Here is a 55,982-nt window from a genome sequence, read left to right as displayed (position 1 = left end):
GCTGACCCGCGGCATTCCGTCCTCCCGTGAAGCGCTGCCCGTCATCGGACTGGGCACCGCAGACACCTTCAACGTGTCCACCGGGGACGCCGCTGCCATGGCGCCCCTGGCGCAGGTGCTCGACACGCTGATGCAGGCAGGAGGCAGCCTTATCGATACCGCGCCCAGTTACGGGCAGGCCGAGGCCGTCACCGGTGCGCTGCTGGCCCGCCAGGGCGGCCTGCGCGCCCGCGTGTTCCTGGCCACCAAGATCAGCACGCAAGGCCACGAATCGGCGCTGCGCCAGGTGCGGCAGTCGCAGCAAGCCCTGGGCAGCGACAAGCTGGACCTGATCCAGGTCCACAACCTGATCGACACCCGCAACCAGCTCGCGCTGCTGCGCGAACTGAAACAGCAGGGCCTGACCCGCTATATCGGGATCACCCACTACACCGACCATGCCCACGACGAGCTCACGAGCCTGGTCGAACGGGAAAAGCCCGACTTCCTGCAGATCAACCTGTCCGTCGGTGCGCGCAGCGCCGAAAAACGCCTGCTGCCCGCCTGCCAGGCCAACGGGGTCGCGGTGCTGATCAACCGGCCCTTCGAGGACGGCGCGCTGTTCCGCCAGGTGAAGGGCAAGGCATTGCCCAAGCTGGCGGCGGACATCGACTGCACGTCCTGGGCGCAGATCTTCCTGAAGTTCATCATCGGCCACCCCGCCGTCACCGCCGTCATTCCCGCCACGTCCAAACCCGCCAACATGGCGGACAACGCGCGGGCCGGCTTCGGCCGGCAACCCGGCGCCGCCATGCGCGAGCGCATCGCCGCCCTGCTGGCCTGACGCGATGGCAGCCGTTCCCCTATCCTGGCGCGCCGGGGCGGCGCGGGTCTTTGGGATACGGGATGAGGAACTGGCGCCCGCCGCCTGCGGCTTCGCGTTTTTCTTCTTCCTGTTCTGCGGCTACTTCATGCTGCGCCCGATCCGCGAAACCATGGGCATCCAGGCTGGCGTGAACCAGTTGCAATGGCTGTTCACCGCCACCTTTGTCGCCACGCTGGCCGTGGTGCCGCTGTTTGGCTGGTTATCGGCCCGCGTGCCCCGCGCCACCCTGGTGACCTGGGTCTACGGCGTCTTCGCGCTGACCATGCTGGGCTTCGCCGCCTTGCTTCATCTGCAACCCGGCAGCGTCTGGGCCGCGCGGGCCTTCTATGTGTGGCTGTCGGTTTTCAACCTGTTTGTCGTCTCCATCGCCTGGAGCCTGATGGCCGACGTGTTCCGCATGGAATCGGCCAAGCGGCTGTTTGCCCTGATCGCCGCCGGCGCCAGCGCCGGGGGATTGTGCGGACCGTTGCTCGGTGCGTTGCTGGCGGGCGCGCTGGGTCCGGCCGGGCTGCTCGTGCTGTCCGCGCTGCTGCTGACGGCCACGCTGCCGCTCAAGCAATGGCTGCTGCGCTGGCGGGCCGCCACGCGCACCGATATCGGCCTGGAAGCAATACAGCGCCCTATCGAAGGCACGGTCCTCGGCGGGATCTCGCGCATTTTCCGCTCGCGCTACCTCATGGGCATCTCGCTACTGGTGGTGCTGCTGGCCACGCTCAATACCTTTCTCTACATGGAGCAGGCCCGCCTGGTCGCCGACGCCTTCCCGGATACGGCCCAGCGCATCCGCGTCTTCAGCGCGCTGGACTTCACCGTGCAGACGCTGGCGCTGCTGTCGCAGATCTTCATCACCGGCCGGGTGGCCGCCCGCCTGGGCCTGCGCTTCCTGCTGACCGCGGTGCCGCTTGCCGTCGCGCTGGCATTCCTGGCGCTGGCGGCGTTTCCCGTCTTTGGCGTGCTGGCGGCCGCCATGATCCTGCGCCGTGCCGGCGAGTACGCCCTGATCCGGCCCGGCCGCGAAATGCTGTTCACGGCGGTCTCGCCCGAAGACAAGTACAAAACCAAGAACGTCATCGACACCGTGGTCTACCGGGGCGGCGACGCCGCCAGCGGCTGGGTCAAGGCGGGCCTGGACATGCTGGGGTACGGCGCGGCGTTGATCGCGCTGCTGGGCGCCGCGGTCGCGCTGGGCGCGGCTGCGCTGGGCCATGGCCTGGGCAAGCGGGCCGATCGGCGCAATGCAGACATCCATTAGTTTTTTTCGAACATCCATCTCATAAAAGCAAACGGATTCCGCGCGATGCGCCCGCACAATGGCGCAGCTCTCAACGCCTCGGGAATCGTCATGAAACGCACCGCCTGCCTTGCCGCCCTGTTGCTTTGCCTTGCCGCGCCCGGCGCGCAAGCCGACTACCCGGAACGCGCGATCACGCTGATCGTGCCCGCCGCCGCCGGCGGCAACGCGGACATCACCGCGCGCCTCATCGGCCAGGAAATGAGCCGGCTGCTGGGCCAGCCCGTGGTCGTCGAGAACCGGGTCGGCGCGGGCGGCCGCATCGGGACCCAGGCCGTGGTGCGCGCCCCGGCCGACGGCTACACGATCGGCTATGCCCATGTAGGCACGTTGGTGCTGCACCGTTTCCTGTTCAAGCAGCAGCTCTATGACATGGATCGCGATATCGCGCCGATAGGCCTGGTCGCGGAAACCCCGAACGTCATCGTGGTGAATGCCGCCTCGCCCTATCGGGACCTGAAGAGTTTCATCGACGCCAGCCGTGTCCAGCCCGACCGCCTGACCATGACCTCGGCGGATCCCGGCACGACCAGCGAGGTGGGCGTCAAACTGTTCATTGCCCAAACCGGCGCCGCCGTCCGCCAGATTCCCTACAAGGCCACGGCCGCGCAACTGTCCGACCTGCTGGGCGGCCACGTCGACTCCATGATGGAAAACCTGCCGCCTCTGATCGGCAACCTGAAAGACGGGCGGCTGCGGGCGCTCGCCGTCACCACCCGCAAGCGCGCCGCCTCCAATCCCGATGTGCCGACCGTGGCCGAACAGGGCTATCCGGATTACGAGCAGTCGGCCTGGAGCGCGCTGGTCGCACCCGCTGGAACCCCGCGCGCCGTCATCTCCCGGCTGAACGCAGCGATGAACCAGGCCTTGCGTTCAGATGGCGTCAGCAGGGAACTGCGCAGCCGGTCCCAGGAACCCCTGGGCGGCACGCCCCAGGACGTCCAGACACAGATTCTCAAGGAGCTGCCCAAATGGGAAAGCATCATCAAGGCCGCCACGCTGGATTGAGCCGGGTCCGCGCCCGCCTGGGAGCATCCGCATGGCACGGGTAAGCCGGGAGGATTTCTCGGTGGCCGCCGCTACCAACGAATCGGCTTACCGGCGCATCACGATCCCCATGCTGCGGGTGGAGGCCGGGCCAGGCCCCGCTGTCGCCCTGATCGCCGGCGTGCATGGCGACGAATGGGAAGGCCAGGCGGCAGTGCTGGACCTATGGCACCAATTGCCGGAAATTCTGCAGCGCGGCACGGTCTTCCTGCTGCCGGCCGTCAACGCGGAGGCCTCGCTGGCCGGCACGCGCCTGTCGCCCTCCGACGGCGGCAATCTGAATCGGGCCTTCCTGGGCGAGCCGGCGCGCGGCTATACGGAAAGCATCGCGGCCGCGCTGGAAGCCCGGCTGCTGCCCCGCGTGCAGGCAATGGTGGACGTGCACAGCGGCGGCGCATCCCTGCGCTACCTGCCCTCGTCGGTGATCACCCGCTACGGCGACGATGCCTACGACGCCCGCCTGCCCGCCTTGGCCCGTGCCTTCGGGTTGCCCCATTGCGTGTTCTTTCGCGGCGGCGAAAGCGGCTCCATGCCGGCCGCGGCCAGCCGCCACGGCGTCCTGCGCCTGAGCGCGGAAATCGGCGGCGGCAGGGAAACCAGCCGCGGCCTTGCCGAGCGCTGCCGCGAGGGGCTGCTGGGCTGTCTGGCCGAACTGGGCCTGATGCCGGACCATCCCCTGCCGCGCAATCCTGAGATCCGGCTCTATGACCTGGATGCGCCCGCCGCCACGCTGCGCACGCGCGAACCCGGCGTATTCGTGCCCGGCGTCGAACTGGGGCAATCCGTCGCCGCGCGCCAGGACATCGGCCGCCTGATCGAGCCCGCACGCCCCGACACCCCCATGCGCGCCCTGCTCAGCCCGCAGGCGGGCACCGTGGTCTGCCTGCGCGCCATCGCCCGCAGCGGCGACGGCGACTGCCTGCTGCAGGTCGCGCCCGCCCTTCCCCTGGACTCCCTTGCATCCAAGTACTGACCCATGCAGATGAACCCTAGCTTGACCGGCCTGCGCTGTATCCGCTGCGCAAGCCTTTGGCCACCGGGCGACTATCCCGAAGGCTGCCCCAACTGCCTCGCGGCCCGCCATCCCGCCACGCTGGAATGCCGCTACGGCCCTTCCCCGCGTGACGGCGCCATCCCCTTGCCCGTGCTGGCGCCCGTCACGCTGGGTGAAGGCGCCACGCCCATGCTGGCCGCCGAGGAGCTCGCGCGGTCCGAAGGCGTCGGCCAGCTCTGGCTCAAGTGCGAAAGCGCAAATCCCACGGGCAGCCACAAGGACCGGATGGCGGCACAACTGGTTTCGCGCGCCCGCCTGGCTGGCGCGTCCCGCGTGGCGGCCGCTTCCAGCGGTAATGCCGGCGTCTCGCTGGCGGCCTATTGCGCCGCGGCCGGCCTGCAGGCCGATATCGCCATCACCCGCAATTGCCCGCCCCTGCAGCGCGAAGCCATGGAGCGCTTCGGCGCGCGGCTCAGCATCTTCGAGGACAGCCTGGGACGCTGGCCATACGTGGCCGACCTGTGCCGCAACCACGGCGCGTTCGCCGGCACCAATTACCTGAATCCGCCGGTGGGCACGCATCCCTATGGCGTGGAAGGCTACAAGCCCATCGCCCAGGAGATTCTGGACGTTTGCGGCGTCCCCACCGACATCGTCGTGCCCACCGCGCGGGGTGACCTGCTCTGGGGAATTTTCCTGGGCTGGCAGCACCTGCTGCAAAGCGGACGCGTCGCGCGCCTGCCCCGCCTGCACGCGGTGGAGCCCTATGCCCGCCTGTCGCGGGCCCTGGCCACGGGCGATGCCCGGGGCCAGTGGGAAGGCGCGACCGACCAGTACTCGATTGCCGGCGGCACATGCACGCTGCAAGCGCTGGAAGCCCTGTTCCGCTCGGGCGGCGCGCCCGTCGAGGTCTCCGACCCCGACGCCGTCCGGGCGCGGCAAAGACTGGAACACATGGGGCTGGGCACGGAACTGTCCTCCGCCGCCGCGCTGGCGGCCGTGCCCCGGCTCAGGCGCGCGGGCGTGCTGGATGCGGAGTCGACCGTGGTCCTGATGCTGACGTCCGACGGGCGCCGGGGCTGACGAAGGCGCCCATCGGCGTCCGTGCAAGCTAGACGCCGAAACGCTCGACCAGCGGAGCCAGCGCCGCGCGCAGGCAGGTGGCCCAGAACTTGCCCGCTTCGGACAAGGGCCGGCTCCCATGCAGGATCATGTGGCACTCGAAATGCACGGGAGCCGCCAGCGGGCGGTAACACAGGCCCGCCGTCTCCATGCCCAGCGCCGTCGCGGGATTGGCGATGCCGACTCCGTGGCCGGCCAGCGACAGCTGGCAAACGGTGCTGGAATAGGGAGTTTCGATGGCCACCCGCAGGCTCTGGCCGGCCTGGTGCAACAGCGAGTCCAGGCGTTTGCGCGAGCCATCCTCCGCGTTCAGAAGAATCACGTCCGCATCGGCCAGGTGCGAGAACTCCACCGCGTCGAGCCGCGCCAGCGCATGCCCGGCCGGAAAGACAGCCACCGCGCGCAGGCTGGCCAGGCGGTGCCCGCGCAGGCCTTCCAGCTCCGATTCGTCGGCGACCGCCGCCAGATCGAGTTCGCCCGACACCACCATGTCGCGCAAGGTGTTGGAATCGCGGATCTGCAGATAGAGCGGTGTGTCGGGGTAGCGCGTGCGAAAGCGCGAGATGGCGTCGCTGACAATGACCCCGCTGTACGCATGGATGCAGCCGATGCGCAGCCTCGGCTGGGCCGCGCCGCGGATCGCGCGGATCTTGCGCCCCAGGCTTTCCAGGCCGACATTCAGGCGGCGGATTTCTTCGTACAGGAGGGTGGCTTCGGGCGTGCGCTGCATGCGCTGGCGGACGCGTTCGAACAGGCGCAGTTCGATACTGGCTTCCAGCGCGGCCAGCGTGGCGCTGACCGTCGCGGGTGATACATCCAGCCGCCGGGCGGCGGCGGTCACGCTCTCCGTCTCATAGACGGTACGGAAGGTCTCGACCTGTTTGAGCGTGAAGGTCATGGCTCGGGCGCGCGACGCTCAGATGCGTTGCAGGTCCAGCAGCACGCGCCGTGTCGACAGCGGGCGGCCGGCCAGGTTCTCGGCCAGGCGCGCGCGCAGATCGCTGCGCAGCGCGGGCTCGATCACCGGATCGTCGAAATCGGGGGGAGGTTCGTCCACGCCATATCCGGTCTCGCGCAGCAAGGTCCATTCGAAGCGCCGCAGCGCGCCCGCCGCGCGGGTGCCGCCCGACAATTGCTGCAAGGCCATGTCGTAGGCGTCGAACAGCAGCGGATGCGCGTCCTCTCGGGGCAACAGGCGCAGCAGCAGCTCGTTCATGTACCAGGCCGACATCAGCGCGGAGCCGGCCAGCGGACGTATGCCCGCGATCTCGGCGCGCGTCAGCGTCTTGACTTCGCCGTTGCCGGTCCATGACAGCAGCAAGGGCTGAAATGCGGACAGCACGGGGCGCAAAACGGAATAAGGGCGCTTGGCGCCCTTCGCGACCATGGCGACGCAGCCATGATCGCGCGAAAAAGTCTGAATGATCAGGGAGGTTTCACGCCACGCGGTGGCGTGCAACATGAATCCGGGACGATCCTGGACGCGAGGCGCCCTTCTACTCATATCCCAGATCGCGCAGCGCACCCTCGCGGTCGGACCAGCCCTTGCGCACCTTGATGTAGACCTCAAGGTGTACGGGCTTGTCCAGCAGCTTGGCAATGTCCTGCCGCGCCTCCGAGGCGATACGCTTCATGTGCATGCCGCCCGTGCCCAACAGGATGGGCTTGTGGCTGTCGCGCTCGACCACCACGCAAGCGTTGATGCTCGCGCCCTTGGCCGTTTCTTCCCATTGCTCGATGACGACGGTGCAGCCGTAAGGCAGTTCGTCGCCGACCAGGCGGAAGATCTTCTCGCGCACCAGTTCGGCGGCGATAAAGCGCATGGGGCGGTCGGTCAGCGTGTCTTCTTCGAACATCGCCTCGCCTTCCGGCAGGCGGGACGCGATCTCTTCCAGCAACTGGTCAAGCTGCTGGTTCTTGCTGGCGCTGACCGGCACCACGGCGCCAAACGGATGCAGCGCCATGATCTTGGAAACGAAGGCAAACAAGTCGTCGCGGTTCTTCAGGGCGTCGATTTTGGAGACGACCAGAATCGTGCGCTCCGGGTTGGGCAGCAGCGGCAGCAGCTTGGCGTCGCCCTCGGACCATTTGCCGGCTTCGACCACATGCACCACGACGTCCACATCGGCCAGGGCCTGGGTCACGACGCGGTTCATCATGCGGTTCATCGCGCCGCCATGCCGCGTCTGGAAGCCCGGCGTATCGACGAACACGAATTGCTCGTGTTCGCGGGTCAGCACCCCGTGGATGCGGTGGCGCGTGGTCTGCGCCTTGCGCGACACGATGGAAATCTTGGAGCCGATCAGGGCGTTAGTCAGCGTGGACTTGCCCACATTGGGACGGCCAACAATGGCAATAAAGCCGGTACGAAAAGGGGTATCGCTCATTTAGTCTCTTGAGCCACTGCCACGGGCAGCGACAATTGCGCGGTTTTGCGCGCCTTGCCCGACTTGCGGGCAGCCTTGGTTGCCGGGCTGATGGCCAACGCGGCCTCCAGCGCGAGCTTGGCCGCCGATTGCTCGGCGGCGCGGCGGCTGGCGCCGGGCGCCGTAACCTTGATCTCCAGCGCCGGGATGGCGCATTCGACCTCGAACTGCTGGCTGTGGGCCGCGCCATGCGTGGCCACCACCGTGTACAACGGCAGCGCCAGCTTGCGGCCCTGCAGGAACTCCTGCAGCAAGGTCTTGGCGTCCTTGCCCAGGGTCTTGGGGTCTACGGTGGCCAGTACCGGCTGGTACTGGCGCACGATCACGCGACGGGCGGCGTCAAACCCCGCATCCAGGAAGACGGCGCCGAAAATCGCTTCGACGGTGTCGGCCAGGATGGAAGGACGGCGGAAGCCGCCGCTCTTCAATTCGCCTTCGCCCAGGCGCAGGTACTGGGACAGTTCCAGCCGCTGGGCGATATCCGCCAGCGACGCCTGTTTGACCAGATTGGCCCGCAGGCGCGACAGATCGCCTTCGTCGATTTTGGTATAGCGCTCGAACAGCATCGCCGCCACGACGAAGTTCAGCACGGAATCCCCAAGGAATTCCAACCGCTCGTTATGGCGCGCGCCATGACTGCGATGCGTCAGTGCCTGTTCAAGCAAGGCTGCATCACCGAAGTGGTAATCCAGGCGGGTTTCTAGCGTGGCTAGCGACATAATCAGTTGAACCGGCCGATGCGGCTGAGATCGCTGAAGTTCATCCAGATGAAAAAGGCGCGGCCGACGATATTGGATTCAGGAACGAACCCCCAGTACCGGCTGTCAGCGCTGTTATCCCGATTATCGCCCATGGCGAAAAAATTCCCTTCCGGTACTTTGCAGCGTACCCCATTGCGGCTGTATTGGCAGTTTCCGCGGTTGGGAAATTGCCACATCGGCGAATAATCCTGCGGCTTGCCCTCATCCAGCAGGATCTTGTGCTCAACGTCGCCCAACTTCTCTTTATATTGGGCTATATACGAAACACGGTCCGGCTCGAAATAGTCGCCGTCGCGCACATGCGGCACCAATTCGCCATTCACGTACAGCTTTTTGTCCAGATAGGCGATTTCGTCGCCAGGCAGACCGACCACGCGCTTGATGTAATCGACGTCCGGATCGACGGGGTAGCGGAATACAAACACGTCGCCGCGCTGCGGCGTGCCGATGTCGACGATCTTCTTGTCGATCACCGGCAGGCGCAGGCCATAGCTGAACTTGTTCACCAGGATCAGGTCGCCCGATTGCAGCGTGGGCAACATGGAGCCCGACGGAATGCGGAACGGCTCCACCACGAACGAACGCAGCATGAACACGAACAGGATGACCGGAAAGAAGCTGACCGCATACTCGATCCACCACGGCACGCGCCGCGCGGCATCGCCGGCCTCGCGGCGCAGGCGCTCGGCTTCCTGGGCGTCGCCGACCAGGGCGGCGTCGTACTGCGCCATCGCCGCTTGAGCGCGGCGCTCACGCCCCTTGCGCAGCACCGCCAGATCAAGCACCCAGATAATGCCGGTCAGGACCAGCAGAACAAACAAGATCAGGGCAAAGTTCCAACTCATCAGCTAACCGCCTTCTTTTTGGTTCTATTTGTCTTCCACTTGCAGGATGGCCAGGAACGCCTCCTGCGGGATTTCCACGCTGCCCACCTGCTTCATGCGCTTCTTGCCGGCCTTCTGCTTTTCCAGCAGCTTCTTCTTGCGCGAGATGTCGCCGCCATAGCACTTGGCCAGCACGTTCTTGCGCAGCGCCTTCACGTTTTCGCGCGCGATGATTTCAGCGCCGATAGCCGCCTGGATGACGACGTCGAACATCTGGCGCGGTATCAAGCCGCGCATGCGCGTGACAACATCGCGGGCGCGGTGGCGCGCATTGCTGCGGTGGACGATCACCGCCAGCGCGTCGACCCGGTCGTTGTTGATCAGCAGGTCCACGCGCACGACATCGGCCGAACGGTACTCCAGAAACTCATAGTCCATCGACGCATAGCCGCGCGAGACCGACTTCAGCTTGTCGAAGAAGTCCAGCACGATCTCGGCCAGCGGGATCTCGTACACCAAGTGGACCTGGCGGCCGTGATAGCTCATGTTGACCTGGGAGCCGCGCTTGTTGTTGCACAGCGTCATGACCGGGCCGACGTAGTCTTGCGGCATGAACAGCGTGACCTTCACGATGGGTTCGCGAATGTCCTGGATCTTGCCCACTTCCGGCATGCGCGACGGGCTTTCCACGGTGATCACGGAGCCATCGCGCTGCTCGACCTCGTACACCACCGACGGCGCGGTAGTGATGATGTCCATGTCGAATTCCCGTTCCAGGCGTTCCTGCACGATTTCCATGTGCAAGAGGCCCAGGAAGCCGCAGCGAAAGCCGAAGCCCAGCGCCTGCGACACTTCCGGTTCGAACATCAGCGCCGCGTCGTTCAGCTTGAGCTTGTCGAGCGAGTCGCGAAGCTGATCGTATTCGGAGCTTTCCACCGGATACAGGCCGGCGAACACCTGCGGCTTGACTTCCTTGAAGCCCGGCAGCGCCGACGCGGCCGGCTTGTTGGCCAGCGTGACAGTATCGCCGACCTTGGCGTCTTCCAGTTGCTTGATGCCGGCGATGATGAAGCCGACCTCGCCCGCCGACAGGTGCGGGCGCTGCTGCGACTTCGGGGTGAACACACCGGTCTGCTCGCAAAGGTGGGTGGCGCCGGAGGCCATCAGCAGGATCTTGTCCTTGGGCTTGAGCACGCCATTGATGATGCGCACCAGCATGACCACGCCCACGTAGTTGTCGAACCACGAGTCGATGACCAGCGCCTGCAACGGCGCGTCGGGGTCGCCCTTGGGCGCCGGCACGCGGGCAACGATGGTCTCGAGGATCTCGTCGATGCCCATGCCGGTCTTGGCGCTGGCCAGCACCGCCTCCGACGCGTCGATGCCGATCACGTCTTCGACTTCCTGGCGCGCGCCCTCGGGGTCGGCCTGCGGCAGGTCCATCTTGTTCAGCACCGGCACGACTTCCACGCCCAGCTCGATGGCCGTGTAGCAGTTGGCGACAGTCTGGGCCTCGACGCCCTGCGAAGCGTCCACCACCAGCAGCGCGCCTTCGCACGCCGACAGGGAACGGCTGACTTCGTACGAGAAGTCCACGTGCCCCGGGGTGTCGATCAGGTTCAGGTTATAGGTCTTGCCGTCCTTCGCCTTGTAGTGCAGGGCGGCGGTCTGGGCCTTGATGGTGATGCCGCGCTCGCGCTCGATTTCCATGGAATCGAGAACCTGCGCCGACATTTCGCGATCCGCCAATCCGCCGCAGCGCTGGATCAGGCGATCGGCCAGGGTCGATTTACCATGATCGATGTGGGCAATGATGGAGAAGTTGCGAATATGCTGCATGCTTGAAATTATAAGGGACGGAACACTCGGCACACTGCCGGAAACACCGCCGCCGGAATACGCACGGCAGACGTGAGGGGCGCTGGGGCTGGAAAGCCCGGGCAAAAACGAGGGGGCGCCTGGCGCCCCCTCTTGCGGCAACCAGCCATTTTAGCTGGTCTTGGGCATTTTTTTTGCTGAAGGGCCGCCCCAAGGCAAAAAGCGCCCCTTCGGGGCGCCGTGACGCATCACTTCGATGCGGGCACCGCCACCCATTGCGTCTGGTCGCCACGGCGCACCAGCAAGCCCGCCGCGCGGCCCTTGTCGAGCTTGGCGACGAGTTCAGCGAACTGCTTGGCGCTGGTGACGTCGGTGTCGTTCAGGGCCAACACAATATCGCCTTCCTGCAGGCCCGCCTTCCCGGCGACGCCCTCGGCGACCTTCACCTGCACGCCACCCTTGATGCGCAACTTCTTCTGGACATCGGCAGGCACATCCACCACGCCCAGTCCCAGCGCGTTGGTAGGCTCGGGGGCCGGGGCCGCCTTCTTGCCGGCCGCAGCCGTCTTCTCGGCCGGGATCTCGCCCACCTTCACCGACAGCGTCATGCTCTTGCCCTTGCGCCAGACTTCCATGTCGGCGCGCGTGCCCGGCTTGGTTTCGCCCACGATACGCGGCAGATCGGACCAGCGCTTGATCGGTTCGTTGTTGAACTTCAGGATCACGTCGCCGGGCTGCACGCCCGCCTGTTCGGCCGGACCCTCGGCTTCCACGCTGCTGACCAGCGCGCCCTCGGCCCTGGGCAGGCCAATGGCCTCGGCCACATCCTTGCCCACTTCGCCGATCTGCACTCCGACGCGGCCCCGCGTGACCTTGCCCGTGGTGCGCAGTTGATCCACCACGCGCATGGCTTCGTCGATCGGGATGGCCAGCGAAATGCCCATGAAGCCGCCGCTGCGCGAAATGATCTGGGAATTGATGCCCACCACCTCGCCTTCCAGGTTGATCAGGGGACCGCCCGAGTTGCCCGGGTTGACCGCGACATCCGTCTGGATGAACGGCAGGTACTCGCCGGTGTCGCGGCCGATGGCGCTGACGATGCCGGAGGTCACGGTGGAGTCCAGGCCGAACGGCGAACCGATGGCCAGCACCCACTGCCCCTTCTTCAGTTTCTTGGGATCCCCGATCACCAGCGGGGTCATATCCTTGGCTTCGATCTTGATAAGCGCCACATCGGTGCGCTCGTCCGTGCCAATGACCTTGGCCTTGAATTCACGGCCGTCCGTCAAGGTGACGTAGATATCCGTGGCATCCACCACCACGTGGTTATTGGTCAGGATGTAGCCATCGGCCGAGATGAAAAACCCCGAACCGACGCCACGAGGCACCGTGCGCTCTTCCGGCTGGGAAGGCTGCGGGCGCTGACGCGGATTGGGGGACGGCTGGCCGCCGCCCGGAGGCTGAAATTCAGGGCCGAAGAACCAGCGGAACAGTTCGTACGGATCATTGCCGCCAGGGCCCACGCCGCCCCGCACCGGCACGGTGGCCGTGGTGCGGATATTGACGACCGCGGGGTCGGCCTTTTCAACGATGGTTGTGAAATCGGGCAGCCCGGCCGGAGGCGGTGTCTGCGCGACCGACGCGGGAACGTAGGCGGTGGACAACATCACGCCCGCCGCGACAACCGCCAGAAAGCGCCGGAAAAAAGCGTTCGACACCGTCATTGCTTTCATAAGTCACTCCGAGATTACTGCTTGCGGCGCGAAGCGGATCACTTGGATCCAGCCCCCGCCGGTGCTGCCGCCGCGGGTGCGGCGGGCACGTATTCTGTGGCTTCCGCAAGCTGTTCCAGCGTCGCCACGGGCACTTCGCCCACGGCCGTCAGCCAGAAGTCCGCGATGCGCGTGCTGTAGACATTGATCGAACCGCGCTGTGCCGCGCCGTGGGGCGGATGATGGTCGCGCTGGCTGTCGTAGGGCTCGATGAACACCGAGATGGCCGCCAGGCCATCGGTCAGCACCATCTGACTCACCGGAGAGCCGCGCGCCATGGAGCGCCCCACCTGCATGATGGGCGTGAATCCCTTGGGCGCCGGGATGCGCCATCCCTGAGCCGCCAGGTCCACCGGCTTCATGCTGGGCTCAAGCACCTTCCAGTCGCGCGTATTCCAACGCGACGACAGCGTTTGAGGGTCCACTTCCGAACCCAGGCGCAACGACGTAAAGGACACCTGTTCGACCACGCCGCGCGCGGCGTTCAAGGTCTGGGCCTTCAGCAGCAGGTTGGTTTCCACGTCCGCGCACAGCCGATAGCCGTAGCGCAGCTTGTCCAGCGGCTCGATCGTGATCAGCCGGCATTCCCGGCCGGCCACGCGGTGCAGCGCGGGCTCGGTGCGGATCTTGTAGTGTTCGGACAGGTTCGCCGGATCGCCCAGCAGCAAGCCGGGGAAGCGATCGCCGCGGCGGCGCTCCACCAGCACGGTCTTGCGTTCGGGAATCAGGCACTGCACATCGTCGTTGTGGCGCAGGTACTCGCGCGGCTGGCCGTCGAGGATCTCGAGGCGTTCGCGCTCACCCGTGCCGTCCATGACGTGCACCAGGCGCGAAGACTGGATCATCTCGCCTTGCTGATACATGAAGACGCCGGCGTAGTCCTGCTTGCGCGCCGCCTGCTGGATGCGCGTCAGCAGCTGGACGACATCATCGGTCTGGCTGGCCGGCGCATTACCGGCGGCTGCCGCGGGGTCGTGCGCGGCAAGAAACGCGGCCAGGAGCGTGGCGGCGAGCCAGCCGGCGCGGTGAGCCTGCCAAGTGACGCCACGTGCCAGCACCGGCCAACGTGACGGAAGCACAAGCGCCATCAACGTCCCGCTCCGCCATCAAACGACACCTGCCGCACCGCGCTGGGACCCGCCATCTGGCGATGGGCCTCGAGGTAGTCGCGCAAGCCCGAATCGTCGGCGCCCGAACCCGGGTTGCTGGCATCGGCCAGTACCCGCACTTCCGTGGCCGGTCCGCCCGTCAGGTACGGCTGCGCCACCCAGGCGACCGTCGCGACCGCCGCCGCCACGGCCAGGCCGGACAGGCCGACGCGCAAAGGCGAGCGGCGCCGGGGCGCCGCTACGATGGGCAATTCCGCGTCCAGCGCCCGTGCGAGGCGGGCCTGGAACGCCGCGCTGGGCGTCAGCGCCAAGTCGGAATTGCGCAGGGAATCACCGATCAGATGATAGGTGTCCCAGGTCTGACGTCCCTCTTTGGACAACAGACTGGAAAGAACATCGTCGGAATCCTCTCCGTCCATCCAGGCGGAAACCGATTCCTCCCAGGAGGACTCGGTGATCACAACGGACTTGGCTGCTGTTTGCATGACTGCCACTCCTTACCAGCGACGCTCGACATCGGTGTCAAGCAATGGACGCAACTTGGTGGCGATGGCTTCGCGCGCACGAAAAATGCGGGAGCGCACCGTACCGATCGGGCAATCCATGCTTTGGGCGATGTCTTCGTAGCTCATACCTTCGATTTCACGCAGGACAATTGCGGTGCGCAACTCTTCGGGCAACTCCTCGATCGCGGCGTTCACCGTTTCGGCGATTTCGCGGCTGGCAACCATGGATTCCGGCGTGCTTATATCGGTTAGGTTGTCGGTTTCGTTAAAAGTTTCACCGTCTTCCGTTTCTATCGCATTCGGCGCGCTGGGACGCCGGCCCTGCGATGCAAGCCAGTTTCGGGCCGTATTGATGGCGATACGATACAACCAGGTGTAGAAAGCGCTGTCGCCGCGGAACTGCGGCAAGGCCCGGTAGGCCTTGATGAACGCCTCCTGGGCCACGTCCTCGATTTCCGAGGGGTCGCGGATCATCCGGGCCAGCAGGCGGAGAATCTTGCGCTGGTACTTGAGCACCAGCAGATCAAATGCTTTTTTGTCGCCCCGCTGCACGCGCGCGACAAGCTCCGCGTCGACTTCGCGCTCGCTCATGACGTCTCCCGCGGGCGGACCGCCGGACGGGGACGCCGCGCGGTACCCGCCAGCAGGCGCAGGCGCCGCCAGGACTCGGGTCGCAACGTCTGCCGCCAGACGGTAAGAGTGATTTTGCTAGAGGTGAAGGCCGTACTCCCGGTGGGCAAAGGCTGCAAAGTGAGCGTCAGCCAGGCAAAGCCGCGCTGCTGATCCAGCAGCACCGCATCTTGCCAGCCCTGGGGCCGGCGCATCTGCCAGCGGCCAGCCCCGGCCGCCGTACGCAATGCCGTTACCGGGGACAGGGTGCTCCGTGCCGAGTGTAACAGCCCAGCCAGCACAAGCAGGCATGCAAGCGTCGCGATGCCCGCCCAGGCGTGACCGTACCAGGACGCCGCGGTCAAGGCGCTGGCCCCTGCCGCGGCATACGCCAGCCCGAAGAGCGCGATTGCGCCCCTGGGCTGCGCGACAGGCACGCGAAACGACCAACGCCCCGGGACCGGACCTTCCAAATCAGACCCGGCGAACGGCCATGGAGCCGTTGGTGCCGCCGAAGCCGAACGAGTTGGAAAGGCCGACGTCGATCTTCATCTGCCGCGCCTCGTTGGCGCAGTAATCCAGATCGCATTCAGGATCCTGATTGAAGATGTTGATCGTGGGAGGCGAAACCTGGTTGTACACGGCCATGGTCGTGAACACGGCTTCGATGCCGCCGGCGGCGCCCAGCAAGTGGCCGGTCATCGACTTGGTCGAATTGACCACCAGCTTCTTGGCGTGCTCGCCGAACGCCAGCTTCAGGGCGTCGGTTTCGTTCTTGTCGCCCAAGGGCGTCGACGTGCCGTGCGCGTTGACATACTGGATGTCGTCCGCATTCAGGCCGCCGTTGCGCAGGGCGTTCAAGACGCCGCGGCGCGGGCCGTCCTTGTCGGGGGCCGTGATGTGGTGCGCGTCGGAACTCATGCCGTAGCCTGCGAGTTCGCCGTAGATGCGCGCGCCGCGCTTCTTGGCGTGCTCGTACTCTTCCAGCACCAGAACACCGGCGCCCTCGCCCAGCACGAAGCCGTCGCGGTCGCGGTCCCAGGGACGCGAAGCCGTTTCAGGATCATCGTTGCGGGTGGACAATGCGCGCATTGCGGCAAACCCGCCAATGCCCAGCGGCGACACGGTGGATTCGGCACCGCCAGCCACCATGACGTCGGCATCGCCGTATTCGATCAGGCGCGCGGCATCGCCGATGCAATGCAGGCCGGTGGTGCAGGCCGACACGACGGCGTAGCTCGGGCCTTTCATGCCATAGGTGATCGACAGATGGCCGGAGATCAGGTTGATCAGCGAACCCGGGACGAAGAACGGAGAAATCCGGCGCGGCCCCTTGGCCAGATATTCGACCTGGGTTTCTTCAATGCGCGGCAGACCGCCGATGCCGGAGCCCACGATCACGCCGATGCGTTCTGCATTGGCTTCGGTGACTTCCAGACCGCAATCGCGCCAAGCCTGCATTCCGGCAGCCAGGCCGTAATGGATGAACGTATCCATCTGGCGGGCTTCCTTGGCCGAAACATAGGTACTGATGTCGAAGTCTTTGACTTCGCCAGCAATGTGGGTGGTGATAGCCGAGGGATCGAAACGGGTGATGCGGCTGATGCCAGAACGTCCGTTGACGATATTGTCCCAAGCGGTGGTCAGATCGTTCCCTACGGGGGAAATGATACCCAGGCCGGTGATGACGACACGTCGCTTCACGGATGACTCCTCAAACAGACAAAAGAAAGGCGGTTTTCGGGATGCGCTGCACGTGTGGACCACGCGAAAGCGGGTCGGGTTCAACCACACCCTTCCCGCACGTGGACCACACGGCAAATTCCTGAAACCGCCCCGATTCCCGGTTGGCCGAGGTCATCTCGGGCAACCAGAACGATATAGGCTGAGCTTACTGCTTACCGTGCGAATTGATGTAGTCAATCGCTTGTTGCACGGTCGTGATCTTTTCGGCCTCTTCGTCGGGGATCTCGGTCTCGAATTCGTCTTCGAGGGCCATGACCAGTTCGACCATGTCGAGCGAATCGGCACCGAGGTCGTCAAGGAAGGAGGATTCGTTCTTGATCTCGGCTTCGTTCACGCCAAGTTGTTCAGCGACGATCTTCTTGACGCGCTGTTCGATGCTTTCCATGCAGATCTCCAAATGGGAAAAATCCCGCGAATTATAGCCAAGCGCGGAGTGATGCAACGCCTGACCGTGACAAAAATAACACCGAGCACCAGTTCTGTCGCCAAGAGTGACGCAGGAATACCCGTGACCGGCGTTTCCGGTGAATCGCGCGCTGCTCCGCCGGTTTCCCGGAGGTGGCGCGGCGGTCCAGGCCGCCACGCGCGATTCGTGATTTATTGCATGTACATCCCGCCGTTGACGTGCAGGGTGGTGCCGGTAATGTAACCCGCCTGCGGCCCGGACAAAAAGGCCACCGCATGGGCGATGTCCGTGGGCGAACCCAAACGGCCCAGCGGTATCTGCTGCAACAGCGCCGCGGTCTGGTTTTCACCCAGCGCGCGCGTCATATCCGTATCGATGAAGCCTGGAGCCACGCAGTTCACGGTGATGTTGCGGCTGCCCAGTTCACGCGCCAGTGCGCGCGACATGCCCGCCACGCCCGCCTTGGCGGCCGCGTAGTTGGCCTGCCCGGCGTTACCGCTGGAACCCACCACCGAGGTCACGTTGATGATCCGTCCCCAGCGGGCTTTCATCATGCTGCGCAAAACCGCGCGCGACAAGCGGAAAACCGAGGCCAGGTTCGTGTCGATGACCGCCGACCAATCGTCGTCTTTCATGCGCATCGCCAGCGTATCACGGGTGATGCCAGCGTTATTGACGAGGATATGCGGACCGCCGCCTTCCTTGCCCAGCGCATCGATCAGCGCGTCGCAGGCTTGGGCGTCGGTCACGTCAAGCACCACGCCTCGGCCGCCCAACGGAGCCAGCGCTTCGGTGATGGCGGCCGCGCCCGACTCGGAAGTGGCGGTGCCGACGACCGTCGCGCCGCGAGCGGCCAGTTCCTGGGCGATGGCGCGGCCGATGCCGCGCGTGGCGCCGGTGACCAGCGCGATCTTGCCCTGCAACTCGATCGAGGTGTTATCCATAGCTTTAATTTCCGTTGACGACGGCCAGCGCGGCCTCTAGCGAAGCGGGGTCGGTGATGGCCAGGCCGGTAAGTTCGGGGTCGATACGCTTGGTCAGGCCCGCCAGCACCTTGCCGGGACCGCACTCGATGATGTGGGTGACGCCTTGCGCCTTCATCGCGCGCAGGGTTTCGACCCAGCGCACAGGATGCCATGCCTGGCGCACCAGCGCATCCCGGATGGCACCGGGCTCGACAGGCGTGGCCACGTCGACGTTGTTGATGACTTGAATCTGCGGCGCCGACACGCTCACCCCGGCCAGCGCCGCGGCCAGCACATCGGCGGCGGGTTTGAGCAGGCTGGAATGGAACGGCGCGGACACCGGCAGCAGCAATGCGCGCTTGGCGCCCGCCGCCTTGGCCAGTTCGCACGCGCGCTCGACGGCGGCCTTGTGCCCCGCGATCACGACTTGCGCGGGCGCATTGAAATTCACGGCTTCGACGACTTCGCCGTGGGCGGCGGCGGCGCACGCGGCACGCACGGCGTCATCGTCCAGCCCAAGAATGGCGGCCATGGCGCCGGTGCCGACCGGCACGGCGGCCTGCATGGCGTCGGCGCGCACGCGCACCAGGCGCACGGCGTCGTCAAGCGTCAGCGATCCGGCGGCCGTCAGCGCGGCGTATTCGCCCAGGCTGTGGCCGGCCACGACGTCGGGCTTGCGGCCCCCGGCGGCGCACCAGGCCGCGTAGCACGCAACGCCGGCCGTCAGCATGGCGGGCTGGGTATTGGTGGTCAGGTTGAGCTGCTCAACGGGCCCCTGCGCGATCAGCGCGCCCAGGTCCTGCCCAAGGGCCTGCGAAGCCTGCGCCACGGTGTCGGCGACGGCCGCGACGCCCGACCAGGCATCCAGCATGCCGATAGCTTGCGAACCTTGGCCGGGAAAGACAAAAGCGATTTTCATGATTGAGCGTTTGGATTGATTCAGTGTCTGTGGGAGATGCCGGGCGCGCTCTCTTGGCGGGTGCGGCATGCAAGCCGCACCGCCCGGGCGCACCCTTACATGCGGGCCAGTACCGAGCCCCAGGTGAATCCGCCGCCCACGCCTTGCATCAGGATGAGCTGGCCCGGCTTGACGCGGCCATCGCGGCGCGCGGCATCCAGTGCCAGCGGTACGCTGGCCGCCGACGTATTGGCGTGGCTGTCGACGGTGATGACGACCTTCTCGACCGGCACGCTGAGCTTGCGGGCCAGGAAATTCAGGATGCGCACGTTGGCCTGATGCGGAATCAGCCAATCGACGTCGCCGATCTCGATACCGGCTTCGGCGCAGGTGTCGCGCGCGGAGCGGTCCAGCACGGTGACGGCCTGCTTGAAGACGGCTTGGCCATCCATGCGCAGGAAAGGGTCGCCCGTCACGTCGCCATAGGCCACGTTGCCCGCGGCGCTCAGGATCTTCATCTGGCTGCCGTCGGCATGCAGCTGCGCGGCCAGGATGCCGGGCTGGTCGGAGGCCTTCAGCACCACGGCGCCGGCGCCGTCGCCGAACAGCACGCAGGTACTGCGGTCATTCCAGTCCAGGATGCGCGAAAACACCTCGGCGCCGATAACCAGCGCGCAACGTGCGCGGCCCGCGCGGATGAAGCTGTCGGCGGTGGTCAGCGCGTACACGAAGCCGCTGCACACGGCCTGCACATCGAAAGCCGCCGAACCCTTGGCGCCCAGATTGGCCTGCACCAGGCAAGCCGTGCTGGGAAACACAAAGTCAGGGGTGGACGTGGCCACCACGATGAGGTCGACTTCGGAAGCGTCTACGCCGGCATCGGCCAGCGCGCGGCGCGAGGCCTCGGTGGCCAGCTGGCTGGTGGTGACGCCACGCTCGGCCAGACGGCGCTGCCGGATGCCCGTGCGTTCGACAATCCACTCATCCGAGGTGGCGATGTCGCGCGTCGCCAACTCCGCTGCCAGCTCGTCATTCGAAACCACGCGTTCCGGCAGGAAGCTGCCGGTGCCCGCGATCACGGAATATTTCATTGCGGTATCCATCAAGCGGTGTCCCCAGCCACGTTTGGCGACGGCGCCGAAGGGCCCTCGCCTGATTGAACGCGCTTGGTAATTTGAGCGACCGTCTGAGCGGTGCGCTCCAGCAGTTTACTCACTACGGCTTCGCGGGCTCGTTGCAACGCAAAACCGAAGGCGTAAACGTCCGCGGAACCATGGCTCTTGATGACCACGCCGCGCAGGCCCAGCAACGCGGCGCCGTTATAGCGCCGGTTGTCGACACGATGGCGCAGGCGGTTCAGCACCGGCTTGGCCACCGCGCCGGCGAGCAGCGTGATCAGATTGCGTTTGAACTCTTCGCGAATGACGCTGGACAGCATCTTCGCCAATCCCTCGACGGACTTGAGCACGACGTTTCCGACGAAACCGTCGCAGACGACGACATCGACCGTGCCCTTGAAAATGTCATTGCCTTCCACGTTGCCGTAGAAATTCAACGGGCTGCCGCGCAGAAGCTCGGCGGCTTCCTTGACGACTTCATTGCCCTTGATGACTTCTTCGCCGATGTTCAGCAAACCCACGGTGGGGTTTTCGCGATGGTCCACCGCCTGCGACAGCGCGGCGCCCATGATGGCGAACTGCAGCAGATGCTCGGCCGAGCAGTCCACATTCGCGCCAAGGTCCAGCACCGTGGTGGCGCGGCCCGTCTGGTTCGGAATGGACGTGGCGATCGCGGGCCGGTCAATGCCGTCCAGCGTCTTGAGCACATAGCGTGAAATGGCCATCCACGCGCCTGTATTGCCCGCGGAAACGCAGGCGTCGGCGCGCCCATCCTTGACGGACTGGGCGGCCAGGCGCATGGAGGAGTCTTTTTTGCGGCGCAGGGCGACCTCGACAGGGTCGTCCATGGTGACGACCTCGGAAGCCGCCACGATTTCCAGACGATCGCGCGCTACGTTACGGTGCTCGGAAAGCGCCGCTTCGATAGCGTCGGGAAGCCCGACCAGCAATAGCCGGGTGTCCGGAAATTGCCGGGCGAACTCGATCGCAGCCGGAATCGTGACGGGCAGACCAAAGTCTCCGCCCATACAGTCTATGGCGATGCGTATCACGGGTGCCAGGTATCAGCGCTCAGCCGAATTGGTCCGAGTACGAGTTCGGCCCGGGGGCCTTATTCGTCGGCCTTGGTCTTCAGGACCTTACGGCCGCGATAGAAGCCGTTGGGGCTGATGTGGTGGCGCAGGTGCGTTTCACCGGTATTGGGCTCGATGGCGGTCGACGGAGCAACCAGAAAATCGTGCGAGCGGTGCATACCGCGCTTGGAGGGGGACTTCTTGTTTTGTTGAACGGCCATGATGACTCCTAGAAACGGGGCGCATTGTACGCGATGCGGCCCGATGTTGATCTCAATCTTTGTGCTTCAGTTGTTCCAGCACCGCAAACGGCGACGGACGCTTGACAGCAGGTTCCTCTTGAGGAACGTCGCTGACTTTGGCCTGCGCGCCCAGGCATACATCATGCTTGGGCACATACGGAATGCTCAGAATGAGCTCATCTTCGATCTGGGCCAGCAGATCAAAATGATGCGATCCCACCACCTTTTCAGGCAGATGAGGCGCAGAATCCCTTCCTTCGCCTTCGTCGTCCTCGTCGTCCTGGTCATCACCGTCGCCTTGTTCGGCAGCGGAATAACCATCGTCGAGGTCGTCTTCAGATTTGACCAGTTGCAGCAGGACTTCACTATCCACCGGATATACAAACGGCGCATTGCACCGCTGGCATATGACCACTGGATTTGCCTGCACATGCAGATGCAAGAGCGGCTGACCCAGCAAGAAGCCGGTCTTGCCCTCTTCGCCCCGTACGGACCACGCCACAAGCCCAGCCTCGCCCTGCGGTTGATCGGGCAAGCCCTCAACCACCCGGACAAGCCGAGCCAAAGCGACGCTACCTTGCGCCTGCCTGCCCAAACGGGCAAAAGCGAAGGCGTCGATGCGTTTTACATCCGCAACCGCATTTTCGCTTGCAGCTCCGCTTGCAGCTCCGCTTGCAGCCCCGCTTGCAGCCCCATCCACGCCCTTCGCTGCACCTGCCGATCCGCCCGCGTCGCGGCTAGCGCCGCCAGGCAATCCCTTAGGTGTCATGTCGATGTTCCTGCAAAAATGCCGCAAAACGTTAGATAATACTGTGACTTACGTATCACCGTCAAATGCCGCATGCCCCTGAAGCCTAACCTGATCCTCGCGTCCAGCTCGCGTTACCGCAAAGAATTGTTGTCGCGCCTGCGCCTGCCCTTTACGGCGATTTCCCCCGATGTAGACGAAACGCCACAGCCCGGCGAAACGCCCGCTGCCCTGGCGCTACGCCTGTCCGTGGCGAAGGCCATGGCGGTGGCCGTCAGCCACCCCGGCAGCATCGTTATCGGATCGGACCAGGTCGCTACCGTGGACGGAGCCCCCATCGGCAAGCCAGGCGATTTCCCGCGCGCCCAGGCGCAATTGCGGGCCTTGTCGGGCCAGATCGTGGAGTTTCACAGCGCCCTGGCTGTCACGGACGGGCAACGGGTGGAAAAAGCAGACATCATCACGCGCTGCCGCTTTCGCCAATTGTCCGATCGCGCCATAGACGCTTATCTGCGCGCCGAAGAACCCTACGATACCGCAGGCAGCGCCAAGGCGGAAAGCCTGGGCATCGCCCTGATGGAGAGCATTCAGAGCGACGATCCCACGGCCATCATCGGCCTGCCCCTGATCGAGCTCACGCGCATGCTAGCGCGGTTCGGCCTGGATCCGTTGGACGCGCCAGGAGCCCCCGCATGAGCGGCATCCTGCACCTCATTCCAGTCGGCCTGGGCGACGCGCCGCCGGAGCGCTGGCTACCCGCCGAGGTTCGCGCCCTGGCAGGCAGGTTGGACACCTATATCGCCGAGAACGCCAAGACGGCCCGCGCCTTCCTGAAGCTCATCGGCACCACCCGGCCGCTGCAGGAAATCACGATCCACACCCTGACCGACAAGGCCGATGCGGCTCAGATCAAAACCTGGCTGGCGCCCGTTGCGCAAGGTGCGGAAATCGGACTGGTCTCAGAGGCGGGCTGCCCCGCGGTGGCGGACCCCGGCGCCAAGGTGGTGGCCGCCGCGCATCGCCTGGGCATCACCGTAACGCCCTGGGTCGGCCCCTCTTCGATTCTGCTGGGCCTCATGGCCAGCGGCCTGGACGGCCAGCGCTTCGCCTTCCACGGCTACGCGCCCGTGGATGCCGCCGAGCGCGCCAAGCAATTGCGCGCCTGGGAGCAGCATTCCGCAAAGCATAATCAGACCCAGCTCCTGATCGAAACGCCCTACCGCAACGCCGCCATGTTCGCCACGCTGCTGGCAAGCCTGAAGGCGGACACCAGGCTCTGCGTGGCCCGCTCGGTCACAACGGCCGAGGAATGGATCGCCACCCACACCGTGGCCGAATGGAAGCAGCTGCCGCCGCCCCAGCTCGACAAGCTGCCCACGCTGTTCCTTTACCTGGCCCGCTGACCATGTTCCGTCTTATTGCCTCGCTGCTGGCCACGGCGGTTTTGGCGGGCTGCGCCGCGCGCGGACCCGCCGGACTCGATCTGGACACTTCTGTCACGGCCGTGAGCCAAAGCAGCCGCGTACGCTCCGTCGTGCTGCACTACACCACCGTGGACGACGCCCGCTCGATGGAGCTGCTGTCCAAGGGCAAGGTGAGCGCCCACTACCTGGTGAACGACGACGGGCGGACCTATCGGCTGGTCGACGAGAACCGCGCGGCCTGGCACGCCGGCGCCAGCTCCTGGTACGGCAACATCGCCATGAACAGCACATCCATCGGCATCGAGGTCGTGAACGCCGGCTGGACCGAAGGCCCGGACGGCAAACCCCTTTGGCACGCCTACGACGACCGCCAACTGCGCGCGCTGACCATTCTGTTGGCGGACATCATCAAACGCCATGGGATCGCACCTGAAAATGTCGTGGGCCACAGCGACATCGCGCCACAGCGCAAGGTGGACCCGGGCCCGCTCTTTCCCTGGAAGGCGCTGGCCGTGGCGGGAATAGGCCGCTGGTACAACGAAGCGGGCGCCGCCGACCACCTGGCGCGCCTGCAGGCGCAAGGCACGCCCGACGTGGCCTGGTTCCAGAAACAGATGCAACGGCTGGGCTATGCGTGCCCGCAGGACGGCATTCTGGATCGCGCCACGATCAACACGCTGGCGGCATTTCAGATGCACTACCGGCCCTCGCTGCACGACGGCCAGCCGGACGCGGAAACCGCCGCCATCATGCTGGCAATGCTGTAGGGGCGCCGCTGGCGCTAGGAACGCCCCCGCCACCATGCCACCACGCGCCAGCCCAGCAGCAAGGCCAATACGGCGGCGTAGAGCGCGGGCTGCGTCAGATCGTTCTTGCCGGCTTTGTGCCACCAATAGTGCAGAATCGCCAGCAAACCGATGGCATAGATGGCGCGATGCAGGGTCTGCCAGCGCTTGCCCAGCCGCCGCATGGCCCATTGCGTCGAGGTTGCGGCCAGCGCCGTCATCAGCACGAAGGCCGAAAATCCGACCATGATGAAGGGGCGTTCGCCGATGTCTTGCAACATTGCCGCGGGATCGAAACCGCGATCCCACCACACCCAGGCCATGAAGTGCAGGGTGGCGTAGAAAAAGGCAAACAGCCCGCACATACGACGCACGCGCACCAGCGCCGGCTGCCCCGTCAGGCGGCGCAGGGGGGTGATGGCCAGGGTCACCAGCAGGCAAACCAGGGTCCAGGTGCCGGAAGATCGGGTCAGGAATTCGACGGGATTCGCCGTCAGCGCGTTGTTCATCCCCAACCAGATCCAACGCGCGAAGGGCGCCAGCCCCACCAGGAACAACAATGGCTTGAAGCGCCCGACCGTCCTGGCGGAAATCTGCGCCTTGCGCGGCGGCGCGGCTGAAGCCGCCTGCGGAGCACCTGGGGGCATGACCGTCTCAGTAATTCGCTTTCAGGTCCATGCCCTGATAGAGCGAAGCGACCTGATCGCCGTAGCCGTTGAACATCAGGGTCTTGCGCTTCGGGCTGAACAAGCCGTCTTCGCCGATCCGGCGCTCGGTGGCCTGGCTCCAGCGCGGGTGGGCCACATTGGGGTTCACGTTGGCATAGAAGCCGTATTCCTGCGGCGCCGCCTTGATCCAGGACGAGACCGGCAGCTTTTCCACCAGACGGATCTTTACCAGGGACTTGGCCGACTTGAACCCGTACTTCCAGGGCACGGCCAGCCGCAGCGGGGCGCCATTCTGGTTGGGCAGCACCCGGCCATAGACGCCAAACACCAGCATGGCCAGCGGATGCATGGCCTCGTCGATGCGCAGGCCTTCCACATAGGGCCATTCGAGAACCGCCGCGCGCACGCCCGGCATGTTTTCGCGCTGCACGGCGGTCACGAATTCCACATACTTGGCGTTGCCGGTGGGCTCCACCTGCTTGAGCAGCTCGGACAGCGAATAGCCCATCCAGGGAATGACCATGGACCAGCCCTCTACGCAGCGCAGCCGGTAAACGCGCTCTTCCATCGGCGCGAGCTTCAGCAATTCTTCGATGGTGAACGTGCGCGGCTTGCCGACCTCGCCCTCGACGCTGACCGTCCAGGGGCGCGTCTGCAACTTACCGGCATTGGCCGCCGGATCGCCCTTATCGACGCCGAACTCGTAGTAATTGTTGTACGACGTCACATCCGCCAGCGAGGTCGGCTTATCCATGACGCTGAGACCGGGATTGGCCTTGCCCGGAAGCGCGCCTGCATCCTGCGCGTAGGCGCCGCGAGCCGTCCAGCCTGTCAAACCGACGGCTGCGGCCGTCAGCCCGGCACGAAGCATCAGGTCGCGCCGCGAGCGCCACACGGCCTCGGAGGTGATCTCGGATGGAACGAAATGGTCGGGCTTGCGTATCAGCATCGTGGTCTCCGGTGGCGCCCGCGGGGAGCCATGAGCGCGCCCCGCGCCACCCATGGACGCTGGACGACCCAATAATATTCCGTGGAGGCCGCCAGCGGACGGGCACCCCTTTTCCGATAGACAGGTCAGCGCACCGGACGTTCCGCGGCAGCACCAACGGGAACGGGCGTACGCGAAGCGCTAGACCCCCGCGCCGATCCTCGGCAGCAGCCATTCGCGCACCAGCGGCACGCTGTCGAGCACTGCCTGGGGCGAGCAGCCTTGCAGCTCTTTCAAGGTGTGAGCGCCGTAGGTCACCCCCAGGCCATGCACCCCGGCGTTGCAGGCCATCTGCAGATCGTGCGAGGTATCGCCCACCATCACCACGCGGGCCGGATCCACGTCGAGCTCCTGCATCAGCTCGTGCAGCATCGCGGGATGCGGCTTGCTGAAGGTCTCGTCGGCCGTGCGGGTGGCGTCGAACAGGGGACCCAGACCCGTGGCCGCCAGCGCGCGGGTCAGGCCGACACGGCTCTTGCCCGTGGCGACGGCCAGCCGCACGTTCTGCCCGGCCAGCTCGGCCAGCAGTTCCTGGATGCCCTCGAACAGGCGCAATTCGGGATCTCGCAGCAGGTAGTGCGTGCGGTAGCGCTCAAGAAAGCGCGGCAGCATGGCCTGCGTCAGCTCAGGCACGGCCCGGCGCAGGGCACTTTCCAGGGACAGACCAATCACCCAGCTTGCGTCGGATGCCGACGGCACCTCGAGCTCCAGGTCACGGCAAGCGCCCTGAATGGCGGCCACGATGCTGTGCGTGGAATCCATCAGGGTGCCATCCCAGTCAAAGACGACCAGCGAATACGACATATCAGACCGACTCCAGTAATTTCAGTATGTTCCGGCAAGCTGGCGGCAGCTCGGCGGTAAGCGTCATGGTCTCGCCCGTCAGGGGATGGGCAAGGGTCAGGCGGTGGGCGTGCAGAAACATGCGGCCGAACCCTTGCCGCGCGAACTGCGCGCGCACCTCGTCGTGGCCGTACTTGTCGTCGCCCACGATGGGAAAGCCGCTGGCGGCCAGGTGGACCCGTATCTGGTGCGTACGCCCCGTGCGCAGCTCGGCGTCGACAAGGCTATAGCCGCCAAAACGCTGCTGCAGCGTCACGATGGTGTGCGCGGTCTGCCCCTCCGGATCCACCTTGACGCGGCGCTCGCCGGATTGGGTGGTCCATTTCGACAGCCCAAGCTTGATGTGCTGGCGGTCGTTGACCCAGTCGCCCTCGACCAGCGCCAGGTAGTGCTTGTCGCTCTTGCCTTCGCGCAACATGGCGTGCAGCGCGAGCAGCGCGCTGCGCTTCTTGGCCACCATGAGCAAACCCGACGTCTCGCGGTCCAGCCGGTGCACCAGTTCGAGGAACTTGGCATCGGGCCGGGCGGCGCGCAATTGCTCGATCACGCCGAACGACACGCCGCTGCCGCCGTGGACCGCCACGCCGGCGGGCTTATCCACGACCAGCATGGCGTCGTCTTCGAACACAACCGGGAATTCCGCGCCCGGGACCGGCCGGGGCTTGCCCGGATCGGGCAGGCGCAACGGCGGGATACGGACCAGATCGCCCTCCACCACGCGGTAGTCGACGGCAATACGTCCCTTGTTTACCCGCACTTCACCGCCGCGGATGGCCTTGTAGATATGCGTTTTAGGGACGCCCTTGCACAGCCGCATCAGGAAGTTGTCGAGGCGCTGGCCGGCGTGCTCGGCGCCGACCTCCACCATTCGGACGGCGGGGGCGGCTTTAGAGGAGGATACGGGGGAGGAAGTTTCTTTGCGCATTGCGGAAAGCGACATATAATCGGGACAGCCTTAAGGGGCTGAATAGCCGCCTGGCGTAGAGATGCAACTTACACGCAACTCCGTCGAGCGCGCGGGCCGCCATTGTACTGCCTGCTCATTCAACCCCTGGGTCTCTTGGTCGCCGGCGCAACCGCGCCCTGCCGGATAGTGGTGTGGCATTCACTTTGCCCGCTGTCCCAGCAGGTCCGTTGCATGCCGCAAGCGGCTCTGAAGCACTGCAAGAATCGTCGCATATTTAAAGCACCAGCTGCGTGTAGGCAACCAATCCGACCGCAGCTGCCGTTCACAGCAATCTTTTCCGTCAAACCACATTCAGTGAAGCTGACCCTCCTGCTGACAGAACCCCGTGCCCCACGGCACGACGTGCCCGCCTGACCCGCGGCGGATACGCCTGGGCGCCGCCCAGGTACGGTCCGCATTTCTTGCCCGCTTCAGCCGCAGCCCGAGTGACCCGAGGTCACGCGCCGATATCGGCGCGTCATGACAACGGAGAAACCCTCTCATGAAGCGCATGCTGTTCAATGCGACGCATCAGGAAGAATTACGCGTCGCTATCGTCGATGGGCAAAAACTCATCGACCTCGACATCGAGACTGCCGGCCGCGAACAACGCAAAGGCAATATCTACAAAGGTGTCATCACCCGGATCGAACCCGGCCTTGAAGCCTGCTTCGTCAACTACGGCGAAGACCGCCACGGCTTTCTGCCCTTCAAGGAAGTTGCCCGCAGCTTCTTCAAGGAAGGCGTGGATGTCCGCAGCGCGCGCATCCAGGACGCCCTGCGCGAAGGCCAGGAACTGATCGTCCAGGTCGAAAAAGAAGAACGCGGCAACAAGGGCGCAGCCCTGACCACGTTCATCTCGCTGGCTGGCCGCTACCTGGTCCTGATGCCCAACAACCCCCGTGGCGGCGGTGTTTCGCGCCGCGTCGAGGGCGAGGACCGCCAGGAACTTCGCGACACCATGGAGCAGCTCGAGCTGCCCCAGGGTATGAGCATCATCGCCCGCACCGCGGGCATCGGCCGCAACGTCGAAGAGCTCCAGTGGGACTTGTCCTACCTGTTGCAGCTCTGGACGGCCATCGACGGCGCCGCCCGCGACAACTCCGCGCCCATCCTGATCTACCTGGAATCCAGCCTGGTCATCCGGGCCATCCGCGATTATTTCTCGCCGGAAATCGGCGAGATCCTGATCGACACCGATGAAATCGCCGACCAGGCCACCGCCTTCATGAGCGTGGTCATGCCGGACAACGTCCAGCGCGTCAAACGCTACCGCGACGATATCCCGCTGTTCTCGCGCTTCCAGATCGAACACCAGATCGAAACGGCGTATTCGCGCACCGTGCAGCTGCCCTCGGGCGGCGCCATCGTGATCGACCACACCGAAGCGCTGGTCTCCGTCGACGTCAACTCCGCCCGCTCCACCCGCGGCGCCGACATCGAAGAAACCGCGCTGCGCACCAACTCGGAAGCGGCCGACGAAGTGGCCCGCCAGTTGCGCTTGCGCGACTTGGGTGGCCTGATCGTCATCGACTTCATCGACATGGAAGACAGCAAGAACCAGCGCGCCGTTGAACAGCGCCTGCGTGACGCTCTCCATTTCGACCGCGCCCGCGTCCAGATGGGCAAGATCTCGCGCTTCGGCCTGATGGAACTGTCGCGCCAGCGCCTGCGTCCGGCCCTGAACGAAGGCTCGCACATCACCTGCCCGCGCTGCAACGGCACCGGCGTGATCCGCGATGCCGAGTCCAGCGCGCTGCACGTCCTGCGCCTGCTGCAGGAAGAGGCCATGAAGGAAAACACCGCGGCGGTCCACGCCCAGGTGCCCGTCGACGTGGCCACTTACCTGCTGAACGAAAAGCGCGCCGACATCACCAAGATGGAAGCCCGCCTGAAGGTCAACCTGATGCTGATCCCCAACAAGCATCTGGAGACCCCGCATCACCATATCGAGCGCCTGCGCCACGACGACCCGCGCCTGGAAGAGCTGAAGACCAGTTTCGAACTGGTTGAAGCGCCGGCCACCGACGCGCCCTGGCAGCCTCGCGAAAGCGAAATCAAGGCGCGTCCCGAAGCGCTGGTCAAGGGCATCACGCCCTCGCAGCCCGCTCCCGTCTCGACGCCCGCGGCCCCGGCTGCGGCAGCGCCTGCCGCAACCGCTGCTGGCAGCGGCCTTGGCGGCCTGTTCAAGCGCCTGGTCGGCTGGCTGACCGGCAACGCCGAAACCGCCAAGCCCGCCCCCGCCGCCCAGGAAGAAGGCGCCAAGCGCGCCAATTCCAGCCGTGGCAAGGGCCGTAGCGGCCATGACGGCCAGGAACGCCGTGGCGAGCGCCACGGTTCGGACCGCAACCGCAACCGCCGCGGCGAATCGCGTGGCGAATCTCGTGGCGAAGGCGCTGAAGGCGGCGAAGGCGGCCGTCATCACGCACGCGGCAACCGCCGCTCCGAAGGCGAGCGCGGCGAACGCCACAACCGCAGCGACGCCCGCGGCGAGCGCGACACCCAGGCCACGCAAGCGGCCCTGGCGTCCACCCGGCCCGAGCACGCAACGGAACTCAACGGCGAAGATGCCGGCGCCGGCCGCAACCGCCGACGCGGCCGCGGCCGCAACCGTCGCGAAGAAGGCCAGTCCGACGCACCGATGAGCGAACAGGAAAGCATGGTCGCGGCACTGGCTCAGACCGTTGCCACCGCCCTGCCCGACGCCAAGGCGCCCGTCGCTTCCACCCAGGAAGCCGATGACGCCGCCGATGCCGCCGAGCAGGCCGCCGATGGCTTCCCGGCCGCCGACGGCGCCGAAGGCGCAGCCGATCCCGAACGCAAGCGCCGCCGCCGCCGCAGCCGCCGCGGCCGCCGCAGCCAGGAAGAAGCAGGCCTGGCCGGCAGCGACGAGCAACTGGAAGATGGCTCCTACGATGACGCCGGCGACCAAGCCGAAGGCGTAGCCCCGGCCCAAGCCGCGGACCAGGCAGAAGCCCCCAGGGCGCAAGCCGCACCGGTCCAAGCCCAAACAGAGCAGGCCGCGCCGGCGCAGACCGCCGATGCTGCCGCCCTGCCGGTCGAAGCCCAGCGCGTTGAAGCCCAACAGGCGGAACCGCAACAGGCTGAAGCCCCCAAGGCCGAACCCGTGCAAGCCGCCGCTGAACCCGTGGCCCAGCCCGTGCAAACGGCTGCCCCCGAGGTAACGCAGCCGGTCGCCGTGGAACCCGCGATCCAGGTCGCTATCCCTGCCGCGCAAACGCAGGCTCCGGTGGAAGCTCCGTCCGTGGAACCGGTGGTCGAAGCCCCCGGCGCGCCCGTGACCGAAGTGGCAGCCGCTCCGGCCGCTCCCGCCCCGGCACCTGCCGCGCCCGTGGCTCCGGCCGTCGCGCAGCAGCCTATCGTGGTGCCGGCAACCGCACCGTCGGCGAAGGCCCAAGCCCTGCACGAAGTGGTCAACGCCGCCGGCCTGCAGTGGGTGGAAACCGATCCCGATCGCCACGCTCAATCGCAACTGCGCATCGCCGCGGCACACACGCCGACGCGCCTGGGCCGCGAGCGCAAGCCCGTGGCAGCCGTTTCCAACGAGCCGCTGGTTCAAGTCGAAACGCACCGCTAAGCCGCGCGTGTGAAAAAGCCCCCGTCTTGTGACGGGGGCTTTTTTTTACCCGTTCTAAACGGGATCCTGGCGGACTCCCCCAAATACGCGGACCAAAAAAAACCCTCGTTTCCGAGGGCTTTTGCTTGTCTGTCCGCTGTGGAATCAGAACTGGTAGGTATAGGTGAGTTGCACGACATCCAGACCCGGGTTCGGACGCTTGATGCCGGCATTGGAAAAGTGCGAATAGCGCACGCCGATGCGGTTGTTCGGCGTGACCAGGAAGCCCAGGCCGATATGGTCGCCAAATTGGAACGCGGTGCTGATGGTCTCGTCGGCGAAGCGCGTGCTGGAGAACACCGTGGCGCCGATACCGGCTTCAATGTAGAAGCGTTCACCGGTCCACCAGCGGAACATCGGGATGGCGTTGAACTGCCAGACATGGCCGGGTGAGCGCGAGCCATCCGCCTGCCAATACGAAGCGCCGAATTCGGGAGTCAGGTCCAGGCGCCCCCAGTTGCCGCCGAAGTTGTGGGTCCAGACAGAGGGCGTCTCATAGTTCAGCGTGAGGCGCTGGTAATGATCGCCAATGCCGTAATGGAGGCTTACCCCGCCCTGCGTCCCTTCAGACGATTGGGCGCTTGCCAGCGTGGCGGCTCCCGCCAAGGCCAGTCCGGCAAGGCGCGTGAACATCTTCTTCTTCGTCGACTGCATTGGATAACTCCGTGTATTTCTGGGCTAACCGGCAACATAGCAAAATCCGGACAAACTGGCTCCAACCGTGTCGCAATATGACAACAAAACGGCATGGAAAACACTGTTCCGAAAATCGCACCTTCGAGCACATAAAAGCGCTCAGCCCCGCGCCATAGCAAGCCGCGTACCTGCAATTCAGCAAGCAAAGCGGCGGGACATCCCCGCCGCAGAGCGCATAGGCCAACGCAGACCCGGCAGCATGCGCGGCCGCGTCCAAGCGGGTGATGATCAGGCCGTGACCACGTCCGCGGGCTGATTGTTCAGCAGCGCCAGCAGACGCGCGATTTCCTCGCGCAACTGGCGGCGGTCGACGACCATGTCGATCGCGCCCTTCTGCAGCAGGAATTCGGCGCGTTGGAAGCCTTCCGGGAGCTTTTCGCGCACTGTCTGCTCGATCACTCGCGGACCGGCGAAGCCGATCAGCGCCTTGGGTTCGGCAATCACCACATCGCCCATGAACGCAAAACTGGCCGAGACGCCGCCCATTGTGGGATCGGTCAGCACGCTGATGAACGGCAGGCCGGCCGCCGACAGGCGCGTCAGCATGGCGTTCGTCTTGGCCATCTGCATGAGGGACAGCAGGCTTTCCTGCATGCGCGCACCGCCCGAAGCGGCCACGCAGATGAATGGCGTCTTGTTGTCCAGTGCCGCTTGCGCGCCGCGCGCGAAGCGCTCACCGACGACCGAGCCCATGGACCCGCCCATGAATTCGAACTCAAAGCAGGCCAGCGTTGCCGGCACGCCGCGGATGGAACCGCTCATGACCACCAGCGCATCGGTCTCGCCGGTGGCCTTGACGGCCTCTTGCAGGCGTTCGGGATACTTGCGGGTGTCCTTGAACTTCAGCGTATCGACCGAACGCGTGGTCTGGCCGATTTCAACGCGGCCTTCCAGGTCGAGCAGCGAATCGATGCGGGCGCGAGCCCCGATCCGCATGTGGTGATCGCACTTGGGGCAAACGTGCAGGTTGGCCGCCAAGTCTTCGCTGTACAGCACCGATTCGCACGACGGGCATTTCACCCAAAGGCCTTCGGGAACGCGGCGGGCGCCGCTGTCGCTGGTTTTATTGATGCGAGGAGGCAGGAGTTTATCGATCCAGCTCATTTATTTTTCATCCCGTTTGAGGTCGCGCCCGGCCGCTCAGGCCGACGCGTTTTCTCGTTTTACTTGATCCAGCGCTACCCGGATGGTGCGCAGCCAGCCGCTGCCAGCGGCAACTGCGGCGTCGGTTTTCTGAGCGGCGGGCGCATTCGCGACCGCCTGCTCCATGGTTTCAATCAATTTGCTGCCGATGACGACCGCATCGGCCACGCGTGCGACGCGCTGGGCGCTTTCGGCATCGCGGATGCCGAACCCCACGCCCACCGGAATATCGCGCACATGGCGGCGAATCAGGGCCACGCGCGCGGCGACGTCATCCGTGTTGAGCGAGCCTGCACCCGTTACACCCTTGAGCGACACATAGTAGACATAGCCGCGCGCCACTTCGGCAACGGCTTTGATGCGTTCTTCGGTGGACGTGGGAGCCAGCAGGAAAATAGGGGCTACGCCGTGTTCGCCCAGCGTTGCCGCGAACTCGATGACTTCTTCGGGCGGATAGTCCACCACGAGCACGCCATCGACGCCGGCCTGCTCGGCCCTGCGGGCGAATTCTGCCTGGCCCATGCGTTCGATCGGGTTGGCATAGCCCATCAGGACGACCGGCGTGGAGGTATCGCGCTGACGGAATTGGGACACCAGGTCCAGCACGCGGGCCAGACCCACGCCCTGCGCGATGGCGCGGTCCGCGGCGCGCTGGATCACCGGGCCGTCGGCCATGGGATCGGAAAACGGGACGCCCAGTTCGATGACATCGGCGCCGGCTTCGACCAGCGCGTGCATCAGGGGAACGGTGGCGTCGGGCGTAGGGTCGCCCGCGGCGATGTAGGGAATGAGCGCCGCGGCACGGCCGGATTCGGCGGTGCGCGCGAATGCGGCGGCAATACGATCAGTGCGAGTTGTCATGGTGTTAGAGCTCGATACCGGCGCGCTCGGCGACGGTATGCATGTCCTTGTCTCCGCGGCCGGACAAGTTGACCAGGATGACGGCGTCGCGCGGGAGCGTGGCCGCCATCTTCACGGCCTGGGCGATGGCGTGGGACGATTCCAGGGCCGGCATGATGCCTTCGATGCGGCAGCAATCGTGGAAGGCCTTGAGGGCTTCGTCGTCGGTGATGCCGGCGTATTCGGCGCGGCCCGAATCCTTGAGCCAGGCATGCTCGGGGCCCACGCCAGGATAGTCCAGCCCCGCCGAGACGGAATGGGTCTCCTGGACCTGGCCATCGGCATCCTGCATGACATAGGTGCGATTGCCATGCAGCACACCCACCTGGCCCGCGGCCAGCGACGCGGCGTGCTTGCCGCTGTCCATGCCCTCGCCCGCGGCCTCGACGCCGATCAGGCGCACGTCCTCGTAAGGAATGTAGGGATGGAAGATGCCCATGGCGTTCGAGCCGCCGCCCACCGCCGCCACCACGTAATCGGGCTGGCGGCCGATGGCCTCGGGCATCTGCGTCAGGCATTCATTGCCGATCACGGTCTGGAAATCGCGCACCATGCGGGGATAGGGATCGGGGCCCGCGACCGTGCCGATGATGTAGAACGTGTTTTCGATATTGGTGACCCAGTCGCGCATGGCTTCGTTCAGCGCGTCCTTCAGCGTGCGCGAACCGGAGGTGACCGGCACCACGGTGGCGCCCAGCAGCTTCATGCGATAGACGTTCGACGCCTGGCGGCGGATGTCTTCGCTGCCCATGTACACCACGCATTCCATGCCGTAGCGCGCCGCGACGGTGGCGCTGGCCACGCCGTGCTGGCCCGCGCCGGTTTCGGCGATGACACGGGGCTTGCCCATGCGCTTGGCCAGCAAAGCCTGGCCGATGCAATTGTTCACCTTGTGGGCGCCGGTGTGGTTCAGGTCTTCGCGCTTGAACCAGATCTGGGCGCCGCCCACCAGTTCGGACCAGCGGCGGGCATGGTAGACCGGGCTGGGCCGGCCGACGAAGTGCTTGAGTTCGTAGTTGAACTCTTCCTGGAAGGCGGGGTCGACACGGTAATGGTCGTACGCCGCGCGCAGCTCGTCGAGCGCGTGCATCAGCGTTTCCGCCACGAAAACACCGCCATAAGGCCCAAAATGGCCCTTGGCATCCGGAAAATCGTAAGGTTTCACCAAGCATCTCCCCCGGGAGCTCGCAGCGGCCAGTGCCGTCCGCGAATCCGGTTTGCAACCCGTCATTTTACCTGACGCGGGCGGTGGCGGGGCGCGAAGCCCCGGCCGCCCCATGCTCCTCAGAGCGACTGTCCCATCCGGCGCAGGAAGGTCTCGCAAGCGGCCAACTGATCCAGGGCAACGTATTCGTCGGGCTTGTGCGCCTGTTCGATATGGCCCGGGCCGCAGACCACGGTGGGAATGCCGATGCCCTGGAACAGGCCCGCTTCCGTGCCGTACGCCACCTTGCGGGTGGCGCGGTCTTCGGTCAGCGCGCGCACCAACTGGGTGATGGCGGCCTCTTCCGACGCTTCCAGGGCGGGCGCGGCGGCGCCGGTCTCGATCTCGATGGAGGCGCCGTCAAACTCGGTCTTCATGCGCGGCAACAGCTCTTCCCGCACGTATTTCTCGACTTCTGCCTGGATCTGGTCGGGCTGCATGCCCGGCAGGTTACGGAATTCATAGGTGAATTCGCACAGCTCGGGAATGGTGTTGACCGCGATGCCGCCCCGGATCTGGTTGGTGGTCATCGTGGAGAACGGCACGTCATAGAACTGGTCGTACGGGCCGTTGGCCTTGAAGCTGTCGGCCAGGTCGCGAATGCGGCAGATCAGGCGTGCGGCGTATTCGATGGCGTTGCAGCCGCGGGGCGTCAGCGACGAGTGCGCCGCCTTGCCGTGCACCTTGCAACGGAAGAGATTGATGCCCTTGTGCGCCACCACCACCTGCATGCCCGTGGGCTCGCCTACGACGCAGCCCTCGGGACGTATGCCCCGCTCGAGCAGGTCGGCCAGCATGTAGGGCGCGCCCGCGCAGCCGACTTCCTCGTCGTAGGAGAAAGCCAGATGAATCGGCTTCTTGCGCGGCATGGCCAGGAATTCCGGCACCAGCGCGAGCGATCCGGCAATGAATCCCTTCATGTCGCAACTGCCGCGCCCATAGAGCAACCCGTCCTTTTCGACGAGCTTGAACGGATCCGTGCTCCAGTCCTGGCCATCCACGGGCACCACGTCGGTGTGGCCCGACAGGACGATCCCGCCCTGCTGGTTGCCGTCCTGGGCAGGCAGGGTGGCGAACAGATTGGCCTTGGTGCGCTCGGGGTTGTGCGCAAGCCATGCGTCGACGCCCTGGCCCTTGAGCCAATCGCGGACCGTTTCGATCAGGGCAAGATTGGAATTGCGGCTGGTGGTGTCGAAGCCAACCAGCGTTTCCAGCCAGGTGCGCGCGTTCATGTCACTACTCTCGTGGGGAAAAACAGAAGTGTAAAGCCAGGAAGCGCCCGCGTCCCGGACAGCCTGGCCGACCGCGGGCACGGCTAGCGCCTAGAATGTCGCCCGGATTGGAAAACACCCCCAAGGAGAAACCGTGCAGCACAAAGCAGTCCCCACACGCAACATCGTGGCCGCAGTGATAGGCAACGCCCTCGAATGGTATGACTTCCTGGTGTTCGCGTTCATGACGCCGATCATCGCGAAGCTGTTCTTCCCCACGGACCCCAGCATTCCCGGCAGCGAACTGAACGCCATTCTCATGACCACCGCCATCTTCGGCGTCGGATTCTTCATGCGTCCGGTCGGCGGCATCATCCTGGGCCTGTACGGCGACAAGAAGGGCCGCAAGGCCGCCATGGTGATGGTGACGTCGCTGATGGCGGTGTCCATCGCGTTGATCACGGTCGCCCCGACCTATCACGCCGCCGGCATCCTGGCCCCGATCTTCATCCTGATCGCGCGCCTGCTGCAGGGCTTTTCCGCGGGCGGTGAATTCGGCACATCCACGGCGCTGCTGATCGAGATGGCGCCCAACGGCAAACGCGGGTTCTATGGCTCGTGGCAGATGGCCGGCCAGATGCTGGCGCTGCTGATCGGCGCGGCCTGCGGCACGCTGATCACCGAGTTCTTCACGCAACAGCAGATCGCCGACTGGGCGTGGCGCCTGCCGTTCGCCTTTGGCCTGGTAATTGTTCCCATCGCCATCTATATCCGCAAAAACGTCGATGAAACCGACGTCTTCAAGCAGATGAAGGAAGAAGAGCGCCAAGCCGCCGCCAGCGGCAAGGTGCAGCGCCTGAGCCTCGGCCAGATGCTCAAGACCCACACGCGCGAGACGCTGATCGGCGTGGGCCTGGTGGTGACTGCCACGGTGTCCATCTACATCACCTTCACGTATCTGGTGACGTATTCCACGCAGATCCTGAAACTGCCGCTGAACCAGACCTTCCTGGTGCAGATGGCGGGCGCGGCGCTGATGGTGCTGCTGACGCCTTTCATGGGCGCCTGGTCGGACCGTGTGGGTCGCCGCCCCATCGTGATCGGCTCGCTGATCGGCTACCTGATCGTCCTCTATCCCTTGTACTACTGGCTGTCGGATGCGCCGTCGATCGGCCGCCTCCTGACGGTGCAGGTCGTGGTCTGCCTGTTCGTTTCGGCCTTCTTCGGCGTGTTCAGCACGGTGATGGCGGAACTGTTCCCGGCGCGCGTGCGTTCGGTGGGCCTGTCGCTGGCCTATAACGTCGCCGTGATGATTTTTGGCGGTTTCGCGCAGTTCATCGTGACCTGGCTGATCAAGACCACCGGCTCGCCGATGGCCCCTGCCTACTACGTGATGTTCGGCGTCGCGCTGGGCCTGATCGCCGCGTTCTACATGCGCGATCGCGCCCACGAGAATCTGGACGACTAGGGTCTGGACAACCAGGACCTGCAATCAAGACCCCGGCGCCGCCCGCGGCCCGGGGTCTGCAAGCCCTAGCGGCGGGTTGCCGAAGACACGCCCTGCACTTCGGCCAGGGCGACCAGCGCGCGCGAAAGCGATTCCCCGCCGCGCACCTCTACCGTGAACACCATGTGGGCCAGCGACTGCTTGCTCTGCGTATTCACGCCCACCACATTCAGGCGCAGCCGCGCGAAGACTTCGGACAGGTCCCGCAACAGGCCGGAACGGTCGTGCGCGCGGACGCTGACGTCCACCGGATAGAAGGTGTCCGCCGTTTCGCCCCAGGCCACTTCGATGATGCGTTCGGGTTCGCGCGCGGCAAGCGCCAGATAGCTATGGCAGTCGCTGCGGTGGATGGACACGCCGCGGCCCCGCGTGACAAAACCGGCGATCGGGTCCGGCGGGGCGGGACGGCAGCAGCGCGCAAGCTGCGTCAGCAGCGATCCCACGCCGACCACCAGCACGCCGCTCTTGCCGCTTTTCTCGGCGCTGCCCGCGCTGGCATGGCGCAGCGCGGCCGGCTGGGGTTCGGCCGCGGGCGCGGGCTGCTGGAACAGCGCATCGATCTGCCGCAGGCTGAATTCTTCCTTGGCCACCGCCACGTACAGGTCGTCGGCGCGGGCAAAACCCAGGTTCTGCGCCAGTTGCTCAAGATTGACCGCCGTCTTGCCCAGGCGCTGCAATTCCTTTTCCACCAGCGCCTGGCCCTGCGTGATGCGCTGCTGCAGTTCGATCGCGTTGAACCACATGCGCACCTTGGCGCGGGCGCGGGGGCTGGCCAGGAACCCAAGCTGAGGATTGAGCCAGTCGCGCGACGGCCCGCCCGACTTGGCGGAGATGATCTCCACGGTCTGGCCGGTGGACAGGCGCGTCTGCAGCGGCACCATCTGGCCGTCGACGCGCGCGCCCCGGCAGCGATGGCCCAGGTCGGTGTGCAGGTGATAGGCGAAGTCCACCGGCGTGGCGCCGGCGGGAAGCTCGATCACGCGCGCCTGCGGGGTCAGCACGTAGATGCGGTCGTCGGTATGGGCGGGCGCAGCCGCCACATTGCGGCTCTTGCCGGAGGCCGGCTTGCCCGACGCGGCCTTGGCGGGCTCCGGCGCCGATTCGGCGCCCCCTTCGACGTCGGTGTTCCAGGCCAGCAGTTGGCGCATCCATGCCAGTTGGCGGTCGTACTCGCTGGAAGCGGCCACCTGCCCGCCCTTGGCGCCCGCCTCTTTGTAGCGCCAATGCGCGGCCATGCCGTATTCGGCGAACTGATGCATCTCGCGCGTGCGGATCTGCACCTCGAACGGGCGGCCGTCGTCATCGGTCACCACCGTATGCAGGGAACGGTAGCCGTTGGGCTTGGGCCGCGAAATGTAGTCGTCGAACTCGTCGGAGAGCGGCGTCCACATTTCATGCACCAAGCCCAGCGCCGTGTAGCAGGCGCGGACATCGTCGACGATGATGCGCAGCGCGCGCAGGTCGTACATCTGGGCGAAGTCCAGGCGCTTCACACGCATCTTGTTCCAGATGCTGTAGATATGCTTGGGCCGGCCGCTGACCTCGGCCTCGACGCCGGTCTTGGCCAGGGCCGCCTGCAGGCGCTCGATGGCGCCGGCGATGAAGGCCTCGCGCTCCACCCGCTTTTCTTCCAGCAGACGGGCGATCTGCTTGTATTTTTCAGGCTCCAGGAAGCGGAACGACAGGTCTTCCATTTCCCATTTGATCTGCCAGATGCCCAGCCGGTTGGCCAGGGGCGCGTACAAATCCAGGGTTTCACGGGCAAAGGCCGGAGAGCACGGCGCCTTGCTTTCCGCATGCCAGCGCAGCGTGCGCAGCCTGGAGGCCAGCCGCATCAGCACGATGCGCAGGTCGGCCGCCATGGCCAGCAGCATCTTGCGCTGCATCTCCTTCTGGGAACCGCTTTCGGCCTCGGCATCGCTGGCCTGGCGGGCAACCACGCCCAGACGCAACAGCGCGCGCGTGCCCTGCACCAGCCGGGCGATTTCGGCGCCGAACGCCGTGGCGACCGGATCATTGCGCAGGGACGGCGCGGGCGCCATCAGGTCGGTCGGCAGGGCGGCCAGCAACGCCGCGGCGCGGGTAGCGGCATCGGTATGCAGGGCCGCCAGGATGCGCACGACGCCCGCGCCGTGCCCGGCCAGCGGTTCACCCGTGAGCGCGTGCTGCCCTTCGAAACGGGGCACGGACCACGCGACGGCCTGATCGATCAGCGCCAGGCCATCGGCGTCCAGCCCGGCCCCGACCTCCTGCCGCCAGGAAGCGTCAAAAGGCGAAGGCGCATCGGGAACAGGCGGGGCGGACATGACGGACGTGGAGCGGGTATTTGGTTGATGATCCCGACACTCTACACTAGGGTTCCGTCACGCCGAACACCCTGCCGCATCCCGGCATATAGAAGGAACCAAAGCTTATGTTGCGCTGGCTCAAGGGCCGGGGCGCCCGCCCGTCCGCCGTGGCCGAAATGCAAGCCCGCATCTCGCCGGAACTCTGGCGGCGGGTGCTGGGCGCCCATCCATTCCTGGCGGCGCTGAGCGCCGACGAAGCCGCCCAGTTGCAGGCGCGCTCCGCCTGGCTGCTGGCCAGCAAGACCATCAACGGCGCGCAAGGCCTCGAGGTGTCGGATTTCATGCGCCTGTCCATCGCGGCACAGGCCAGCCTGCCCATCCTGAATCTGGCCCCGGAACTGTACGAGGGCTGGGACGAGATCATCGTGTATCCGGCCAGCTTCCGCATCCCGCGATCCCGGCAGGACGAAGACGGCGTGGTCCACGAATACATCGAGGACGCCGCCGGCGAAGCCTGGGAGGGCGGGCCGCTGGTGCTTTCCTGGGAAGACACGCAGCTCTCCGAAGGCGGCTTCAATGTGGTCATCCATGAATTTGCCCACAAGCTGGACCTGCGTTCGGGCTTGGCGGACGGCATGCCTTCGTTGGCGGCCCACCCGGAACTGAAACCCCAGGCATGGCGGCGCGTCCTGGACGACAGCCTGGACCGATTCGCCGCGGCGGTGGAGGCCGTGGAAGCTGCCATCCCGCGCGATGTGGATCCCGAAAGCGAAGACGCGGACGCCTGGTACGGCCAGTTGCCGATGGACCCCTACGCCGCCACGGACGAAGCCGAGTTCTTCGCCGTCAGTTCGGAACACTTCTTCGTGGACCCCTACCCCATGCAACAGGCGCTGCCCGAATGGTATGCCCTGCTGCGGGCCTACTACCGGCAGGACACCCTGGACCGCTACGCATGAAGCAGCTCCTGATCGTCTGGCATTCACGCACGGGCGCGGCACGGCAGATGGCGCAGGCCGCCGCGCGCGGGGCGGCGGCCGCCGCCGCGGATCTCGAGCAGGCGGACGAGCTTCGGGTCGAGATCCGGCGCGCGCCGGACGCCGATGCCGACGTGCTGCTCGCCAGCCAGGGCTTTCTGTTCTGCGCCCCCGAGAACCTGGCCAGCCTGAGCGGCGAAATGAAGGAGTTCTTCGACCGCAACTATTACGCCGTGCTCGACCGCATACAGGGCCTGCCCTACGCCTCGATGATCAGCGCGGGCAGCGATGGCTCGGGCGCCGCGAGGCAGGTGGAGCGCATCTGCACCGGCTGGCGGCTGAGCGCCGTGGCCCCCGCCCTGATCGTCAATATGGGCGCCCAGACCGCCGCGCAGATCCTCGCGCCCAAGATCGTGGCAACGCCCGACCTTGCGCGATGCGAAGAGCTCGGTGGACTGCTGGCGGGGATGATGCTGATGGGCGCGTGACGCCGGGCCGCTGGCCGCGCTTAAAGAAAAAGCCCTTCGGCGTGTGCCGAAGGGCTTTCTTTTGGCTCGCGCCGGACGCCATCGGCGCCCCCGGCACGCAGAAGGCCTTAGATAGCCGCCGTGACGACGATCTCGACCTTGTAATCCGGATTGGCCAGGCGGGCTTCGACCGTGGCGCGCGGAGGCGAATTGCCGTCGGCGACCCAGGCGTCCCACGCCTTGTTCATGCCATCGAATTCCTTCATGTTGGCCACGTAGATCTGGGCCATCAGGATCTTGGTCTTGTCGGTGCCGGCCTCGGCCAGCAGGCGATCGATCGTGGCGAGCACTTGCTCGGTCTGGCCGGTGATGTCCAGCGTGTCGTCGTCCGGCACCTGGCCTGCCAGGTAGGCAACGCCGTTGTACACGGCCATGTCCGACAGGCGCTTGGCGACGTGGAAGCGCTTGATGCTGCTCATGAATATTCCCCTAGAGTCGAGTGGGTTGGGTGGAACAATGCATAGGAATCCGCAATTTACCCCGTGCCGGCCTCAGGCAGGAGGCAACTGGAAAACCTGGCGCAGATAGGCCAGGTAGGCGGGATCGTCGCACATGGTCTTTTCCGGCGCATCCGACACCTTGGCCACCGGCTGCCCGTTGCAGCGGACCATCTTCATGACGATCTGCAGCGGCTCGTGGCCCAGGTCGTTGGTCAGGTTCGTACCGATGCCGAAAGACACCTTGCAGCGGCCGGAGAACTGGCGGGCAAGTTCGATGGCGCGCGGGAAGGTCAGCGAATCGGAGAACACCAGCGTCTTGGCGCGCGGATCCACACGGTTCTTGCGGTAGTGTTCGAGCAGGCGCTCGCCCCAGACGAAAGGATCGCCCGAGTCATGGCGGGCGCCGTCGAACAGCTTGCAGAAATACATGTCGAAATCGCGCAGGAAGGCATCCATGCCATAGACGTCGGACAGCGCGATGCCCAGATCGCCGCGATATTCCTTGGCCCAGACTTCCAGCGCGAACACCTGGGAATCGCGCAGGCGCGGCCCCAGCGCCTGGCAAGCCTGCAGATATTCATGGCCCATCGTGCCCAGCGGCAGCACTTCATGCTGCTTGGCCAGCAGCACGTTGCTGGTGCCAGCAAAATGCGGGCCCATCTCGGCCTTCATGGTGGTGACGATTTCTTCGTGCCAGACCTTGGAGAACCGGCGGCGCGTGCCATATTCGGCCACGCGGAAATCCGCCAGCGCCGGATCGTCCAGCACCAGGTGCATCTTGGACTGCAGGCGCTTGCGGCCCTCTTCCCAGTCCGGATGCTTGCGCGTGTTGCGGAAATAGACCTCGTTGACGATGGCCAGCACCGGGATCTCGAACAGGATCGTGTGCAGCCACGGCCCCTTGACCTCGATGCTGATTTCCCCGGGAGCGTCGCCTTCGCCGATATGGATGCAGCGCTCGGGCATGTGGAACAGGCCCAGGAAATCAACGAAGTCGCTTTTGATAAAGCGCAAGTCGCCCAGATATTTAAGTTCGTCCGGCGTGAAGCGCAATTGGCAAAGCTGATGCACTTCCTCGCGGATTTCGTCCAGATAGGGACGCAGGTCGGCCCCCGCGGTACGGCATTTATACCGGTACTCGACCTGGGCAGCGGGAAACTGATGCAGAACCACCTGCATCATGCTGAATTTATACAGGTCGGTGTCGAGCAGCGAGGTAATTATCATGGTTGCGCGTTTCGTTTCGCGACACCATAGCATAGCGGACACGCCATCCGGCACGATGGGCCACTATGTCAATACGGGTATTACCGGCACATCGGCGCGGCATTGGGTAAAATCCGCACAACAAGACACAAATGCCGCCGATCCCGGAGTTCCTGAATGACCCATGTAGTCACCGAAAACTGTATCAAGTGCAAGTACACCGATTGCGTAGACGTGTGCCCGGTGGACTGTTTTCGTGAGGGTCCGAACTTCCTCGTGATCGACCCGGACGAATGCATCGACTGCGCCGTCTGCATCCCGGAATGCCCGGCCAATGCGATCTACGCCGAAGAAGACGTGCCGCAGGACCAGATGAATTTCATCGCCCTGAATGCCGAACTCTCGCCCGAGTTCGCCAGCATCAGCCGCGCCAAGAAGCCCCTGCCCGACGCCGACGAATGGAACGGCAAGCAGGACAAGCTGCAATACCTGGAAAAATAGTCCGCGAAGGCCGGCCGCGCGCTTGGCGGCCGTATCGCGCGATGCCCCGATGACCGAAGATTCCAAATACACGCGCCAGACCGTAACCAGCGTTCATACCTGGGTGCCAGACAAGCTGTTCTCCGTGCGCGTGACGCGGGACGACGCCTTTACGTTCATCCCCGGACAGTTCGCGCGGGTCGGCCTGCCGGGCGCGGACGATCCCGATGGCCCGCCGACGCTGTGGCGCGCCTACTCCATGGTTTCCGCGCCGCACGAACCCTGGCTCGAGTTCTATTCCATCGTGGTCCCCGAAGGCCAGTTCAGCCCGCGCATGGCGCGCCTGCGGCCGGGCGACGCGCTCTACGTCGAGAAGGCGCCCTACGGCTTCCTGACGCTGGAGCGCTTCGCCCCGGGCGGCGACCTCTGGCTGCTGGCCTCGGGCACCGGCTTGTCGGCTTACTTGTCCATTCTGCGCGACCCCGCCGTCTGGCGCGCGTACCGCCGCATCATCCTGGTGCACGGCGTGCGCACCGCGGCAGAGCTGGCCTATCGCGAAGAGATCGAATCCTGGCGCCGCGAGCCGGGCCTGTCCGAGCTGTTCGCAGCGGATCCGGACAAGCTCGTCTACCTTCCGATCGCCACCCGCGAAGCCCTGCCCGGCATGCCCCAGGAGCGTCTTACCACGCTGATCGCCGACGGCCGTCTGGAACAGTTGGCCGGACAGCCGCTGGATCCGGAGCTCGCGAAGGTCATGCTCTGCGGCAACCCAGCCATGCTGGCCGATGCCCGGAAATTGCTGGGCGAACGCGGCTTCAAGCCGGGCCGCCGCGGCATCCCCGGCAATCTGGCGGTTGAAAACTACTGGTGACGCTGCACTGCCCGGCGTAGTGCATAAATCCTCCATTTGGTATGACCGCAAGGCATGATGGCCGCCCTAAACTGGTGCCAAACGCAGGACGGGTCGCTTTTTAGCAACACAATCCGGGACTTTGCCGGAGATTCTTCAGGCTGATTGGATATATCGATAGTCCCCGGGGCAATAATCGGGGCACACGCTCGACCCAGAAGGACTTCCCCGAAATGCTGTACCAATTGCACGAAATGCAGCGCGCCTTCCTGACTCCGTTCGCTGCATTCACGGATGCCGGTTCTCAGCTGTTCTCCAGCCCTTACAGCCCGCTCGCCTACACCCCGATTTCGCGCCAGATGGCTGCCGGATACGAGTTGATGACGCGTATCGGCAAGGAGTACCAGAAGCCCGCCTGGAACCTGCCCACCACCCAGATCAACGGCAAGTCCGCCCGCGTCGTGGAAGCCGTGGCGCTGGACAAGCCGTTCTGCCGTCTGGTGCACTTCCAGCGCGACGTCCGCGTCGCTGGCCACGACGACCCCAAGGTTTTGCTGGTCGCCCCGCTGTCCGGCCACCACGCCACGCTGCTGCGCGACACCGTGCGCGCGTTGCTGCCCGCCCATGACGTCTATGTCACCGACTGGGTCGACGCCCGCATGGTGCCGCTGTCGGCCGGTCCGTTCCATCTGAACGACTACGTCCGCTATGTGCAGGACTTCATTCGCCATCTGGGCCCGGACGTGCACGTCATTTCCGTCTGCCAGCCGACCGTGCCGGTGCTGGCCGCCGTGTCCCTGATGGCTTCGGCCAACGATCCCTGCCAGCCGCGCAGCATGGTCATGATGGGCGGGCCCATCGATCCGCGCCAGTCGCCCACGCAGGTGAACCGCCTGGCCACGACCAAGCCCTACGCGTGGTTCGAGAATCAGGTCATCCACCCCGTTCCGCCGCGCTATCCGGGCTCGGGCCGCAAGGTCTACCCGGGGTTCCTGCAGCATGCGGGGTTCATGGCGATGAACCCGGACCGCCACATGAAGTCGCACTATGAGTTCTACCTGGACCTGCTGCGCGGAGACGACAGCGACGCCGAAATGCATCGCCGCTTCTACGACGAATACAACGCGGTGCTCGACATGCCGGCCGAGTTCTACCTGGACACGATCCGCTTGGTGTTCCAGGACTTCGCATTGCCCAACGGCACCTGGGAAGTGGACGGCAAGCTGGTCCGCCCGGCCGATATCAAGAGCGTGGCCCTGTTCACCATCGAAGGCGAACTGGACGACATCTCGGGCCAAGGCCAGACGCGCGCCGCCATCAAGCTGTGCAAGAACATCCCGGCCGAGCGCAAATCGCACTACACCGCGCCCAACTGCGGGCACTATGGCATTTTCTCGGGCCGCCGCTGGCGCGAAATGATCTGTCCTAAAATTGCCGAGTTCATCCGGCAATCGGCGTAAGCACGGCATCGAGCCGTCCGCCAGGCGACGCGTGGGCACATACCCCGCGCCGCCGGCAGCCTGATCCGCATTCCACGGGGCCCGAGCGGCCCCTTTTCTTTTATTGGTTTACATGTCCTGTCGCTCACTTGCCGACCGCATCGATGCCTTGCTGCCTCAGACGCAATGCACCAAGTGCGGATACGACGGCTGCCGGCCCTATGCCGACGCCATCGCCGACGGCGCCGCTCCGATCAATCGCTGTCCGCCCGGCGGCGACGAAGGCATCGCTGCGCTATCCGCCTTGCTGGACACCCCCGCCCTGCCCCTCGACCTGTCCCGCGGCGAGCCCGGCCCGCTGCTGGTCGCCCGCATCGACGAATCCCACTGCATCGGCTGTACGCTGTGCATCCAGGCCTGCCCGGTGGACGCCATCGTGGGCGCCAACAAGCATATGCACACCGTGCTGGAAGACTGGTGCACGGGCTGCGACCTGTGCGTGGCGCCCTGTCCGGTCGATTGCATTCAAATGGTGCCGGCCGGGCGCGCCTGGACCGAGCAAGACGCCGCCGTCAGCCGGCAGCGGCACCGCGGCCACCTGGCGCGAGCGGAACGCCTGGCTGCCGACAACGCCCGCCTGATGGCGCCCGAGACGCCCGCGATCCCCACGGCCGTGGCGCCCACCCCCGCCGACACGGAAAAAGAGGACCGCAAGCGCTCCGCCATTGAATCCGCACTGGCCCGAGCCCGGGCACGCCGCAACCCCTCGCAGCCATGAACGCCGCCAAACGCCGAGAGATATTCGCCCGCCTGCAGGCGGCCAATCCCCACCCGACCACCGAACTGGAATACGGCACGCCGTTCCAATTGCTGATCGCGGTGCTGCTGTCGGCGCAGGCCACCGACAAGTCGGTCAACATTGCCACGCGCAAGTTCTTTCCGCAGTACGGCACGCCCCAGGCGCTGCTGGCGCTGGGCGAGGAAGGCCTGTCCGACTACATCAAGACCATCGGCCTGTACCGCACCAAGGCGAAGAACACGATCGCCACGTGCCGGATCCTGATCGAGCAGCATGGCGGCAATGTGCCGGAGACCCGCGAGGCGCTCGAGGCCTTGCCCGGCGTGGGACGCAAGACGGCCAACGTGGTGCTCAACACCGCGTTCGGACACCCCACCATGGCGGTGGACACGCACATATTCCGCGTCTCCAACCGCACCGGCATCGCGCCCGGCAAGAACGTGCTTGAGGTCGAACAGAAACTCGAGAAATTCGTTCCGCGCGAATATATGCAGGACGCCCATCATTGGCTGATCCTGCAAGGCCGCTACGTCTGTGTGGCGCGCAAGCCGAAATGCCCCCAATGCGGCATTTCCGATCTCTGCGAATTCAAACAGAAAACCCCTGCATAAAGCACCCGGCCTCGCGCCAAACCGGCATTGAAGCGAACGGAAAACCGGGTTTTCCCTCGCCTTCAATCGCATGACATGTTGATGACGATCAACGCCTATTTGCTGCAACGCATTTCGGTTCCGGCAACGTATTCCTCCCATGCGCGATAAGCATTGTCGGCTTGCCGACAATTCACCTTTCCGCAGTGCAAAACCTATGACAAACCCTCATGGAATTTTGATTGGGACGTCCGCATACTCGCCGGCAACTCATAAGAAAACTAAGCACGTAAATAGTTTTCCCGACCCTGCGGGGGCCTGACGCAATGACGCCGGGCGGAGACCATATAAATACAACGCTGGTGCAGCGAACATGGATGACACAATCCTGGAGACAAAGGGCCTCACGAAGGAATTCCGCGGATTCGTCGCGGTCAATGGGGTCGATTTGCGTATCAAGCGAGGCGAGATTCATGCCTTGATCGGGCCTAACGGCGCGGGCAAGACCACATGCTTCAACCTGCTTACGAAATTTCTCGCTCCCACTTCGGGGACCATCAAGTTCAACGGTATCGACATCACCGGCGAACGGCCAGCGCAGATCGCGCGGCGCGGCATCATCCGTTCGTTCCAGATCTCCGCGGTGTTCCCGCACCTGACCGTGCTGGAGAACGTGCGGATCGGCCTGCAGCGCAAGACCGGACTGTCGTTCCATTTCTGGCGAAGCGACAAGCAGCTGGCCTCCCTGAACGAGCCCGCGCGCGCCTTGCTTGAACAGGTGGACCTGGGCGCCTTCGCCGACGAAACCACGGTGAACCTGCCTTACGGCCGCAAGCGCGCGCTTGAAATCGCCACGACGCTGGCGATGGAGCCCGAACTGATGCTGCTCGACGAGCCCACGCAGGGCATGGGGCACGAGGACGTCCACCGCGTGACGCAACTGATCAAGCGCGTCAGCGCCGGGCGCACCATCCTCATGGTGGAACACAACATGAACGTCGTGTCCTCCATCGCCAACACCATCACCGTGCTGGCGCGCGGTTCGGTGCTGGCCGAAGGGTCCTACGCCGAAGTCTCCCGCCATCCGGCCGTGATGCAGGCTTACATGGGCACGACCGACGGCGAACTTCAAGGAGCGCACGCATGAGCACCCCCGCACTCGAAATTTCGGGCCTGCAGGCCTGGTACGGGGAATCGCATATCCTGCACGGCGTGGACATGCGCGTGGGACAAGGCGAGGTCGTCACCCTTCTGGGCCGCAACGGCGCCGGACGCACGACGACCCTGCGCGCCATTCTTGGCTTGACCGGTTCACGCAAGGGTTCGGTGCGTATTCACGGCACCGAGGCCATCGATCTGCCCACCTACAAGATCGCTCACCTGGGCGTCGGCTATTGCCCCGAGGAACGCGGCATCTTTTCCAGCCTGTCATGCGAAGAGAACCTGCTGCTGCCGCCGGTCGTGGGCTCGCTGGGCGGCGGCATGTCGCTGGCCGAGATCTACGACATGTTCCCCAATCTGCAGGAGCGCCGGAATTCCCCGGGCACGCGCCTGTCGGGCGGTGAACAGCAGATGCTTGCCGTGGCGCGCATCCTGCGCACCGGCGCGAACCTGCTGCTGCTCGACGAAATCTCCGAAGGCCTGGCGCCCGTGATCGTGCAGGCGCTGGCGCGCATGATCACGACGCTCAAGCAGCGCGGCTACACCATCGTCATGGTGGAGCAGAACTTCCGCTTCGCAGCGCCGTTGGCCGACCGCTTCTACGTCATGGAGCACGGCCAGATCGTCGAGCATTTCGAAGCGGCCCAACTTTCAGAAAAACAGGACACGCTCAACGAACTGCTGGGCGTCTAAAGCAACCTGTCATCCGCCGGAACCCCGGCAATACCACACCGTAGGGAAGAGGAGTCATCCCATGAAGCTGCACACCATCACTGCTGCACTGGCCATGGCGGGCCTGGGATTCGCGGGGGCAACCGCCCACGCTCAAGGTATCTCCGACGATGTCATCCGCATCGGCTTCATCACCGACATGTCGGGCGTTTACTCCGACATCGACGGCAAGGCCGGCCTGGACGCCGTCCGCATGGCGGTCGAGGACGCCGGAGGCTCGATCAACGGCAAGAAGATCGAAGTGCTGTCCGCGGATCACCAGAACAAGGCCGACATCGCCTCGGCCCGTGCCCGCGAATGGTTCGACCAGAACAAGGTGGACGTCATCGTGGCCGGCACCAATTCGGCTACCAGCCTTGCCATGGCGGCCGTGGCGGCCGAAAAGAAAAAGCCGTTCATCGCGGTCGGCGCAGGCTCGTCCGACCTGACCAATTCCCAGTGTTCGCCCTACACCGTGCACTACGCCTACGACACCGTCGCGCTGGCGCGCGGCACCGGTTCGGCGGTGGTGAAGGATGGCGGCAAGACCTGGTTCTTCCTGACGGCCGACTATGCGTTCGGCCACGCGCTGGAACGCGACACGATGGCGGTCGTCAAGGCAGCCGGCGGCGAGGTCAAGGGCAACGTGCGCGCGCCGCTGGGCGCTTCGGACTTCTCGTCCTTCCTGCTGCAGGCTCAGGCCTCCAAGGCCAAGATCCTGGGCATGGCCAATGCCGGCGGCGACACCATCAACACCGTCAAGGCCGCCAATGAGTTTGGCGTGACCCAGACCATGCAACTGGCCGGGCTGCTGGTATTCATCAACGACGTCCATGCGCTGGGCCTGGACGCCACCAAGGGCATGTACCTGACCGACGGCTGGTACTGGGATCAATCCGACGCCTCGCGCGCCTGGGCCAAGAAGTTCGAATCCAAGGTCGGCCGCAAGCCGTCCATGCTGCAGGCGGGCGACTATTCGGCGACGGCCTTCTACCTGAACGCCGTGAAGGCCACGGGTTCGGATAACGGCGACGACGTGATGAAGTGGATGAAGTCGAACAAGGTCAATGACTTCTTCGCCCAGGGCGGTTTCGTCCGCGAGGACGGCCGGATGATCCACGACATGTATCTGATGCAAGTCAAGAGCCCCGCCGAGTCCAAGGGACCTTGGGATTACTACAAGGTCGTGGCGACGCTGCCCGGCGACGAGGTCTACACCAAGTTGTCCGAGTCCACCTGCAAGCTGGTCAAGAAGTAAACCGGCCCATGTGATCCCAGATGCGACCTGGCCCCGCGGCCGGTCGCATCTTGACTAGCTCGCTTCCATCCGTACGCGCAGGATTTTCACAAGATGACTGACCTTTTCGGCATCCCTATACAGGCCTTGTTCGGCCAGCTATTACTGGGCCTGGTCAACGGTTCCTTCTATGCCATGCTGTCGCTCGGGCTTGCCGTTATCTTCGGGCTGCTGAACGTCATCAACTTCGCGCATGGCGCGCTCTACATGCTGGGCGCCTTCATCGCCTGGATGGGGCTGTCGTACCTCGGCCTGAACTACTGGATCATGCTGGTGCTGGCCCCGCTCATTGTCGGGCTGTTCGGCATCGTGATCGAAAAACTTCTGCTCAAGCATCTGTACAAGCTTGATCACCTGTATGGCCTGCTGCTCACCTTCGGACTGACGCTGCTGATCGAGGGGCTGTTCCGCAGCTTCTACGGTGTGTCCGGGCAGCCTTACCCCACACCGGAAGCGCTGCGTGGCGCCACCAATCTGGGCTTCATGATCCTGCCGAACTACCGCGGCTGGGTCGTGGTGGCGTCGGTGGTGGTCTGCCTGGCCACCTGGTTCGTCATCGAACGCACCCGCCTGGGCGCCTTGCTGCGGGCGGGCACCGAAAACCCGCGTCTCGTGGAAGCCTTCGGTGTGAACGTGCCGCGCATGATCACGCTGACCTACGGCTTCGGCGTGGCGCTTGCCGGCTTTGCCGGCGTGCTGGCCGCGCCGGTGCTGCAGATTTCGCCGCTGATGGGGTCCAACCTCATCATCGTTGTGTTCGCGGTGGTCGTGATCGGCGGCATGGGGTCCATCATGGGCGCCATCCTGACCGGGCTGGGGCTGGGCGTGATCGAAGGCCTGACCAAAGTGTTCTGGCCCGAGGCCTCCAGCACGGTCGTCTTCATCATCATGACCATTGTTCTGTTGATCCGCCCGGCCGGGCTGTTCGGAAAAGAAAAATGAATCGTCAATTCCTGGGCTATGCGGTCTTCGCCATCGTGGTGGCGTTGCTTCCCTTCGTCGGGGTGTATCCGATCTTCGCCATGAAGATCATGTGCTACGCCCTGTTCGCCTGCGCCTTCAACCTGCTCTTGGGCTTCACCGGCCTGCTCTCGTTCGGGCATGCGGCGTTCCTGGGCAGTGCGGCGTATGCGGCCGGCCACTCGATGAAGGTGTGGGGCCTGCCCACCGAACTCGGCCTGCTCTTCGGCGTGGCGGTCGCGGCGCTGCTGGGTCTGGCAATGGGCGCCATCGCCATCCGCCGCAGCGGCATCTACTTCGCCATGATCACGCTGGCGTTGTCGCAGATGGTGTTCTTCTTCTTCCTCCAGGCCAAGTTCACCGGCGGCGAGGACGGCCTGCAAAGCGTGCCGCGCGGCACGCTGCTGGGGCTGGTCGACCTGTCCAAGGACATCAACCTGTACTACCTGGTGATGGCCATTTTCATCATCGGCTATTTCATCATCTGGCGCACCGTGAACTCGCCCTTCGGCCAAGTGCTGCAGGCGCTGCGCGAAAACGAGCCGCGCGCCATATCGCTGGGCTACGACGTAGACCGCTTCAAGCTGCTGGCCTTCGTCCTGTCGGCCGCACTGGCGGGGCTGGCGGGCGCCACCAAGACGCTGGTGTTCGTGTCGGCGACGCTGTCGGACGCCACCTGGCAGATGTCCGGCCTGGTCATCCTGATGACGCTCATCGGCGGGCTGGGCACGTTGACCGGTCCCATCCTGGGCGCCTTCATCGTGGTCCTGCTGGAGAACAAGGTCGGCGACTTCGGCCAGATGATGGCCAACCTGACCGGCGTGGAATGGTTCCTGCGCCTGGGCGAATCCGTCACCATCGTGACGGGCCTGATCTTCGTGATCTGCGTGCTGGCCTTCCGCCGCGGCATCGTGGGCGAGCTGGGCGCATTCATCGACCGGCGGCGCGCCGCCCGCGCCTGACCGGGCATTGCATCAAGACCGGGGCCGCACTGCGCGGCCCCGTTTGCATTCCGGCGGCCGGACCGTGCAGCGCCCCGTACAATGGCAGGCACTCCATCACACAGGTGCCGACCATGCGCTACACGCACACGCTCGCCGCCGGCCTTGGCGCCCTTGCGCTTACCGCCGCCCTGCTGCCCCCGCCCGCCCGTGCCGCCGACGCGTCCGCCCCGGTTTGCGAAGTGAACCGCCCCGTTCGGTTCAGCGGCCTGAACTGGGAATCCAATCTGGTCCTGGCCGGCATAGAGCGTTATGTGCTGGAGCATGGCTACGGCTGCAAGACCTCTGTTGAAATCGGTGAAACGCTGCCCATGCTGGCCGCGCTACAGCGCGGCGACGTGGACGTGACACCCGAAGTCTGGCCGGGCCAGATCGAAGGCGCCTGGAAGAAGGCGCTTGCGAGCGGCAAGGTGCTGGGCGTGGGCCATGTGTATGACGCAGGGGAAGGCTGGTACGTGCCCCGCTATACCGTGGAACGCAACCCCGGATTGAAAGCCGCCGCCGACCTGGCGCGCTTCAAGGAGGTGTTCGCCGACCCCGAGGATCCCGGGCGCGGCCGCATCTATGGCTGCCCCGCCGGCTGGGCCTGCGGCACGCTGAACGACAACCTGTTGCGCGCCTTGAAACTGGACAAGGACTACGCGCTGTTCGCGCCCGGGTCGGGCGCCGCGCAGAAAGCCGCCATCGTGTCGGCGTACAAGCGCAAGCGCGACATCGTCTTTTACTACTGGACTCCCACATCGCTGGTCGGTGCGCTGGACCTGGTCAAGCTGGAGCTTCCAGCATTCGACCAGGCCGCCTACACCTGCATGACCGACCCCAAATGCGCGACGCCGGTGGCCACCGAGTTCAAGCCCAATCCTGTCGTCACGGGCGTGAATGCGGCCTTTGCCAAGGAAGCGCCGCGCCTGACCGACTTCCTTTCCAAGCTGACCGTCCCCGATGACGCCATCGACGCCACGCTGGGCTGGCTCGAGACCGAGGGCAAGGAACCCGACGACGCCGCGCGCTACTTCCTCAAACAGTACGCTCCCGTTTGGCGGCAGTGGGTGCCGCCAGACGTGGCCGACCGCGTGCAGTCGGCGCTGGAGCGCGAATAGCCCTGGCGGGCGCCGCCGCGCCCGCCCGCGGCTCATGTATCCTGACGTTTCGGCGCGCCCGCGCGCGCCCACCCGATTCAAGCGAAGGAAGATACACATGGACGCCTTGTTCTGGCACGACGGTCACTGGACCACCGAAAACCCCAAACTGCTCGGCCCGGCCGACCACGCTTTCTGGATGGCCAGCATGGTCTTCGACGGCGCGCGCGCTTTCCGCGGCCTGACGCCTGACCTGGACCTGCACTGCCAACGCGTGGTGCGATCGGCCGAGAAAATGCTGATGAAGCCGCAGATCGGCTGGGAAGAAATCCAGACGCTGTGCCTGCAAGCGGTCGCGAAGTTTCCCGAAGGCACCGAGCTTTACATCAAGCCGATGTTCTTCTGCTCGGACGGTTTCCTGCTGCCCGACGCCGACAAGACCCGCTTCGTGCTGCACGTGTTCAAGGTGCCGATGCCGGGCGACCAAGGCTTTTCGGCCTGCTTTTCCAGCTTTGCGCGTTCGTGGCCCAACATGGCCCCCACCGACGCCAAGGCCTCCTGCCTGTACCCCAACGGCCAGCGCGCCATCCGCGAAGCCGCTGAAAAGGGCTTCGACAACGCAATCATGCTGGACGGCGCGGGCAACATCGCCGAATTCGCCACCAGCAATCTGTGGCTGGCCAAGAACGGCGTTGTCTCCACGCCCGTGGACAACGGCACCTTCCTGAACGGCATCACGCGCCGCCGCGTGCTGGCGTTGCTCAAGGCCGACGGCATCGACGTGCAGGAACGCAGCCTGACCCGCGCCGACGTCGAGGAAGCCGACGAAGTGTTCTCGTCCGGCAACTACGGCAAGGTGGTGCACGTGAACCGTGTGGAATCGCGCGCCCTGGAATACGGCCCGCTCGCACGCCGCGCCCATCAGCTCTACATGGACTACGCGGAAAGCACCGGCCGCCGCTGACGCGCCCGCGGGGACCCCGTCCACGGCGCTTCCCCGCGCCCTGGACGGACGCTGGCCGTCAGGAAAACAACAGCAAAAACGGCGTACGCTGTCGACTTCCGACCGCCGGGCGAACCCATGCACAGCAGACGCGATTTTCTACGCAACAGCGCCACCTTGGCGGGCGCCACCAGCGCGCTGGCCTTGTTTCCGGCGGCGATCCGCCGCGCGCTGGCCATCCCCGCCAACCACCGCACGGGCACGATCCGCGATGTCGAGCACATCGTGATCTTCATGCAGGAAAACCGCTCGTTCGACCACTATTTCGGCGGCCTGGCGGGCGTGCGCGGTTTTGGCGACCGCTTTCCCATCCCCGTGCCGGACAGCCCGGAAGCGCGCCATCGCACCGTCTGGGCCCAGTACAACGACAAGCCCGACGAAGGCGCCCCGCGCACCGTGCTGCCGTACCGGCTGGATACGCGCGAGGCCTACGAGACCATGCGCGTGGCCAGCACGCCGCACACCTGGTCGAACGCGCAAGACGCCTGGGACGCCGGCCGCATGGGCAACTGGCCGGCGGCCAAGAAGAACCATTCGATGGCGTACTTCACGGAAGGCGACATGCCCTTCCAGTACGCGATGGCCCGCGCCTTCACCGTTTGCGACGCCTACCATTGCTCGTTCACCGGCGGCACCAATACCAACCGCCTGTTCCTCTGGAGCGGCACCAACGATGGCCTGGCGCGGGGCAACGGCCCGGCGCTGGGCAACGTCTACAACAAGCTCACCGGCGGCGATCCCGCCGGGGCCTATACCTGGACCACCTATCCGGAAAGGCTGGAACGCGCCGGCGTGAGCTGGCGCATCTACCAGAACATGGCGGACAACTATTCGCTGAACCCCACCGCCGGGTTCAAGGCGTACCGCGACGCCTACCAGGAC

The 55,982-nt window shown here is 65.2% G+C and carries 55 protein-coding genes (2 of these 55 cut by a window edge); 25 read left to right on the top strand and 30 right to left on the bottom strand.

The annotated features are described in order from the left end of the window. The 5 genes from ASE30_RS13410 to ASE30_RS13390 all read left to right on the top strand — a co-directional run. Positions 1-823 carry the 3' portion of an aldo/keto reductase gene (locus ASE30_RS13410; protein ID WP_057284796.1) on the top strand. Its footprint begins 95 nt before the window's first position, so the window shows 823 of its 918 coding nt (coding positions 96-918); its start codon lies off the left edge, out of view; its stop codon occupies positions 821-823. 4 nt (positions 824-827) lie between these two features. Continuing rightward, on the top strand, positions 828-2,117 hold the full coding sequence (locus tag ASE30_RS13405) for an NTP/NDP exchange transporter (protein WP_057284795.1): 1,290 nt from the start codon (positions 828-830) through the stop codon (positions 2,115-2,117). Between the two features lie 90 nt (positions 2,118-2,207). Further along, a complete protein-coding gene (locus tag ASE30_RS13400) occupies positions 2,208-3,164 on the top strand; it encodes a tripartite tricarboxylate transporter substrate binding protein (protein ID WP_057284794.1) in 957 nt (318 codons plus the stop codon). 31 nt (positions 3,165-3,195) lie between these two features. Then, positions 3,196-4,176 carry a succinylglutamate desuccinylase/aspartoacylase family protein gene (locus ASE30_RS13395; protein ID WP_057284793.1) on the top strand — a complete coding sequence of 327 codons (981 nt, stop codon included), beginning with the start codon at positions 3,196-3,198 and terminating at the stop codon, positions 4,174-4,176. A gap of 3 nt (positions 4,177-4,179) precedes the next feature. Next, the gene (locus ASE30_RS13390) at positions 4,180-5,280 is read left to right on the top strand and encodes a pyridoxal-phosphate dependent enzyme (protein ID WP_057284792.1); all 1,101 of its coding nucleotides are present in this window, start codon (positions 4,180-4,182) and stop codon (positions 5,278-5,280) included. Between the two features lie 28 nt (positions 5,281-5,308). On the opposite strand, the gene ASE30_RS13385 is transcribed toward ASE30_RS13390, so the two are convergent. The 18 genes from ASE30_RS13385 to ASE30_RS28535 all read right to left on the bottom strand — a co-directional run bounded on the left by ASE30_RS13385 (position 5,309) and on the right by ASE30_RS28535 (position 22,361). Beyond that, positions 5,309-6,217, bottom strand: coding sequence for a LysR family transcriptional regulator (locus ASE30_RS13385; RefSeq protein ID WP_057284791.1), 909 nt, complete (start codon positions 6,215-6,217; stop codon positions 5,309-5,311). A gap of 18 nt (positions 6,218-6,235) precedes the next feature. Continuing rightward, positions 6,236-6,823 (bottom strand): DNA repair protein RecO, encoded by a 588-nt coding sequence (recO, locus tag ASE30_RS13380; RefSeq protein WP_057284790.1) that lies wholly within the window; start codon positions 6,821-6,823, stop codon positions 6,236-6,238. After that, on the bottom strand, positions 6,816-7,706 hold the full coding sequence (gene era, locus ASE30_RS13375) for a GTPase Era (protein ID WP_057284789.1): 891 nt from the start codon (positions 7,704-7,706) through the stop codon (positions 6,816-6,818). Before era ends, recO begins: the two co-directional genes overlap by 8 nt. Next, on the bottom strand, positions 7,703-8,464 hold the full coding sequence (rnc, locus tag ASE30_RS13370; protein ID WP_057284788.1) for a ribonuclease III: 762 nt from the start codon (positions 8,462-8,464) through the stop codon (positions 7,703-7,705). Before rnc ends, era begins: the two co-directional genes overlap by 4 nt. A 2-nt stretch (positions 8,465-8,466) precedes the next feature. Continuing rightward, on the bottom strand, positions 8,467-9,351 hold the full coding sequence (gene lepB / locus ASE30_RS13365) for a signal peptidase I (RefSeq protein ID WP_057284787.1): 885 nt from the start codon (positions 9,349-9,351) through the stop codon (positions 8,467-8,469). Positions 9,352-9,375: 24 nt separating this feature from the next. After that, on the bottom strand, positions 9,376-11,169 hold the full coding sequence (lepA, locus tag ASE30_RS13360; RefSeq protein ID WP_057284786.1) for a translation elongation factor 4: 1,794 nt from the start codon (positions 11,167-11,169) through the stop codon (positions 9,376-9,378). A 227-nt stretch (positions 11,170-11,396) separates the two neighbouring features. Then, the gene (locus tag ASE30_RS13355; RefSeq protein WP_057284785.1) at positions 11,397-12,881 is read right to left on the bottom strand and encodes a DegQ family serine endoprotease; all 1,485 of its coding nucleotides are present in this window, start codon (positions 12,879-12,881) and stop codon (positions 11,397-11,399) included. Positions 12,882-12,919: 38 nt separating this feature from the next. Further along, on the bottom strand, positions 12,920-14,008 hold the full coding sequence (locus ASE30_RS13350; RefSeq protein WP_057284784.1) for a MucB/RseB C-terminal domain-containing protein: 1,089 nt from the start codon (positions 14,006-14,008) through the stop codon (positions 12,920-12,922). Further along, positions 14,008-14,514 (bottom strand): sigma-E factor negative regulatory protein, encoded by a 507-nt coding sequence (locus ASE30_RS13345; RefSeq protein WP_057284783.1) that lies wholly within the window; start codon positions 14,512-14,514, stop codon positions 14,008-14,010. The genes ASE30_RS13350 and ASE30_RS13345 overlap by 1 nt, the downstream gene beginning before the upstream one ends. Before the next feature lie 12 nt (positions 14,515-14,526). Further along, positions 14,527-15,126, bottom strand: coding sequence for an RNA polymerase sigma factor RpoE (gene rpoE / locus ASE30_RS13340; protein WP_057284782.1), 600 nt, complete (start codon positions 15,124-15,126; stop codon positions 14,527-14,529). 492 nt (positions 15,127-15,618) lie between these two features. Beyond that, on the bottom strand, positions 15,619-16,848 hold the full coding sequence (gene fabF, locus ASE30_RS13330) for a beta-ketoacyl-ACP synthase II (RefSeq protein ID WP_057284780.1): 1,230 nt from the start codon (positions 16,846-16,848) through the stop codon (positions 15,619-15,621). A 187-nt stretch (positions 16,849-17,035) separates the two neighbouring features. Then, the gene (gene acpP / locus ASE30_RS13325; RefSeq protein ID WP_003813816.1) at positions 17,036-17,275 is read right to left on the bottom strand and encodes an acyl carrier protein; all 240 of its coding nucleotides are present in this window, start codon (positions 17,273-17,275) and stop codon (positions 17,036-17,038) included. A 212-nt stretch (positions 17,276-17,487) separates the two neighbouring features. Next, positions 17,488-18,240, bottom strand: a complete 753-nt coding sequence (gene fabG / locus ASE30_RS13320; protein ID WP_057284779.1) for a 3-oxoacyl-ACP reductase FabG — start codon at positions 18,238-18,240, stop codon at positions 17,488-17,490. 4 nt (positions 18,241-18,244) lie between these two features. Then, entirely contained in the window at positions 18,245-19,180 is a 936-nt protein-coding gene (gene fabD, locus ASE30_RS13315; RefSeq protein ID WP_057284778.1) for an ACP S-malonyltransferase, read from the bottom strand. 95 nt (positions 19,181-19,275) lie between these two features. Further along, positions 19,276-20,262 (bottom strand): beta-ketoacyl-ACP synthase III, encoded by a 987-nt coding sequence (locus ASE30_RS13310; RefSeq protein WP_057284777.1) that lies wholly within the window; start codon positions 20,260-20,262, stop codon positions 19,276-19,278. Further along, positions 20,262-21,329, bottom strand: a complete 1,068-nt coding sequence (gene plsX / locus ASE30_RS13305) for a phosphate acyltransferase PlsX (protein WP_057284776.1) — start codon at positions 21,327-21,329, stop codon at positions 20,262-20,264. Before plsX ends, ASE30_RS13310 begins: the two co-directional genes overlap by 1 nt. Before the next feature lie 59 nt (positions 21,330-21,388). Then, positions 21,389-21,571, bottom strand: coding sequence for a 50S ribosomal protein L32 (gene rpmF / locus ASE30_RS13300; RefSeq protein ID WP_006218037.1), 183 nt, complete (start codon positions 21,569-21,571; stop codon positions 21,389-21,391). A gap of 52 nt (positions 21,572-21,623) precedes the next feature. Continuing rightward, positions 21,624-22,361, bottom strand: a complete 738-nt coding sequence (locus ASE30_RS28535) for a DUF177 domain-containing protein (RefSeq protein WP_082601572.1) — start codon at positions 22,359-22,361, stop codon at positions 21,624-21,626. 72 nt (positions 22,362-22,433) lie between these two features. Here ASE30_RS28535 and ASE30_RS13290 point away from each other — a divergent pair, with 72 nt between their 5' ends. From ASE30_RS13290 to ASE30_RS13280, 3 genes are read left to right on the top strand one after another with little or no spacing between them, the layout of a single operon-like run. Further along, a complete protein-coding gene (locus ASE30_RS13290; protein WP_057284774.1) occupies positions 22,434-23,036 on the top strand; it encodes a Maf-like protein in 603 nt (200 codons plus the stop codon). After that, positions 23,033-23,743 (top strand): SAM-dependent methyltransferase, encoded by a 711-nt coding sequence (locus ASE30_RS13285; protein WP_057284773.1) that lies wholly within the window; start codon positions 23,033-23,035, stop codon positions 23,741-23,743. Before ASE30_RS13290 ends, ASE30_RS13285 begins: the two co-directional genes overlap by 4 nt. A 2-nt stretch (positions 23,744-23,745) precedes the next feature. After that, positions 23,746-24,531, top strand: a complete 786-nt coding sequence (locus ASE30_RS13280) for an N-acetylmuramoyl-L-alanine amidase (protein WP_057284772.1) — start codon at positions 23,746-23,748, stop codon at positions 24,529-24,531. A 14-nt stretch (positions 24,532-24,545) separates the two neighbouring features. Here the strand turns inward: ASE30_RS13280 and msrQ are convergent, their stop codons facing one another. The 4 genes from msrQ to ASE30_RS13260 all read right to left on the bottom strand — a co-directional run bounded on the left by msrQ (position 24,546) and on the right by ASE30_RS13260 (position 27,973). Then, positions 24,546-25,196, bottom strand: coding sequence for a protein-methionine-sulfoxide reductase heme-binding subunit MsrQ (gene msrQ, locus ASE30_RS13275; RefSeq protein WP_057284771.1), 651 nt, complete (start codon positions 25,194-25,196; stop codon positions 24,546-24,548). 7 nt (positions 25,197-25,203) lie between these two features. Next, positions 25,204-26,166, bottom strand: a complete 963-nt coding sequence (gene msrP, locus ASE30_RS13270) for a protein-methionine-sulfoxide reductase catalytic subunit MsrP (protein ID WP_057284770.1) — start codon at positions 26,164-26,166, stop codon at positions 25,204-25,206. Between the two features lie 180 nt (positions 26,167-26,346). After that, positions 26,347-27,009 carry an HAD family hydrolase gene (locus tag ASE30_RS13265; RefSeq protein ID WP_057284769.1) on the bottom strand — a complete coding sequence of 221 codons (663 nt, stop codon included), beginning with the start codon at positions 27,007-27,009 and terminating at the stop codon, positions 26,347-26,349. 1 nt (position 27,010) lies between these two features. Next, positions 27,011-27,973 carry an RluA family pseudouridine synthase gene (locus ASE30_RS13260; protein ID WP_369819320.1) on the bottom strand — a complete coding sequence of 321 codons (963 nt, stop codon included), beginning with the start codon at positions 27,971-27,973 and terminating at the stop codon, positions 27,011-27,013. 523 nt (positions 27,974-28,496) lie between these two features. Between ASE30_RS13260 and ASE30_RS13255 the strand changes: the two genes are divergently transcribed. Beyond that, positions 28,497-31,592, top strand: coding sequence for an Rne/Rng family ribonuclease (locus ASE30_RS13255; RefSeq protein ID WP_057284767.1), 3,096 nt, complete (start codon positions 28,497-28,499; stop codon positions 31,590-31,592). 144 nt (positions 31,593-31,736) lie between these two features. Here ASE30_RS13255 and ASE30_RS13250 read toward each other — a convergent pair whose 3' ends face one another. The 5 genes from ASE30_RS13250 to argE form a co-directional block, all read right to left on the bottom strand. Continuing rightward, entirely contained in the window at positions 31,737-32,285 is a 549-nt protein-coding gene (locus tag ASE30_RS13250; protein ID WP_057284766.1) for an acyloxyacyl hydrolase, read from the bottom strand. Positions 32,286-32,555: 270 nt separating this feature from the next. After that, positions 32,556-33,431, bottom strand: coding sequence for an acetyl-CoA carboxylase, carboxyltransferase subunit beta (gene accD / locus ASE30_RS13245; protein ID WP_057284765.1), 876 nt, complete (start codon positions 33,429-33,431; stop codon positions 32,556-32,558). A 36-nt stretch (positions 33,432-33,467) separates the two neighbouring features. After that, entirely contained in the window at positions 33,468-34,331 is an 864-nt protein-coding gene (trpA, locus tag ASE30_RS13240) for a tryptophan synthase subunit alpha (protein WP_057284764.1), read from the bottom strand. A gap of 4 nt (positions 34,332-34,335) precedes the next feature. Then, the gene (gene trpB / locus ASE30_RS13235) at positions 34,336-35,535 is read right to left on the bottom strand and encodes a tryptophan synthase subunit beta (protein ID WP_057285189.1); all 1,200 of its coding nucleotides are present in this window, start codon (positions 35,533-35,535) and stop codon (positions 34,336-34,338) included. Between the two features lie 119 nt (positions 35,536-35,654). Then, positions 35,655-36,806 carry an acetylornithine deacetylase gene (argE, locus tag ASE30_RS13230; protein ID WP_057284763.1) on the bottom strand — a complete coding sequence of 384 codons (1,152 nt, stop codon included), beginning with the start codon at positions 36,804-36,806 and terminating at the stop codon, positions 35,655-35,657. A gap of 133 nt (positions 36,807-36,939) precedes the next feature. On the opposite strand from argE, the gene ASE30_RS13225 reads away from it, so the two are divergent. Continuing rightward, positions 36,940-38,253: an MFS transporter gene (locus ASE30_RS13225; protein WP_057284762.1), complete on the top strand. Its 1,314-nt coding sequence runs from the start codon at positions 36,940-36,942 to the stop codon at positions 38,251-38,253. Between the two features lie 65 nt (positions 38,254-38,318). On the opposite strand, the gene ASE30_RS13220 is transcribed toward ASE30_RS13225, so the two are convergent. Then, positions 38,319-40,598 carry a bifunctional (p)ppGpp synthetase/guanosine-3',5'-bis(diphosphate) 3'-pyrophosphohydrolase gene (locus tag ASE30_RS13220; protein WP_057284761.1) on the bottom strand — a complete coding sequence of 760 codons (2,280 nt, stop codon included), beginning with the start codon at positions 40,596-40,598 and terminating at the stop codon, positions 38,319-38,321. 107 nt (positions 40,599-40,705) lie between these two features. On the opposite strand from ASE30_RS13220, the gene ASE30_RS13215 reads away from it, so the two are divergent. Both ASE30_RS13215 and ASE30_RS13210 read left to right on the top strand, forming a co-directional pair. Beyond that, positions 40,706-41,539, top strand: coding sequence for a zinc-dependent peptidase (locus ASE30_RS13215; protein ID WP_057284760.1), 834 nt, complete (start codon positions 40,706-40,708; stop codon positions 41,537-41,539). Then, a complete protein-coding gene (locus tag ASE30_RS13210; protein WP_057284759.1) occupies positions 41,536-42,045 on the top strand; it encodes a flavodoxin in 510 nt (169 codons plus the stop codon). The genes ASE30_RS13215 and ASE30_RS13210 overlap by 4 nt, the downstream gene beginning before the upstream one ends. Positions 42,046-42,152: 107 nt before the next feature. Here ASE30_RS13210 and ASE30_RS13205 read toward each other — a convergent pair whose 3' ends face one another. Both ASE30_RS13205 and pncB read right to left on the bottom strand, forming a co-directional pair. Beyond that, positions 42,153-42,503, bottom strand: coding sequence for a RidA family protein (locus tag ASE30_RS13205; RefSeq protein WP_057284758.1), 351 nt, complete (start codon positions 42,501-42,503; stop codon positions 42,153-42,155). 72 nt (positions 42,504-42,575) lie between these two features. Then, a complete protein-coding gene (pncB, locus tag ASE30_RS13200; RefSeq protein WP_156407658.1) occupies positions 42,576-43,784 on the bottom strand; it encodes a nicotinate phosphoribosyltransferase in 1,209 nt (402 codons plus the stop codon). 123 nt (positions 43,785-43,907) lie between these two features. On the opposite strand from pncB, the gene fdxA reads away from it, so the two are divergent. The 13 genes from fdxA to ASE30_RS13135 form a co-directional block, all read left to right on the top strand. Beyond that, complete coding sequence (gene fdxA / locus ASE30_RS13195) at positions 43,908-44,231, top strand: ferredoxin FdxA (protein ID WP_013392198.1); 324 nt, start codon at positions 43,908-43,910, stop codon at positions 44,229-44,231. Positions 44,232-44,280: 49 nt separating this feature from the next. Next, the gene (locus tag ASE30_RS13190; RefSeq protein ID WP_057285188.1) at positions 44,281-45,081 is read left to right on the top strand and encodes a ferredoxin--NADP reductase; all 801 of its coding nucleotides are present in this window, start codon (positions 44,281-44,283) and stop codon (positions 45,079-45,081) included. Positions 45,082-45,293: 212 nt separating this feature from the next. After that, positions 45,294-46,520, top strand: a complete 1,227-nt coding sequence (locus tag ASE30_RS13185) for a polyhydroxyalkanoate depolymerase (protein WP_057284756.1) — start codon at positions 45,294-45,296, stop codon at positions 46,518-46,520. A 112-nt stretch (positions 46,521-46,632) separates the two neighbouring features. After that, entirely contained in the window at positions 46,633-47,277 is a 645-nt protein-coding gene (gene rsxB, locus ASE30_RS13180) for an electron transport complex subunit RsxB (RefSeq protein WP_057284755.1), read from the top strand. Beyond that, the gene (nth, locus tag ASE30_RS13175) at positions 47,274-47,909 is read left to right on the top strand and encodes an endonuclease III (protein ID WP_057284754.1); all 636 of its coding nucleotides are present in this window, start codon (positions 47,274-47,276) and stop codon (positions 47,907-47,909) included. Before rsxB ends, nth begins: the two co-directional genes overlap by 4 nt. Before the next feature lie 352 nt (positions 47,910-48,261). Further along, entirely contained in the window at positions 48,262-49,035 is a 774-nt protein-coding gene (locus ASE30_RS13170) for an ABC transporter ATP-binding protein (RefSeq protein WP_057284753.1), read from the top strand. Beyond that, the gene (locus ASE30_RS13165; RefSeq protein ID WP_057284752.1) at positions 49,032-49,742 is read left to right on the top strand and encodes an ABC transporter ATP-binding protein; all 711 of its coding nucleotides are present in this window, start codon (positions 49,032-49,034) and stop codon (positions 49,740-49,742) included. The genes ASE30_RS13170 and ASE30_RS13165 overlap by 4 nt, the downstream gene beginning before the upstream one ends. A gap of 61 nt (positions 49,743-49,803) precedes the next feature. After that, a complete protein-coding gene (locus ASE30_RS13160) occupies positions 49,804-51,018 on the top strand; it encodes an ABC transporter substrate-binding protein (RefSeq protein ID WP_057284751.1) in 1,215 nt (404 codons plus the stop codon). A 93-nt stretch (positions 51,019-51,111) separates the two neighbouring features. Continuing rightward, positions 51,112-51,999 (top strand): branched-chain amino acid ABC transporter permease, encoded by an 888-nt coding sequence (locus tag ASE30_RS13155; RefSeq protein WP_057284750.1) that lies wholly within the window; start codon positions 51,112-51,114, stop codon positions 51,997-51,999. Further along, positions 51,996-52,979, top strand: coding sequence for a branched-chain amino acid ABC transporter permease (locus ASE30_RS13150; protein ID WP_057284749.1), 984 nt, complete (start codon positions 51,996-51,998; stop codon positions 52,977-52,979). The genes ASE30_RS13155 and ASE30_RS13150 overlap by 4 nt, the downstream gene beginning before the upstream one ends. A 113-nt stretch (positions 52,980-53,092) precedes the next feature. Beyond that, complete coding sequence (locus ASE30_RS13145) at positions 53,093-54,118, top strand: ABC transporter substrate-binding protein (RefSeq protein ID WP_057284748.1); 1,026 nt, start codon at positions 53,093-53,095, stop codon at positions 54,116-54,118. 97 nt (positions 54,119-54,215) lie between these two features. After that, positions 54,216-55,061: a branched-chain amino acid aminotransferase gene (locus tag ASE30_RS13140; protein WP_057284747.1), complete on the top strand. Its 846-nt coding sequence runs from the start codon at positions 54,216-54,218 to the stop codon at positions 55,059-55,061. Positions 55,062-55,178: 117 nt separating this feature from the next. Then, positions 55,179-55,982: the start of a phosphocholine-specific phospholipase C gene (locus ASE30_RS13135; protein WP_057284746.1), read on the top strand. It continues 1,347 nt past the right edge of the window; only the first 804 of its 2,151 coding nucleotides appear in the window; it begins with the start codon at positions 55,179-55,181; its stop codon lies off the right edge, out of view.

Origin of the sequence: Achromobacter sp. Root83 (genome assembly GCF_001428845.1) — a bacterium.
GTDB lineage: Bacteria > Pseudomonadota > Gammaproteobacteria > Burkholderiales > Burkholderiaceae_B > Achromobacter.
Note: the sequence above shows the minus strand (reverse complement) of the source record. Positions and strands in the feature narration are given on the sequence as shown.

What these genes read in the sequence shown, in the direction of transcription:
- ASE30_RS13390 (WP_057284792.1), top strand. Translation starts at nt 4,180, where the DNA reads ATGCAGATGAACCCTAGCTTGACCGGCCTGCGCTGTATCCGCTGCGCA.
- ASE30_RS13385 (WP_057284791.1), bottom strand. Translation starts at nt 6,217, where the DNA reads ATGACCTTCACGCTCAAACAGGTCGAGACCTTCCGTACCGTCTATGAG.
- ASE30_RS28535 (WP_082601572.1), bottom strand. Translation starts at nt 22,361, where the DNA reads ATGACACCTAAGGGATTGCCTGGCGGCGCTAGCCGCGACGCGGGCGGA.
- ASE30_RS13400 (WP_057284794.1), top strand. Translation starts at nt 2,208, where the DNA reads ATGAAACGCACCGCCTGCCTTGCCGCCCTGTTGCTTTGCCTTGCCGCG.
- fdxA (WP_013392198.1), top strand. Translation starts at nt 43,908, where the DNA reads ATGACCCATGTAGTCACCGAAAACTGTATCAAGTGCAAGTACACCGAT.
- nth (WP_057284754.1), top strand. Translation starts at nt 47,274, where the DNA reads ATGAACGCCGCCAAACGCCGAGAGATATTCGCCCGCCTGCAGGCGGCC.
- ASE30_RS13215 (WP_057284760.1), top strand. Translation starts at nt 40,706, where the DNA reads ATGTTGCGCTGGCTCAAGGGCCGGGGCGCCCGCCCGTCCGCCGTGGCC.
- ASE30_RS13405 (WP_057284795.1), top strand. Translation starts at nt 828, where the DNA reads ATGGCAGCCGTTCCCCTATCCTGGCGCGCCGGGGCGGCGCGGGTCTTT.
- ASE30_RS13345 (WP_057284783.1), bottom strand. Translation starts at nt 14,514, where the DNA reads ATGCAAACAGCAGCCAAGTCCGTTGTGATCACCGAGTCCTCCTGGGAG.
- rpmF (WP_006218037.1), bottom strand. Translation starts at nt 21,571, where the DNA reads ATGGCCGTTCAACAAAACAAGAAGTCCCCCTCCAAGCGCGGTATGCAC.
- ASE30_RS13210 (WP_057284759.1), top strand. Translation starts at nt 41,536, where the DNA reads ATGAAGCAGCTCCTGATCGTCTGGCATTCACGCACGGGCGCGGCACGG.
- era (WP_057284789.1), bottom strand. Translation starts at nt 7,706, where the DNA reads ATGAGCGATACCCCTTTTCGTACCGGCTTTATTGCCATTGTTGGCCGT.
- ASE30_RS13150 (WP_057284749.1), top strand. Translation starts at nt 51,996, where the DNA reads ATGAATCGTCAATTCCTGGGCTATGCGGTCTTCGCCATCGTGGTGGCG.
- ASE30_RS13310 (WP_057284777.1), bottom strand. Translation starts at nt 20,262, where the DNA reads ATGGATACCGCAATGAAATATTCCGTGATCGCGGGCACCGGCAGCTTC.
- fabD (WP_057284778.1), bottom strand. Translation starts at nt 19,180, where the DNA reads ATGAAAATCGCTTTTGTCTTTCCCGGCCAAGGTTCGCAAGCTATCGGC.
- msrQ (WP_057284771.1), bottom strand. Translation starts at nt 25,196, where the DNA reads ATGCCCCCAGGTGCTCCGCAGGCGGCTTCAGCCGCGCCGCCGCGCAAG.
- ASE30_RS13160 (WP_057284751.1), top strand. Translation starts at nt 49,804, where the DNA reads ATGAAGCTGCACACCATCACTGCTGCACTGGCCATGGCGGGCCTGGGA.
- acpP (WP_003813816.1), bottom strand. Translation starts at nt 17,275, where the DNA reads ATGGAAAGCATCGAACAGCGCGTCAAGAAGATCGTCGCTGAACAACTT.
- ASE30_RS13165 (WP_057284752.1), top strand. Translation starts at nt 49,032, where the DNA reads ATGAGCACCCCCGCACTCGAAATTTCGGGCCTGCAGGCCTGGTACGGG.
- ASE30_RS13205 (WP_057284758.1), bottom strand. Translation starts at nt 42,503, where the DNA reads ATGAGCAGCATCAAGCGCTTCCACGTCGCCAAGCGCCTGTCGGACATG.
- rpoE (WP_057284782.1), bottom strand. Translation starts at nt 15,126, where the DNA reads ATGAGCGAGCGCGAAGTCGACGCGGAGCTTGTCGCGCGCGTGCAGCGG.
- ASE30_RS13350 (WP_057284784.1), bottom strand. Translation starts at nt 14,008, where the DNA reads ATGGCGCTTGTGCTTCCGTCACGTTGGCCGGTGCTGGCACGTGGCGTC.
- ASE30_RS13255 (WP_057284767.1), top strand. Translation starts at nt 28,497, where the DNA reads ATGAAGCGCATGCTGTTCAATGCGACGCATCAGGAAGAATTACGCGTC.
- argE (WP_057284763.1), bottom strand. Translation starts at nt 36,806, where the DNA reads ATGAACGCGCGCACCTGGCTGGAAACGCTGGTTGGCTTCGACACCACC.
- lepB (WP_057284787.1), bottom strand. Translation starts at nt 9,351, where the DNA reads ATGAGTTGGAACTTTGCCCTGATCTTGTTTGTTCTGCTGGTCCTGACC.
- fabG (WP_057284779.1), bottom strand. Translation starts at nt 18,240, where the DNA reads ATGGATAACACCTCGATCGAGTTGCAGGGCAAGATCGCGCTGGTCACC.
- accD (WP_057284765.1), bottom strand. Translation starts at nt 33,431, where the DNA reads ATGAGCTGGATCGATAAACTCCTGCCTCCTCGCATCAATAAAACCAGC.
- ASE30_RS13155 (WP_057284750.1), top strand. Translation starts at nt 51,112, where the DNA reads ATGACTGACCTTTTCGGCATCCCTATACAGGCCTTGTTCGGCCAGCTA.
- recO (WP_057284790.1), bottom strand. Translation starts at nt 6,823, where the DNA reads ATGAGTAGAAGGGCGCCTCGCGTCCAGGATCGTCCCGGATTCATGTTG.
- ASE30_RS13290 (WP_057284774.1), top strand. Translation starts at nt 22,434, where the DNA reads ATGCCCCTGAAGCCTAACCTGATCCTCGCGTCCAGCTCGCGTTACCGC.
- ASE30_RS13265 (WP_057284769.1), bottom strand. Translation starts at nt 27,009, where the DNA reads ATGTCGTATTCGCTGGTCGTCTTTGACTGGGATGGCACCCTGATGGAT.
- lepA (WP_057284786.1), bottom strand. Translation starts at nt 11,169, where the DNA reads ATGCAGCATATTCGCAACTTCTCCATCATTGCCCACATCGATCATGGT.
- ASE30_RS13185 (WP_057284756.1), top strand. Translation starts at nt 45,294, where the DNA reads ATGCTGTACCAATTGCACGAAATGCAGCGCGCCTTCCTGACTCCGTTC.
- ASE30_RS13395 (WP_057284793.1), top strand. Translation starts at nt 3,196, where the DNA reads ATGGCACGGGTAAGCCGGGAGGATTTCTCGGTGGCCGCCGCTACCAAC.
- ASE30_RS13145 (WP_057284748.1), top strand. Translation starts at nt 53,093, where the DNA reads ATGCGCTACACGCACACGCTCGCCGCCGGCCTTGGCGCCCTTGCGCTT.
- ASE30_RS13190 (WP_057285188.1), top strand. Translation starts at nt 44,281, where the DNA reads ATGACCGAAGATTCCAAATACACGCGCCAGACCGTAACCAGCGTTCAT.
- trpA (WP_057284764.1), bottom strand. Translation starts at nt 34,331, where the DNA reads ATGACAACTCGCACTGATCGTATTGCCGCCGCATTCGCGCGCACCGCC.
- ASE30_RS13170 (WP_057284753.1), top strand. Translation starts at nt 48,262, where the DNA reads ATGGATGACACAATCCTGGAGACAAAGGGCCTCACGAAGGAATTCCGC.
- ASE30_RS13260 (WP_369819320.1), bottom strand. Translation starts at nt 27,973, where the DNA reads ATGCGCAAAGAAACTTCCTCCCCCGTATCCTCCTCTAAAGCCGCCCCC.
- rsxB (WP_057284755.1), top strand. Translation starts at nt 46,633, where the DNA reads ATGTCCTGTCGCTCACTTGCCGACCGCATCGATGCCTTGCTGCCTCAG.
- pncB (WP_156407658.1), bottom strand. Translation starts at nt 43,784, where the DNA reads ATGCTATGGTGTCGCGAAACGAAACGCGCAACCATGATAATTACCTCG.
- ASE30_RS13220 (WP_057284761.1), bottom strand. Translation starts at nt 40,598, where the DNA reads ATGTCCGCCCCGCCTGTTCCCGATGCGCCTTCGCCTTTTGACGCTTCC.
- ASE30_RS13140 (WP_057284747.1), top strand. Translation starts at nt 54,216, where the DNA reads ATGGACGCCTTGTTCTGGCACGACGGTCACTGGACCACCGAAAACCCC.
- ASE30_RS13285 (WP_057284773.1), top strand. Translation starts at nt 23,033, where the DNA reads ATGAGCGGCATCCTGCACCTCATTCCAGTCGGCCTGGGCGACGCGCCG.
- ASE30_RS13280 (WP_057284772.1), top strand. Translation starts at nt 23,746, where the DNA reads ATGTTCCGTCTTATTGCCTCGCTGCTGGCCACGGCGGTTTTGGCGGGC.
- msrP (WP_057284770.1), bottom strand. Translation starts at nt 26,166, where the DNA reads ATGCTGATACGCAAGCCCGACCATTTCGTTCCATCCGAGATCACCTCC.
- ASE30_RS13355 (WP_057284785.1), bottom strand. Translation starts at nt 12,881, where the DNA reads ATGAAAGCAATGACGGTGTCGAACGCTTTTTTCCGGCGCTTTCTGGCG.
- rnc (WP_057284788.1), bottom strand. Translation starts at nt 8,464, where the DNA reads ATGTCGCTAGCCACGCTAGAAACCCGCCTGGATTACCACTTCGGTGAT.
- ASE30_RS13250 (WP_057284766.1), bottom strand. Translation starts at nt 32,285, where the DNA reads ATGCAGTCGACGAAGAAGAAGATGTTCACGCGCCTTGCCGGACTGGCC.